Source organism: Bacillus sp. BB51/4 (assembly GCF_008368845.1).
Lineage (GTDB): Bacteria > Bacillota > Bacilli > Bacillales > Bacillaceae_G > Bacillus_A > Bacillus_A wiedmannii.
The window spans coordinates 1-57671 of record NZ_QOSC01000002.1 but is presented as its reverse complement, the minus strand read 5'-3'; the positions used below and the strand labels follow the sequence as shown (position 1 = coordinate 57671).

59 protein-coding genes, 4 tRNA genes and 1 riboswitch (1 of these 64 running past the window's edge) are annotated in these 57671 nt (G+C 35.7%); of the genes, 45 read left to right on the top strand and 18 right to left on the bottom strand.

What is annotated here, in order from left to right; all coding sequences use genetic code 11:
* A protein-coding gene (locus tag DN392_RS01120; protein WP_000380246.1) for a YhgE/Pip domain-containing protein crosses the window boundary here: on the top strand, positions 1-867 show its 3' portion. 273 nt of this gene lie to the left of the window's left edge; only the last 867 of its 1140 coding nucleotides appear in the window; the start codon falls outside the window, past its left edge; it ends in the stop codon at positions 865-867.
* 42 nt (positions 868-909) lie between these two features.
* Here the strand turns inward: DN392_RS01120 and DN392_RS01115 are convergent, their stop codons facing one another.
* From DN392_RS01115 to modA, 7 genes are all read right to left on the bottom strand, one after another.
* Positions 910-2550: a peptide ABC transporter substrate-binding protein gene (locus DN392_RS01115; protein ID WP_064056418.1), complete on the bottom strand. Its 1641-nt coding sequence runs from the start codon at positions 2548-2550 to the stop codon at positions 910-912.
* A 387-nt stretch (positions 2551-2937) separates the two neighbouring features.
* Entirely contained in the window at positions 2938-4578 is a 1641-nt protein-coding gene (locus DN392_RS01110) for a peptide ABC transporter substrate-binding protein (protein WP_061672400.1), read from the bottom strand.
* 132 nt (positions 4579-4710) lie between these two features.
* Positions 4711-4815: riboswitch (SAM riboswitch) on the bottom strand.
* Between the two features lie 152 nt (positions 4816-4967).
* On the bottom strand, positions 4968-5801 hold the full coding sequence (locus DN392_RS01105; RefSeq protein ID WP_061672399.1) for an aldo/keto reductase: 834 nt from the start codon (positions 5799-5801) through the stop codon (positions 4968-4970).
* A gap of 1 nt (position 5802) precedes the next feature.
* A complete protein-coding gene (gene proC / locus DN392_RS01100) occupies positions 5803-6606 on the bottom strand; it encodes a pyrroline-5-carboxylate reductase (RefSeq protein WP_061672398.1) in 804 nt (267 codons plus the stop codon).
* Positions 6607-6818: 212 nt separating this feature from the next.
* Complete coding sequence (locus tag DN392_RS01095; protein WP_000353546.1) at positions 6819-7670, bottom strand: GRP family sugar transporter; 852 nt, start codon at positions 7668-7670, stop codon at positions 6819-6821.
* A gap of 300 nt (positions 7671-7970) precedes the next feature.
* A complete protein-coding gene (gene modB, locus DN392_RS01090) occupies positions 7971-8645 on the bottom strand; it encodes a molybdate ABC transporter permease subunit (RefSeq protein ID WP_064056420.1) in 675 nt (224 codons plus the stop codon).
* Positions 8646-8650: 5 nt separating this feature from the next.
* Positions 8651-9457 (bottom strand): molybdate ABC transporter substrate-binding protein, encoded by an 807-nt coding sequence (modA, locus tag DN392_RS01085; protein ID WP_048567282.1) that lies wholly within the window; start codon positions 9455-9457, stop codon positions 8651-8653.
* A 143-nt stretch (positions 9458-9600) separates the two neighbouring features.
* Here modA and DN392_RS01080 point away from each other — a divergent pair, with 143 nt between their 5' ends.
* A complete protein-coding gene (locus DN392_RS01080) occupies positions 9601-10548 on the top strand; it encodes a helix-turn-helix transcriptional regulator (RefSeq protein ID WP_081257510.1) in 948 nt (315 codons plus the stop codon).
* A 66-nt stretch (positions 10549-10614) separates the two neighbouring features.
* On the opposite strand, the gene DN392_RS01075 is transcribed toward DN392_RS01080, so the two are convergent.
* Both DN392_RS01075 and DN392_RS01070 read right to left on the bottom strand, forming a co-directional pair.
* Positions 10615-10716: a DUF3948 family protein gene (locus tag DN392_RS01075; protein ID WP_001060019.1), complete on the bottom strand. Its 102-nt coding sequence runs from the start codon at positions 10714-10716 to the stop codon at positions 10615-10617.
* A 255-nt stretch (positions 10717-10971) separates the two neighbouring features.
* On the bottom strand, positions 10972-11838 hold the full coding sequence (locus DN392_RS01070) for a LysR family transcriptional regulator (protein WP_000423044.1): 867 nt from the start codon (positions 11836-11838) through the stop codon (positions 10972-10974).
* A 128-nt stretch (positions 11839-11966) separates the two neighbouring features.
* Between DN392_RS01070 and DN392_RS01065 the strand changes: the two genes are divergently transcribed.
* Positions 11967-12935, top strand: a complete 969-nt coding sequence (locus DN392_RS01065) for a DMT family transporter (RefSeq protein ID WP_001225441.1) — start codon at positions 11967-11969, stop codon at positions 12933-12935.
* A 21-nt stretch (positions 12936-12956) separates the two neighbouring features.
* Positions 12957-13097 (top strand): YrzO family protein, encoded by a 141-nt coding sequence (locus tag DN392_RS01060; protein ID WP_000230328.1) that lies wholly within the window; start codon positions 12957-12959, stop codon positions 13095-13097.
* A gap of 60 nt (positions 13098-13157) precedes the next feature.
* On the opposite strand, the gene DN392_RS01055 is transcribed toward DN392_RS01060, so the two are convergent.
* Complete coding sequence (locus DN392_RS01055) at positions 13158-13253, bottom strand: DUF3948 family protein (protein ID WP_001060007.1); 96 nt, start codon at positions 13251-13253, stop codon at positions 13158-13160.
* A gap of 336 nt (positions 13254-13589) precedes the next feature.
* Here DN392_RS01055 and DN392_RS01050 point away from each other — a divergent pair, with 336 nt between their 5' ends.
* Complete coding sequence (locus DN392_RS01050) at positions 13590-14189, top strand: lysophospholipid acyltransferase family protein (protein WP_000277787.1); 600 nt, start codon at positions 13590-13592, stop codon at positions 14187-14189.
* Between the two features lie 79 nt (positions 14190-14268).
* On the opposite strand, the gene DN392_RS01045 is transcribed toward DN392_RS01050, so the two are convergent.
* Positions 14269-14364 carry a DUF3948 family protein gene (locus tag DN392_RS01045; protein WP_001060010.1) on the bottom strand — a complete coding sequence of 32 codons (96 nt, stop codon included), beginning with the start codon at positions 14362-14364 and terminating at the stop codon, positions 14269-14271.
* 305 nt (positions 14365-14669) lie between these two features.
* Between DN392_RS01045 and DN392_RS01040 the strand changes: the two genes are divergently transcribed.
* The 6 genes from DN392_RS01040 to DN392_RS01015 all read left to right on the top strand — a co-directional run bounded on the left by DN392_RS01040 (position 14670) and on the right by DN392_RS01015 (position 20835).
* A complete protein-coding gene (locus DN392_RS01040; RefSeq protein WP_001273893.1) occupies positions 14670-15647 on the top strand; it encodes a LacI family DNA-binding transcriptional regulator in 978 nt (325 codons plus the stop codon).
* 147 nt (positions 15648-15794) lie between these two features.
* Positions 15795-16124: a PH domain-containing protein gene (locus DN392_RS01035; protein ID WP_001004223.1), complete on the top strand. Its 330-nt coding sequence runs from the start codon at positions 15795-15797 to the stop codon at positions 16122-16124.
* A 117-nt stretch (positions 16125-16241) separates the two neighbouring features.
* Positions 16242-17078 carry a YitT family protein gene (locus tag DN392_RS01030; RefSeq protein WP_000248044.1) on the top strand — a complete coding sequence of 279 codons (837 nt, stop codon included), beginning with the start codon at positions 16242-16244 and terminating at the stop codon, positions 17076-17078.
* Positions 17079-17216: 138 nt separating this feature from the next.
* Entirely contained in the window at positions 17217-17573 is a 357-nt protein-coding gene (locus tag DN392_RS01025; protein WP_000728373.1) for a YxeA family protein, read from the top strand.
* A 744-nt stretch (positions 17574-18317) separates the two neighbouring features.
* Positions 18318-19151, top strand: coding sequence for a TatD family hydrolase (locus tag DN392_RS01020; RefSeq protein WP_088091144.1), 834 nt, complete (start codon positions 18318-18320; stop codon positions 19149-19151).
* Positions 19152-19329: 178 nt separating this feature from the next.
* Positions 19330-20835 (top strand): DL-endopeptidase inhibitor IseA family protein, encoded by a 1506-nt coding sequence (locus DN392_RS01015; protein ID WP_064056426.1) that lies wholly within the window; start codon positions 19330-19332, stop codon positions 20833-20835.
* Between the two features lie 35 nt (positions 20836-20870).
* On the opposite strand, the gene DN392_RS01010 is transcribed toward DN392_RS01015, so the two are convergent.
* Entirely contained in the window at positions 20871-22520 is a 1650-nt protein-coding gene (locus DN392_RS01010) for a DUF2334 domain-containing protein (protein ID WP_064056427.1), read from the bottom strand.
* 250 nt (positions 22521-22770) lie between these two features.
* Between DN392_RS01010 and DN392_RS01005 the strand changes: the two genes are divergently transcribed.
* The gene (locus tag DN392_RS01005) at positions 22771-23304 is read left to right on the top strand and encodes a transglycosylase SLT domain-containing protein (protein WP_000713257.1); all 534 of its coding nucleotides are present in this window, start codon (positions 22771-22773) and stop codon (positions 23302-23304) included.
* Between the two features lie 11 nt (positions 23305-23315).
* Here DN392_RS01005 and DN392_RS01000 read toward each other — a convergent pair whose 3' ends face one another.
* Both DN392_RS01000 and DN392_RS00995 read right to left on the bottom strand, forming a co-directional pair.
* Positions 23316-24110: a DUF4931 domain-containing protein gene (locus DN392_RS01000; RefSeq protein ID WP_000381057.1), complete on the bottom strand. Its 795-nt coding sequence runs from the start codon at positions 24108-24110 to the stop codon at positions 23316-23318.
* 134 nt (positions 24111-24244) lie between these two features.
* A complete protein-coding gene (locus tag DN392_RS00995; RefSeq protein WP_002109112.1) occupies positions 24245-24373 on the bottom strand; it encodes a hypothetical protein in 129 nt (42 codons plus the stop codon).
* Between the two features lie 421 nt (positions 24374-24794).
* On the opposite strand from DN392_RS00995, the gene DN392_RS30215 reads away from it, so the two are divergent.
* Positions 24795-24929, top strand: coding sequence for an RAxF-45 family protein (locus tag DN392_RS30215; RefSeq protein ID WP_046956655.1), 135 nt, complete (start codon positions 24795-24797; stop codon positions 24927-24929).
* Positions 24930-25053: 124 nt separating this feature from the next.
* Positions 25054-26934 (top strand): ribosomal protection-like ABC-F family protein, encoded by a 1881-nt coding sequence (gene abc-f, locus DN392_RS00990; RefSeq protein ID WP_000150919.1) that lies wholly within the window; start codon positions 25054-25056, stop codon positions 26932-26934.
* A 244-nt stretch (positions 26935-27178) separates the two neighbouring features.
* Here the strand turns inward: abc-f and DN392_RS00985 are convergent, their stop codons facing one another.
* Complete coding sequence (locus DN392_RS00985; protein WP_000369259.1) at positions 27179-27376, bottom strand: hypothetical protein; 198 nt, start codon at positions 27374-27376, stop codon at positions 27179-27181.
* Positions 27377-27613: 237 nt separating this feature from the next.
* Here DN392_RS00985 and DN392_RS00980 point away from each other — a divergent pair, with 237 nt between their 5' ends.
* From DN392_RS00980 to DN392_RS00955, 6 genes are all read left to right on the top strand, one after another.
* Positions 27614-29314: an ABC transporter substrate-binding protein gene (locus DN392_RS00980; RefSeq protein WP_000785086.1), complete on the top strand. Its 1701-nt coding sequence runs from the start codon at positions 27614-27616 to the stop codon at positions 29312-29314.
* Between the two features lie 233 nt (positions 29315-29547).
* Positions 29548-31275, top strand: coding sequence for an ABC transporter substrate-binding protein (locus tag DN392_RS00975; RefSeq protein ID WP_000730673.1), 1728 nt, complete (start codon positions 29548-29550; stop codon positions 31273-31275).
* A 108-nt stretch (positions 31276-31383) separates the two neighbouring features.
* Complete coding sequence (locus tag DN392_RS00970) at positions 31384-32340, top strand: ABC transporter permease (RefSeq protein ID WP_000860732.1); 957 nt, start codon at positions 31384-31386, stop codon at positions 32338-32340.
* Between the two features lie 12 nt (positions 32341-32352).
* A complete protein-coding gene (gene opp4C / locus DN392_RS00965; RefSeq protein WP_000447957.1) occupies positions 32353-33276 on the top strand; it encodes an oligopeptide ABC transporter permease in 924 nt (307 codons plus the stop codon).
* Positions 33277-33286: 10 nt separating this feature from the next.
* Positions 33287-34267, top strand: a complete 981-nt coding sequence (locus tag DN392_RS00960; RefSeq protein ID WP_000030796.1) for an ABC transporter ATP-binding protein — start codon at positions 33287-33289, stop codon at positions 34265-34267.
* Complete coding sequence (locus DN392_RS00955) at positions 34264-35229, top strand: ABC transporter ATP-binding protein (protein WP_001294507.1); 966 nt, start codon at positions 34264-34266, stop codon at positions 35227-35229. The genes DN392_RS00960 and DN392_RS00955 overlap by 4 nt, the downstream gene beginning before the upstream one ends.
* 37 nt (positions 35230-35266) lie before the next feature.
* On the opposite strand, the gene DN392_RS00950 is transcribed toward DN392_RS00955, so the two are convergent.
* Positions 35267-36139, bottom strand: a complete 873-nt coding sequence (locus DN392_RS00950) for a Cof-type HAD-IIB family hydrolase (RefSeq protein ID WP_088321372.1) — start codon at positions 36137-36139, stop codon at positions 35267-35269.
* Positions 36140-36590: 451 nt separating this feature from the next.
* On the opposite strand from DN392_RS00950, the gene DN392_RS00945 reads away from it, so the two are divergent.
* The 14 genes from DN392_RS00945 (at position 36591) to uvsE (ending at position 49757) form a co-directional block, all read left to right on the top strand.
* Positions 36591-36698: a DUF3948 family protein gene (locus DN392_RS00945; RefSeq protein WP_000664237.1), complete on the top strand. Its 108-nt coding sequence runs from the start codon at positions 36591-36593 to the stop codon at positions 36696-36698.
* A 35-nt stretch (positions 36699-36733) separates the two neighbouring features.
* Positions 36734-36850: a DUF3948 family protein gene (locus DN392_RS00940; protein WP_000654250.1), complete on the top strand. Its 117-nt coding sequence runs from the start codon at positions 36734-36736 to the stop codon at positions 36848-36850.
* A 42-nt stretch (positions 36851-36892) separates the two neighbouring features.
* On the top strand, positions 36893-37000 hold the full coding sequence (locus DN392_RS00935; protein ID WP_088321371.1) for a DUF3948 family protein: 108 nt from the start codon (positions 36893-36895) through the stop codon (positions 36998-37000).
* 41 nt (positions 37001-37041) lie between these two features.
* The gene (locus DN392_RS00930) at positions 37042-37149 is read left to right on the top strand and encodes a DUF3948 family protein (protein ID WP_000664237.1); all 108 of its coding nucleotides are present in this window, start codon (positions 37042-37044) and stop codon (positions 37147-37149) included.
* Positions 37150-37191: 42 nt separating this feature from the next.
* On the top strand, positions 37192-37302 hold the full coding sequence (locus DN392_RS00925; protein WP_001083700.1) for a DUF3948 family protein: 111 nt from the start codon (positions 37192-37194) through the stop codon (positions 37300-37302).
* 310 nt (positions 37303-37612) lie between these two features.
* Positions 37613-38731 carry a 4-hydroxyphenylpyruvate dioxygenase gene (gene hppD, locus DN392_RS00920; protein WP_000810916.1) on the top strand — a complete coding sequence of 373 codons (1119 nt, stop codon included), beginning with the start codon at positions 37613-37615 and terminating at the stop codon, positions 38729-38731.
* Positions 38732-38797: 66 nt separating this feature from the next.
* Positions 38798-39754: a fumarylacetoacetate hydrolase family protein gene (locus DN392_RS00915; protein WP_048567275.1), complete on the top strand. Its 957-nt coding sequence runs from the start codon at positions 38798-38800 to the stop codon at positions 39752-39754.
* Entirely contained in the window at positions 39720-40892 is a 1173-nt protein-coding gene (locus DN392_RS00910; protein ID WP_048567274.1) for a homogentisate 1,2-dioxygenase, read from the top strand. The genes DN392_RS00915 and DN392_RS00910 overlap by 35 nt, the downstream gene beginning before the upstream one ends.
* A 230-nt stretch (positions 40893-41122) precedes the next feature.
* Positions 41123-42538, top strand: a complete 1416-nt coding sequence (locus tag DN392_RS00900) for a branched-chain amino acid transporter BcaP (RefSeq protein WP_000809356.1) — start codon at positions 41123-41125, stop codon at positions 42536-42538.
* Between the two features lie 108 nt (positions 42539-42646).
* Complete coding sequence (locus DN392_RS00895; protein ID WP_000799712.1) at positions 42647-43918, top strand: MDR family MFS transporter; 1272 nt, start codon at positions 42647-42649, stop codon at positions 43916-43918.
* Between the two features lie 369 nt (positions 43919-44287).
* Positions 44288-45373 carry a D-alanine--D-alanine ligase gene (locus DN392_RS00890; RefSeq protein WP_000161439.1) on the top strand — a complete coding sequence of 362 codons (1086 nt, stop codon included), beginning with the start codon at positions 44288-44290 and terminating at the stop codon, positions 45371-45373.
* Positions 45374-45433: 60 nt separating this feature from the next.
* The gene (gene murF, locus DN392_RS00885) at positions 45434-46810 is read left to right on the top strand and encodes a UDP-N-acetylmuramoyl-tripeptide--D-alanyl-D-alanine ligase (RefSeq protein ID WP_048567273.1); all 1377 of its coding nucleotides are present in this window, start codon (positions 45434-45436) and stop codon (positions 46808-46810) included.
* A 305-nt stretch (positions 46811-47115) separates the two neighbouring features.
* Complete coding sequence (gene cshA, locus DN392_RS00880) at positions 47116-48702, top strand: degradosome RNA helicase CshA (protein ID WP_000206596.1); 1587 nt, start codon at positions 47116-47118, stop codon at positions 48700-48702.
* 92 nt (positions 48703-48794) lie between these two features.
* Positions 48795-49757: a UV DNA damage repair endonuclease UvsE gene (uvsE, locus tag DN392_RS00875; RefSeq protein WP_000961179.1), complete on the top strand. Its 963-nt coding sequence runs from the start codon at positions 48795-48797 to the stop codon at positions 49755-49757.
* Here the strand turns inward: uvsE and DN392_RS00870 are convergent.
* The gene (locus DN392_RS00870; protein WP_000906928.1) at positions 49750-50322 is read right to left on the bottom strand and encodes a rhomboid family intramembrane serine protease; all 573 of its coding nucleotides are present in this window, start codon (positions 50320-50322) and stop codon (positions 49750-49752) included. The genes uvsE and DN392_RS00870 overlap by 8 nt on opposite strands.
* A gap of 92 nt (positions 50323-50414) precedes the next feature.
* Between DN392_RS00870 and acpS the strand changes: the two genes are divergently transcribed.
* The 6 genes from acpS to DN392_RS00840 all read left to right on the top strand — a co-directional run bounded on the left by acpS (position 50415) and on the right by DN392_RS00840 (position 56358).
* Positions 50415-50774, top strand: a complete 360-nt coding sequence (gene acpS / locus DN392_RS00865; RefSeq protein WP_048567272.1) for a holo-ACP synthase — start codon at positions 50415-50417, stop codon at positions 50772-50774.
* A gap of 156 nt (positions 50775-50930) precedes the next feature.
* A complete protein-coding gene (locus tag DN392_RS00860) occupies positions 50931-51881 on the top strand; it encodes a LolA family protein (RefSeq protein WP_002096914.1) in 951 nt (316 codons plus the stop codon).
* A gap of 118 nt (positions 51882-51999) precedes the next feature.
* Positions 52000-53169 (top strand): alanine racemase, encoded by a 1170-nt coding sequence (gene alr, locus DN392_RS00855; protein ID WP_000390587.1) that lies wholly within the window; start codon positions 52000-52002, stop codon positions 53167-53169.
* Between the two features lie 309 nt (positions 53170-53478).
* Positions 53479-53766 (top strand): antitoxin EndoAI, encoded by a 288-nt coding sequence (locus tag DN392_RS00850; RefSeq protein ID WP_000004570.1) that lies wholly within the window; start codon positions 53479-53481, stop codon positions 53764-53766.
* A 4-nt stretch (positions 53767-53770) separates the two neighbouring features.
* The gene (ndoA, locus tag DN392_RS00845; protein WP_000635963.1) at positions 53771-54121 is read left to right on the top strand and encodes a type II toxin-antitoxin system endoribonuclease NdoA; all 351 of its coding nucleotides are present in this window, start codon (positions 53771-53773) and stop codon (positions 54119-54121) included.
* A gap of 68 nt (positions 54122-54189) precedes the next feature.
* Positions 54190-56358, top strand: coding sequence for a Tex family protein (locus DN392_RS00840; RefSeq protein ID WP_000426248.1), 2169 nt, complete (start codon positions 54190-54192; stop codon positions 56356-56358).
* A gap of 58 nt (positions 56359-56416) precedes the next feature.
* Here DN392_RS00840 and cmpA read toward each other — a convergent pair whose 3' ends face one another.
* A complete protein-coding gene (gene cmpA / locus DN392_RS00835; protein ID WP_001143642.1) occupies positions 56417-56533 on the bottom strand; it encodes a cortex morphogenetic protein CmpA in 117 nt (38 codons plus the stop codon).
* 195 nt (positions 56534-56728) lie between these two features.
* Here cmpA and DN392_RS00830 point away from each other — a divergent pair, with 195 nt between their 5' ends.
* The 5 genes from DN392_RS00830 (at position 56729) to DN392_RS00810 (ending at position 57633) form a co-directional block, all read left to right on the top strand.
* Positions 56729-57187 (top strand): SprT family protein, encoded by a 459-nt coding sequence (locus tag DN392_RS00830; protein WP_000344253.1) that lies wholly within the window; start codon positions 56729-56731, stop codon positions 57185-57187.
* 114 nt (positions 57188-57301) lie between these two features.
* Positions 57302-57376 (top strand) — tRNA-Asn (locus DN392_RS00825).
* Positions 57377-57379: 3 nt separating this feature from the next.
* Positions 57380-57470: transfer RNA gene (locus DN392_RS00820), tRNA-Ser, on the top strand.
* A gap of 8 nt (positions 57471-57478) precedes the next feature.
* A tRNA-Glu gene (locus DN392_RS00815) sits at positions 57479-57553 on the top strand.
* Positions 57554-57557: 4 nt separating this feature from the next.
* Positions 57558-57633, top strand: a tRNA-Val gene (locus tag DN392_RS00810).
* The last annotated feature ends 38 nt before the right edge of the window (positions 57634-57671 follow it).

Genomic DNA, 57671 nt, shown 5'->3' with positions numbered 1-57671 from the left:
ATGATTATTGAAATTCCTGCTTCTTTTTCAAAGGATATAAATGAAACAGGAAAATCAAATTTAAACTTCCACATTAATCAAGCGAATGCCATGATGGCAAAGCAACTGATGGAAGGAGCCGCAAAACAAATTCGAGACAATGTAAATAAAGAGATAACAAGTTATAAAAAACAAGCAATTGTGGGGAAATTACAAGCTGTAGGGCCTGAGAATGTAGAAGTGATAAAAGGATTAACCGAAGATTCAATTGGTTTTACAGTCCATAGAGTAAATGATGCAAAAGGATTCTCGGCTAACATGGTACCACTAATGATGGTATTAGCTTCATTTGTAGGAGCAATGATCATGAGTATGGAACTATCAAAAGTTGCAAAGGAAGTAAAGAACGGTTGGAGTAATTTCGTATCAAGACAGGTTATTAACGGTACAGTATCAATTTTACTTGCATGCATTACGATTAGTTTGATGAAAGGATTTCAAATTGAAATACATGAAGCAGTATGGAGTATATGGATGTTTCAAGCGATAGTCTTTTTCGCCTTTCTTTCATTAACACAAATGTTCATAACTGTTTTCGGAAATGCAGGTATGATCTTTAATATAATTTCACTATCGCTCCAACTTGTAAGTTCGGGTGTAATTGTACCACATGAGATGCTTTCTAAAACATATCAAACAATCGGCGAATTATTTCCCGCAACATATGCAGCAAATGGCTATTATACAATAATATTTGGAGGGATTAGTTTAGAGAAAAATATTATTTCATTATTAGTTATTATATTAGTTACACAATTGGTAGCAGTAATTACTGTATCTATAAAAGGAATAGTAAAGAGAAGAAGCTATGTAGTTAAAGAAGTATAAAATAAAAAAGGTATCCTGCGATTGGATACCTTTTTTATTTTATTATTTTGTAACTTCTGTCCACTTGTAGTTAAATTCACCACCGAAGTCAGTTGTTACAAGCCCTTTAATAAATCCGCGTTGTAGGTAAGAACGACCTTGTTGGTATAAAGGAGCGACAGCGCCGTCTTGTAGCAGGATTTTTTCAGCTTGCTTCATTGCTTCAAAGCGAGCCTTTTCATCGCCAGCTAAATCTGTTTTCACTTTATGAATGAGCGCATCGTACTCTTTGTTAGAGTATTTATCGAAGTTATAAGCACTATTTGTTGTAAATAAATCTAAGAATGTAATTGGGTCAGCGAAGTCAGGGCCCCAGCCATCAATACCGATTTCATAGTCACCACTTAATAATAGTTTTAGCTGTTGTTTACGTGGTTGTGGTTTTAACGTCACTGTTAATCCATCTAGGTTCTTTTCTAGTTCACCTTTTAAATATTCACCAGTCTTTTTAGCTAAAGCATTATCACTTGTTAATAGTTCGATTGTTACTTTGTCAGTACCAAGTTCTTGTTTCGCTTTTTTCCAGTTTTCTTTTGCTATTTTCACATCATCTTTGACTAGGTTTCCATTTTCTTTACGGAAGTCAGTGCCTTCTGGGCTTCTCGTGAATTTCGCAGGAACTATTCCTTCAGCTGGGACAGCACCGTTATTTAAAATTGTTTCTACGTATGCTTTTTTATTCATTGCTCCGTTAATAGCAAGGCGTGCATGTTGATTTTTTAATGTTTCATTTTTTTGATTGAGTCGTAAAAATTGAATGCCAACTTCAGCGCGGTCTTTGAAGTTTGGATCGCTCTTATATTTATCAACAAACTCCGCAGTTAAAGCAACGCGATCAATTTGTCCTGAATCGTATAAGTTAACTTCTGTAGATTTATCTTTAACGACATTGAAGTTGATTTCTTCTAATTTTACAGTTTTAGCATCCCAATAGTTAGGGTTCTTCTTCAATTGGAAGCTTTGCTCGTGTTTCCAGTTATCTAATATGAAAGCACCGTTGTAAATTAAATGATTTGTTTCTAAACCATAGTTATTGCCCTGAGATTTTAAGTAATCTTCATTAATTGGTAAGAATGTTGAGAATGTCGTTAAGCTTAAGAAGTAGGGAACAGGACGGTCTAGTTGTACTTCTAACGTTTTATCATCAAGAGCTTTGACACCTAGTTGATCAATTGGCAATTGTTTCTGGCTTATTTGTTTCGCATTCTGTATATCGAAGAATAAGAATGCATATTCAGCTGCTGTATCAGGATTTACGGCACGTTGCCAAGCGAAGACAAAGTCCTTTGCTGTAACTGGAGTACCGTTTGACCATTTTGAATCACGCAGGTGGAATGTATATTTTGTTTTATCGGGACTAAGGTCAACCGACTCAGCAACACCAGGAATTGGTTTGTTATCTTCTCCCATTGCATATAAACCTTCAAAAACATTGCGCATTACGCTCATGGATTCCCCATCCGTTGCTTTTGCAACATCCATTGTTGGAATTTCTGAAGCGAATGATAAGTTAATTGCCTGTTTATCAGGTGCTTTATCATTTGCTTTCGCTCCGCTTGTATGATCTTTATTTCCCCCACAAGCAGTTAGTAATAGACTTGCCCCTAAAACAGATGCAACAACAGGTACAACTTTTTTCTTCATTGTTCGTTCCTCCCTAAATGTGTGGTTCGTAACGTCGTAATGTCCACGTTTTGAAGTGTAGCTATAGAAGAAGAGAAAACCTATTACAGATATGTGTATGTAGGTAATCAGGTGTTCTATATGTATATACATGTTGAACTATAATCTATCGTTATATGTTTCAACGTAGTAGACGCTATATTTTGATGGTGAAATATTTCGTTTCTTTGATTATTTAGAATATTAACACTGGAAAGAACTATATGTCAATAATAAAAATTGGAGTATTATTTTTTAAAAATAATATATTGAAAAAGCGGATTTTCTCCTAATGAGAAATCCGCTTTTGATACATTTTTCCAATAAAACAATTGGTATGGGTAGAAAAACTTCAATTCAGGTTGCCTTTTATTTTTCAATTTGTGCCCATTTGAAGTTTAATTGACCTGCAAAGTCTACTTGCACAATTCCTTTCACGTAAGAACGCTCTAAATAAGATTCGCCTTTTTGGTAAAGAGGAGCGATAACAGAGTCTTTAAATAATATTTTCTCGGATGCTAGTAATGCTTCCCAGCGAGCTTTTTCATCACCAGCTAAAGTTGTTTTTACTTGTGCTATTGTTTCATCAAACTCCTTATTAGAGTAATGATCTAAGTTGTAAGGGTTATTCGTTGTAAATAGCTCAAGGAATGTAATTGGATCCGCAAAGTCAGGGCTCCAGCCGTCAATTCCAATTTCGTAGTCACCTTTTAATAAAAGTGAAACTTGTTGTTTACGTGGTTGCGGCTTTATATTTACTGTTAAGCCATCTAAATTCTTTTCTAGTTGTCCTTTTAAGAATTCACCAGTTTTCTTTTCAAGGTCACCATCACTTGTTAATAGTTCTAACGTTATTTTTTCAGACCCAAGTTCTTGTTTTGCCTTTTTCCATAATTCTTGAGCAGATTTTGTATTAACCTTTGTTAAATCGCCGTTTGCAGCACGGAAATCTGTTCCGTCAGGTCCTTTTGCAAAGTTTTTCGGCACGAGACTAGAGGTTGGTGTAGAGCCGTCATTTAATAACGTATTTACAAAGGATTTTCGATCAATTGTTTGATCGATTGCTTGGCGTGCAGAAACGTTTTGAAGTATTTTGTTTTGTTGATTCATACGTAGAAACTGTACCCCTACGTTTGGCCGTTCTTTAAAGTTAGCATCCTTTTTATATTTATCAACGAAGTCAGATGTTAGTTTGATACGATCTAATTGTTTTGACTCGAATAAATTTACTTCTGTAGATTTTTCTTTTACGACGTTAAAATTGATTTCTTCCAGTTTGACAGTACCTTTATCCCAATAGGTAGGGTTTTTCTTAAATTTAAAGCTTTGCTCGTGCTTCCAATCGCTTAGTGTAAAAGCTCCGTTGTACAAGATTGTATTGTCTTCTAAAGCGTATTTATCACCTTGTGCTTTAAAGAATTCCTCGTTAATTGGTAGAAATGTTGGGAACGCTGTTAAGCTAATAAAGTACGGAACAGGACGTTCTAATTCTACCTCAAACGTATGGTCATCAATTGCTTTTACACCAAGTTGATCGGCTGGAAGTTCTTTGTTGTTAATTTTTGTTGCATTTTTAATATCAAAGAATAGAAATGCATATTCAGAGGCTGTTGCTGGATCAACAGCTCTTTGCCAAGCGAAGACAAAGTCTTTCGCTGTAACAGGAGTGCCGTTTGACCATTTTGAATCTCGTAAATGGAATGTGTATTTCGTCTTATCGCCACTTACTTCATGAGATTTTGCAACACCAGGGACAGGTTTGTTACCTTCACCAAGATTATACAAACCCTCAAATACGTTTCTCATTACTTGACCAGAATCAGTATCTGTAGCACGAGCTGTATCCATTGTTCGTATTTCAGTAGGTGAAGATAAGTTTAAAACCTGTTTACTAGGCGCCTCGTCTTTTGCATTTGCTCCGCTTGCTTCGTTTTTATAACTACCGCAACCAGTTAATAAAATACTTACTCCTACAACTGATGCAATACCGGGTACAAACTTCTTTTTCATTTGATTTTCCTCCTAAATAATTAAGTTTGGATGATGATGAGGGAAATGAAAAACAAAAAATCCCTCTTTTCGTATTGAGAAAGAGGGATTTTTACGTACAAGTTATGCACCCGTATATAAACGAAGTCCCTCATTCTATCTTTCAAGCATAAAGCTTGCAGGAAGTGGCACAGTATTCAAAATGAACCTGCTGCCGAGGTTTCAAAGGGCCAGTCCCTCCACCTCTCTTGATACAATGAGTAAACGAATAAACTTTATTAATTTTTGTGTTTCTTTGATAATTCAAAATCTTACACCTTGGATAATGAAGTGTCAACCAAATGAATATAGTTTAAATTTTCAGTTTTCTTAAATGAAAAAAACCACTGCATATGGCAGTGGTTTTTCTATTAGAAGTTAAAGTTATCTGGATCTGGACCGACGCGACGGTCTTCATTTAGAGCTTGAATTGCTTTCATGTCATCAGCGCTTAATTCAAAATCAAATATATTTGCATTTTCAATAATGCGATGTTCTTTAATAGATTTAGGGATGGTTACAACTTCGTTTTGTAGATCCCAGCGTAAAATAATTTGTGCAGTTGATTTATTATATTTTGTTGCAATGTCTTGTAATGTTGGGTTCTCTAGCAGTTGGCCTTGCATTAATGGTGACCAAGCTTCAAGTTGGATGTTATGTTCTTTACAGAAAGCATGCAGCTCTTCTTGTGCTAAACGTGGGTGGTATTCCACTTGGTTGACCATTGGCTTAATTTCAGCAATTTCAAATACGTCTTGTAAGTGGTGAATATGGAAATTACTCACACCGATAGCGCGAACACGGCCATCTTTATAAAGCTTTTCTAATGCTTTCCATGATTCAGTATATTTCCCTTTTACAGGCCAATGTACTAAATATAAATCTAAATATTCTAGACCTAATTTCTCTAATGTAGTTTCAAATGCTTGAAGTGTTGTTTCATACCCTTGATCGCTATTCCATACTTTTGATGTAATAAATAATTCTTCACGTGAAACACCTGATTCACGGATCGCTTGTCCAACGCCTTCTTCGTTTTGATAAATTGCTGCAGTATCAATGCTGCGGTAGCCATTTTTAATTGCTGCTTTTACAGATTCAATTACTTCTGAACCATCTTCTACTTTAAAAACACCTAAACCGAACCAAGGCATTTTTACACCGTTATGTAATGTTGTATAGTCTTTTAAACTTGTTAAATTCATATTATTTCCCCCTAGCTTTTTTGTTTGTTGCTTCTACCGCTTTTTGAATTGCCTCTGAAAAATTATATTCATATAAAGTTTTGAGACCCTCAGCTGTGGAACCACCGGGTGTTGTTACTTGTTCGCGGAGGTTAGCTGGATCTTGCGTTTGTTCAAGCATAGAAGCAGAGCCGGAAATCATTTGAATGACAAGGTGTTTTGCGGTTGCTTCATCGACTCCATAACTTTTTGTTGCTTCAATTAAGCTTTCAGCAAAGTAATAAAGGAAAGCTGGTGCACTTCCAGTAACTGCAGTAAGCTGATGAACTTCTTCTTCAGTACAAAGTTGCGAAGTACCAATGCCTCTTAAAAGGAGTTGCAAGGTTTCCTGATGTATCTCGTTTACTGATTGTCCCGTTGTATATAAGGAGATAGACTTGCCAATTTCAGCAGCTGTATTTGGCATAATCCAAGCAACAGGTGTCCCCTCGGGAAGTCTTTCTTCTAAATAAGATGGACCAATGCCAGCAGCTACCGTTACGACAAGTTGATTCGATAGTAACGGAGATAATTCTGCTAATAATTCTTCATGTGCAGAAGGCGGCATTGCTAAAACAATCGTATCAACAGATGAAACATGCTGCTTCCAATCTGTTGTAGTAGACACATTATATCGCCCTTGTAATTCCTTTAGCTTTTCTACGTTGCTTCGGTTAGAAACGATAATTTCTTCGATGTATTCTTTGCTTGTTTTAAGTAATCCGGAAAATATAGCTTCTGCCATACGACCAGCACCAATAAATAAAATTCGATGTTTAGTTAGCATATCCTTTATTCCTTTCTAGTGAAGATATGTTATAAAAAACGATACCATCTTTAAGAGAATTTTGTAAAAAGAAAAGACTTATTGTGAAAAGGATGGAAATGGAGGGAGGAGGGTTAATATAAATAAGGTTATAAAAATTATTATACTTAAAAAATAGTTGTAATAAAAAATCCCTGAAGCATAACTGCTTCAGGGATTAATAGATTATAAGTTTATGCTTTTGTCATACCTAACAATACAGCACCGCCGATAATTAAAACACTACCTAGTGCAATAAAGATCAATTGACGTTTTGTTTTCTTTTCACCTAAGAAGACAATCGCACCGAATGTTGAGATAACGATTCCAGTTTGAGATAATGGGAAGCTTGTTGCTACTCCGACACGTGGTAATGAAAGAAGTAAGAATAAGTTTCCAGTTCCCCATAGTAAACCAGATAAAGCATTACGGATTGCATATTTGTTAAATGGTTTATGTTTAGATGTCAATACAACCGCACCAACAAACATACCAACTGCTTGTGGTAAAATAGCAGACCAACCATCGATATTATACCAACGAATAATAATTACATATACAAGGTAGCCGAAAGTAGAAACAATTAAAGTAAGAAGTCCTTTTTTCAATTGTCCTGGTGGCTGTGCATTTTCTTTGTCATCTAGTGATGTGAATACAACACCAACTACGATTAATAGGATTGCAATCGTTCCCAGAATAATCGTTGTTGTTGTAGTCCACTCACGGAAAGCGATAACCCCAAAGATAGAAGTTGCAACAAGTTGCATACCAGTAGAAATCGTTACAGTAGTTGAAACACCTAGTTTTTCAACTGTTTTTAATTGGTTTACTTGTCCTAATGCCCAGAATAAACCTGAAATAAAACCAACAATTAAGACTGTCATTGTTAAAGCTGGTTGAGTAAATACATACATAATTGTTGCGAAGAATAGAGCACCGATTGTCATACCTACCGTTTGGCTATATGCACCACCGCCCATTTTTACGCTTACTAATAAGATGTTTCCCCATGCAATTGCAGGAAGAAGCGCTAATAAAATGTCCATTACAAGACTCCCTTCGGTTTTCTATACCAATATAATTACATATCGTTCTAACGATCGGTAATGCCCCACTACTAGAGTAGAAGATTACCGATCGCTAAAACAGGATGAAGAATTCACGATATAAATGCGTTTTCATTTCTTCATTTTTTGAAACACCTCCATATAATAACAGGAAATTGCCTATTTTAGAAAGTGAATTCGAATAAAATGTATATTTTAATAAAAGGTAAAATTCAGTTATTTCCCGGTGGTATATTTTTATTTCCTAAGAAATAAAGAAGCAGCTTCGAAAAAGCTGCTTTAAGGGTTAGTAATTCTTTTGTTAATAAGCTGAATACATAGTAGAAATAGGAGTGACATACTAATAGTGATAACTACAAGTGTCCAGGCGAGCTGCATATTACTTGCATCAATCGCCATATAAATTGCAGTTGGGATTGTCTGTGTTTTACCAGGAATGTTCCCAGCAAACATGAGTGTAGCACCAAACTCACCGAGCGCACGAACAAAGCTCAAAATCATTCCGCTTAGTAAGGCGGGAAATGCAAGCGGAAGTGTGACGTGTAGAAAAACTTGATATTCACTGGCACCAAGGTCACGAGCACTTTCTTCAATTTGTACATTCGCAATAGAAAATCCTGTTTTTGCTGATTGGTACATGAGCGGAAATGCAACAACTGTAGAAGCGATGATTGCAGCAGTAGATGTGAACATAATGGACTGCTGAAATATTGATTCTATCCACATTCCAATGGGACTATTATTTCCAAAAATGATAATGAGAAAAAAGCCGATTACAGTTGGTGGAAGTACCATTGGTAATAAGAAAATAGTTTCTAATAGTACTTTATATCTCCATGAGGAGCGTGCTAACGCTCGTCCGATAATCGTCCCTAAAATTGTAACGATAATGGTGGCGCATGCAGCTACTCGTATAGATAGAAAGATTGGTGATAAAATAGCATCAAAGCTCATGGCAATTATGACAGGACTGTAAATCCATATTTTTTAAAGATAGATTGTGCATCTTTTGACTGCAAATACTCATAAAATGAAGTCGCCTCTTTCTTGTGCTTAGATTCTTTTATAACACCTAAAGGATAGTGAATTGGCTCATGAGAAGTAGCTGCTGCTGTCTCACCAATCTTTACTTTGTTTGAAATAAGAGCATCTGTTTTGTATACAATACCAGCATCGACATTACCTGTTTCTACATATGTTAACACTTGGCGAACATCTTTTGTAAATACGATTTTATTTTGAATGTCATTCCATAGATTTTCATGCGTGAGAGAAGCCTTTGCGTATTTTCCCGCAGGTACTGATTCAGGTGTACCAAGCGCGATTTTCTTAATTTTTTCATCTTTTAAATCTTGAATTTTCGTAAGAGAACTATCTTTTGGGACAACTAGAACGAGTTCATTTCCAAGAAGATTTTTCCCTTCTTTTTCATTAATGAATCCTTTTTTTACAAGAGTTTGGAATTTATCTTCGGCTGCTGAGAAGAATAAATCAGCAGGCGCGCCTTGTTCAATTTGTTGTTGAAGTGCACCAGAAGCACCGAAGTTAAAAGAAAGTTTAATATTAGGTTCTTTTTCTTTATATTGTGTTTCAATCTCTTTTAGTGCATCTTGTAAGCTTGCAGCTGCTGATATAGTGAGTTCAACTGTTTTTCCTTCTTTAGCAGTTGATTTCTCTTTCTTATCTCCGTTTGTACATGCAACGCTAAATATAAGAAGAAAAGAAAGTATAAGCGCCCCGATGGATCGTAATGTAAACTTGTTCATAAAAAAATCCCCTTTCGTTTTGACATATTCAATTATAACTAATTATAACTAGATATAACTAGATATAACTAGTTATAATTGAATATAATTTGAACGATATAGTTGTTTTTTAATATAGGAGAAATATTCTTTTCTTTGTTACAATGAAGGAAGAAAGTGAGGAATCGTCTATGGATCATCATTCCTACACAACGGAAGAAGTAGCGAAGCGATTAAAGGTATCAAAATTAACTGTATACGATCTAATTAAAAAAGGAGAACTTCCTTCTTATAGAATTGGTAGACAGATGCGCATTGATGCAACAGATTTAGAACAATATATAAAGCAAATGAAAACAGGGAAAATACAAGGTACTCCTGTAAAGAGCGAAGATAGTAGGGGCTTGGATACATGTATTATTAGCGGACAAGAACTAACGTTAGATATGTTGGCAAAACGTATAGAAAATCGCCTGCCAAGTTCAAACATATTAAGGGCATATCAAGGTAGTTTAACGAGTTTAGTAAAAATGTATCAAGGAGAAGGAAATATCGTTAGCTTGCATTTGTTTGATGGAGAAACAGGTACATATAATGTTCCGTATGTAAAACGTATTTTAGTGGGACAACCATGTACAATGATTAATTTATTAGCAAGAAACGTTGGGTTTTATGTGCAAAAGGGAAATCCGAAAAATATAAAAACATGGGCTGATTTATCTCAATCATCTATACGATTTGTAAATCGAGAAAAAGGTTCTGGCATTAGGGTGTTAGTGGATGAACAATTGCGCATTCAAAAATTAAATAAAGAGCGTATTAGTGGATATGAATGGGAAGAGTCGAATCATCTTGGTGTTGCCACGCAAGTCGCAAATGGAAAAGCTGACGTAGGAGTAGGTTCAGAAAAGTTTTCACAGATTGTAAATGTAGACTTTATTCCAATCATGAAGGAACAGTATGATTTAGTGATTTTGAAGAATAAAGAAAATGAAGAGCTGATTGATGTCGTGAAAGATATTTTGCAATCAGAAGAATTTCATAATGAATTAAAAGCGATTGGCGGATACGATATGACGAAAACAGGTCAAATTATATATGAAACAAACTAAAAAGCTGCTTGTCTATAAGACAAGCAGCTTTTTCTATATTATAAAGGGGTTTGGGGAAACAAAGTATTAAATAAGACTTTGAGCAAGTGTATAAATGAAGGCCGTAAGAAGAGTAGCTCCACTTGCAAGTCCGATAAAGTCTGATTTGTTAAATGTAATGTTGTTCATTATAATCTCTCCTTATTTATTTAATGTAGTTGCAACAGCTTTTGCATCGACAAGTGCGGATAGCACCATGCCCATTGTATTTAAAAATTTGTTTGATTTCATTTTGTTCATCATGCGTATCCGCTCCTTTTCGAATTGTTGTTGCCCTGCTTTATGTCTTAATTATAGGAAATATGATTGCCTGCAACTATCGAATTAGCTTACGGGAGACTTACATTTTTGTAAGAAAAAAAGACATTCATGTAAGAATGTCTTTTAAAGCATATTGATATGATGATGCTCTTCAATTGTTTTTAAAAAGCTACGCATTGAATTCGTCATATAACTATCTTTACGGCGTATGAAAACCGTTGAAATACTACCATATTTTTCAGGAATTGCATGACAATGTACTTTACCAGCTTTAGAAAGATGGTGGACAGCAGACTGTGGTACGAGTGTAATTCCAAGGCCGAGTGCAACACTGTTTAATATCGTTTCTAATATATTAAATTCCATAATTCTTTTTGGGAGCAAACCTTCATCTTTAAGCCATCGTTCTAGTTTGGAACGGTATCCACATCCTTGGTTAAAAACGAGTAGGGGTGTTGTTGTAAATTCTTCTATATGAAAAGCTTTATTTTGTGTTACAAGCATTAATTTTTCTGTACTAACATCGTATTGTTCAATTAGTGGGTGTTTAATAGGCCCTGATATAAAGGCACCATCTAATTGATGATCAAGTACTTCTCTAATCAATGCTTCTGTTAGACCCGCTTGTAATGATAAATCGACATTAGGATAGCGTTTATAGTAAGAAGATAAAATGGTAGGTAATGTACTTACTGTTTCGACTGTACCGATTTTTAATATGCCAGAGGGAGTTTCACTATCTAAAAATACTTGTTTTAGCTCGTCAACATCTTGCAAAATTTTATTAACATAAACGAGCATTTTTCTTCCTTCAGCTGTTAAAGTCATGCCTCGTTTATGACGATAAAAGAGTGGTGTTTTTAGTTCGTTTTCCAGTTGTTTAATACGTGCAGTTACATTTGATTGTACGTAATTTAATTCCTTTGCTGCGCCGCTTACACTACCTTTGTCGGCAACGCTTTGGAAGATTTGTAAGTCTCTTAATTCCATAGTATGATCCTCCTTGATGTTAACTATCATTATAAGTGATAGTTAACATCATTTTGAATCATTTTACGTGATATATTTTTTCTTTTACAATTCTCTTTGTGCAAATAGAAAGAAGCGGGGGAATTGTGTTGAGAAAAGGTCAAATGATAATAGGGGCTTTAGCATGTTTAATTGCAAGTATGTCATGGGGAGCAATGTTTCCGGTTGCTGATCATGCGCTAGAATACATAGATCCATTTTATTTTTCGCTTATTCGCTATGGAGCAGTGGCGATCGTACTGATTGTATTGTTGTTAATGAAAGAAGGAAAACAGGCATTTCGTTTAGAGGGAAGAGGAAAGTTACTCGTCTTTTTCGGAACGATGGCGTTTACTGTATATAATGTACTTATATTTTTAGGTCAAATGTTAATGGGAAAATCAGGTGTGATGGTAGCCTCCATTATGGAAGCACTTATGCCGATGATTTCTATTTGTATTCTATGGGGATATAAGCATGTAAAACCGAAAAAGTATATGATAACGAGCATGATTATCGCTTTTGTAGGGGCTGTATTCGTTATTACGAAAGGTGATATGAGTTTCTTTTTAACGTTGAAAGATAACATGTTTTCGCTGGCCTTTATATTTATTGGTGTGGTAGGTTGGGTTATTTATACGATGGGTGGTCAAACGTGTAGCGATTGGTCAACATTGCGTTATTCTACGTTGACGTGTGTATTCGGTACGACTGTCACAGGGATTATAACTGTAATCATTACATCGTTTGGATACGTATCGGTTCCGAGTATGGGAACGATTTCTATCGTGAAATATGATTTATTGTTTATGATGACATTACCAGGTATCGTAGCATTACTCGCTTGGAATTACGGTGTGAAAATTTTATCGTCCATTAATGGGATTTTATTTATTAATTTTGTACCAATCACGACTTTAGTTATTATGATGATGCAAGGATATCGAATAACAATGTTTGATATTATAGGGACTTTATTTGTTATTGCAGCACTTATTCGCAATAACGTTTGTCAGAGAAAAGAAGAAAATATAAACAAGCGAAGTTTACAAGAAGAGCAATTACGTCAAGCTGTTTAATAGGCAATTGGAGGATTTCACATGGTAGAAAGTTTATTGTTTTTCTTCGCCGTCGGAGTTGCTTGTGAGCTTGCAGCAATTAACCGAAATGGTCGTAAAAAGATAAAACAACAAGCTGAGCTGATACAGCTTTTAAAAGAATTGAAAGAAAGAAAAATGTAAAAAGACGACCGGGCATAGACGGTCGTCTTTTTCTATATAAAGGGGAAAGGGGACACAAAGTTATACAAGCGTAGCAGCGTAAATAAAAGCAGTAAGAAGAAGAGAGCCACTAGCTAATCCTAAAAAATCTAATTTGTTAAAAGTGATGTTATTCATGATGCATTCTCCTTACTTGTTTAATGTAGAAGCAACAGATTTTGCATCGATTAGAGCGGAAAATACCATGCCCACTGTATCTAAAAAATTGTTTGATTTCATTTTGTTCATCATATGAATCCGCTCCTTTTCGAATAGTTGTTGTTTCTTTCTGACTTAATTGTATGAAATATTTGGGGAAGTAACTATCGAATTAGCTTACAAGAAAATTACACTTTTGTAAGAATTGAAATGTAACAATTAATACTTAAAATTATTACCAACTCCTAAAACTTAGTGTTATAATCGTTATAAGAAAATGATTATAATTCGGATATTCAGAAAGGAACGAAACAAATGTATAAACCAATTACATTTTTGTTGAAATATATATTTAAAACAGCTGGGAAAGTAGAGGTGCAAGGGAGAGAAAAGTTACCAGAAGGCGGCCCGTATGTTGTTGCGTGTACACATACAAGTTTTATGGATGTATTAATGTTAGCTACAGGGATGTACCCGACCCAAATTCATTACATGGCCAAAAAAGAATTATTTGAAGGGAAATTCAAAAACTGGTTCTTTAAAAATGTGAATGCATTCCCTGTAGATCGTGCGAATCCAGGACCGAGTACACTCAAAATCCCGTCACGCCTATTAAAAGAAGGGAAAGTAGTAGGGATTTTTCCGAGTGGGACACGATCAACAGAAGATGTTTCATTAAAAGCTGGTGCTGTTACGATTGCGCTACGTTCTAATGTCCCGTTAGTACCGGCAGCTTATGTTGGTCCATCGAGTGTGAAAGAATTAATAAAAGGGAAAAAGGCGCAATTGATTTTTGGAGATCCAATTCAAATTGATGCGGAAGAACAAATAGATCGAAAAACAGCTATGAAAATGATGACAGATCAATTAAATGAGAAGTTTGATGAGCTAAAGGAAACTTTGCAATCAAATTGAAAATAAGAAAAGACGACCGGGCATAGACGGTCGTCTTTTCTATTACTATTTATAATAAAGGGGAAAGGGGACACGAAATTTATACAAGCGTAGCGGCGTAAATAAAAGCAGTAAGAAGAACTGATCCGCTAGCTAGTCCTAAAAAATCTAATTTGTTAAAAGTGATATTGTTCATAATGAATTCTCCTTACTTGTTTAATGTAGAAGCAACAGCTTTAGCATCGATTAGAGCAGAAAATACCATGCCCATTGTATTTAAAAAATTGTTTGATTTCACTTTGTTCATCATATGAATCCGCTCCTTTTCGAATAGTTGTTGCTCTGTTTCTGACTTAATTGTATGAAATATTGCAGGGAGTCACTATCGAATTAGCTTACAGGAAAATTACACTTTTGTAAGAAAAACGAATGAAGATGTAATGATGAGAAGATTTGACATATGTTCATGGGATTCATTAAGTTAAAAGTAGAGGTGAGTGTATGGCTAATATTAAAGATATTGCAAAGATGGCGGGAGTTTCAGTTACGACTGTTTCGAGAGTATTGAATGATCATCCGTATGTAAGTGAAGAAAAAAGGAAAGCGGTTATAGAGATAGTGGAGAAGTTGAATTACTCACAAAACGCAAATGCTGTTCATTTATCAAAAGGGAAAACGAATATTGTTGGTGTGATTTTACCGTATATTAATCATCCATGCTTTGATGCGATGGTAGGCGGGATGATGGAGGTGGCGTTAGCTCATAATTACAGAGTGCTACTTTGCCAAACGAATTATAATAAAAAAGAAGAAATGAAAAGTTTACATATGTTAAAAACAAAACAATTGGATGGTCTTATTATTTGTTCTCGTGCAAATGATTGGGAAACGATAGAGCCGTATGCTTCCTATGGGGCAATTGTTGCTTGTGAAGATAATGATATTTCGAATATCTCAAGTGTATATACGAATCATTCGGCCGCTTTTCAATTAGGAATGGATTATTTGATTGAGAAAAGTTATAAAAAAATTGGTTATTGCACGGGAAGGAAATTAGGGCCGAGTAGTCAAAAGCGTTTTGATGTTTATAAACAGCAATTGCAATCTATAGATGAAGAAGTGAATGAAGAATGGATTTTCACAGAATGTTTTACTTTAGAAGATGGTGTGAGAGTGGCTCATAAATTAAAGGGGATGCAGCATCTTCCTGAAGCATTAATAGTAGCCGGAGATGAAGTTGCGATTGGGGTGATGACAGAAGCTGAAAAATTAGGCATTCAAGTTCCTAAGGATTTAGCGATTATTGGCTTTGATAATCAACCTATTTCGCAAGTGTTACAACTTACAACCATTGATCAAAATTTAAAGGAAATAGGTAAAAAGTCCTTTGAAATGTTTTACAGGCAAATACGTGATGAAAGTTCTAAACAAGAAAAGGTGGAAATTCCATACGAACTTGTGGAACGCTCTACTGTTTAGTTTTAATCCGTTATGTGTAAATTGCATAACGGATTATTTTTTTGAAATATCTTTGACAGGAAACGCGTTTCATACTTTATAAAGGAGTTAAACCGGTCTGTAATAATCCATGGATTCTTTTCAAGAATAGTATTTGGAGGGATATGCATGAATGAACTTTTATTGAGTGTGAAAAAGCATATAAAGGATGATGAAAAGATTTTGGATTTTGTCGTAGGGATATTTGAGAAGGATGATTTTACGCTATCGTATCAACATGGGATTTTTGCTGCTACTACTAGACGTCTCCTCTTTTATGGGAAATTTCCATACTATCCTGCAACATTTAAAGATTATTCATATTTGCATATAGATAGCATAGATTTTCGTCCGCATTTCGAATGTACTTGTAATCATGAAACCATTCGAGCTAAGTATATTCAGAAGGGGAATGTGGAGCGATTTGTCCGTACAGTTAGAGCGAATATGAATAATTAATCACCCCTTTGTTTAAACATAATATCCCGATCTTTAAGAGTAAAAATGCGCAATAAAAACAACTTCTAAACCTCTAGGAGATAGTGATACAATGTCAAATGGGGGGAGGTATGAACTATGGTTAATCAACGTATAAAGGAAATAACACTAATTACAATTGGTTCATTATTATTCGCAATTGGTATTAATTACTTTGCAATTCCAAACCGTTTATCAGAGGGTGGAATTATTGGTTTAACGGTTGTTACGTACTATTTATTTGATTGGTCGCCGGGGATTGTAAACTTTGCTATAAATGCAATTTTACTAGCTATTGGTTATAAATTTTTTGATAAGAAAACGATGGTTTATACAATTTTAGGGATTGTAGAAACATCCTTGTTTTTATATGTTACGGAACATATTGAGTATCATGTAAATAGTGATACGTTATTAGCGGCTTTATTCGCTGGCTTATTTGTCGGTGTCGGATTAGGCTGTATGTTCAAAGCTGGAGGTACATCAGGAGGATCGGCAATTTTAGCTCGGTTAGCCAATCAATATTTAGGGTGGAGCGTTGGTAAAGGCGTACTTATTATTGATATTGTGGTAATTGCTGGTTCTGTATTTATAATAGGGCAAGAAAAAGCAATGTACACACTTGTTGCAGTATTCATCGGAGCAAAAGTGATTGATTTCATTGTAGAAGGAATGGATACAAAAACAGCTGTTACAATCATTTCAAATCAACCGGATTTAATCCGTGAAACTATTACGAAAAACATGACACGCGGTGTCACTGTATTAGAAGGACGCGGCGGATATACTGGTAAAAATAAAGAAGTGTTATATGTTGTTATAAATAAACAAGAGCTTGTTAAGTTAAAGCAGGTTATTAGTCGAGTAGATGAAGATGCTTTCGTTGTTATTCATGATGTACGTGATGTACTTGGCGGTGGCTTTAAAGCGAGCTAAAAGGTGAACGAGTAAATTCGTTCACCTTTTTTAATTCTTACAAAAATGTAAGTGTAATGTAATGAGATTCAATAGTAGATTTTATTCCTTCTTTTTAAAATGGATGTATATATATCCTGCAGAGGAGGAAGATTGATTATGAAGAAAAAAATGATCGCTACTATAATAGCGATGATAGTGATAGTAGTAATGTTACTGCCTACGAAACTTGGACCAGTTATCGATAAATATAATCCACTTTATAAGACGAAAGAATACTATACGGTCGTGAATACAATTGGTCAGCATATTGGTGATGAGTGGTATGAATATGAATTTATTGCATTTGACGAACGTGGAAGAGAACAAAAAATAAAGAAGACTGTTAAGCATATGTTAAAGAGAGATGAAGCGTTAAAGGTGTATGCAAAAGGACGCTACGGAGAGGCGATTGAAGAAATTGAAGCTGTAAATATTCCTATTAATGCGAAGAGTAAACTTTTAACGATGAGATAGCGGATTATACCCCCACCTATTTTTTGTCGAAAATAAAAATACTAGGTAGGGGTATTTTGGGGTTCATGAAAGAGCCTTAGTCCATATGGACTAAGGCTCTTTTTGTTATATAAAGGGGAAGGGGGTACATTGTAGTAGCATGAGTGAAAGGTATAAGAAGAGTAGCTACTAGCAATGTAATTTGGTTATGTGAGTGTTCTTCTTATTTGGCTTGCTTTCTAACTTTATTGTACGAGATGTAGGTAAGAGAAACTATCGAATTACATTACACATAGCTTACAAACATGTAAGTCTTCTGTAATGTAATTCGATGGTTAAAAGATAGTGAATTTCATATAGTGTAATTAGAAAGTCTCACTGTATTACTTTCTGTTTGTAATATTAATGAAGAATGAAAAACCAACTACTTTTTAATAGCCCTCATCTTTATTTGGATGAGGCTCTTTTTATAAACCTTACAACATTGTAAGGTTTACGTAAGTTAATTCGATAGTAAATTTGTCATATTTTTTGCATAATAGATACAAATAGATAAAATAATTAGGGATATAGTAAGAAGGGAGAAAACTGGGATGCGTAAAGAAGAAGTAGTGAAGTTTCCAATTAAAGATTTCTGTAGCTACTTTACTGTTGCCGTAGTATGTATTGGATTATTTGATATCATAACAAACTTAATTGTTAAATAACATAGATGATAAAACAAGAAGGGAGATCCTTTCTTGTTTTTTTTATGGGGGAATAAAGATGAAATGGATTGATAGTCATATACATGTTGACCAATATAAGGATGAAGAAAAAAGTAGATTACTTAAAGATGTGGAACATAGTAAAGAGATACAGGGACTTATCGCGGTATCTATGAATTATCAATCATGTAAAGAAACTTTATCTTTAGCAAAGCGATATCCTTTTGTACATCCAGCAATAGGTTTTCATCCGGAGCAACTGATTCATAAAGAAGAATGTGAGCAAATTTATAAATTAATTGAAGAGCATGTAGAAGACATAGTTGCGATTGGTGAAGTAGGCTTGCCATATTATTTAAGAAAAGAAGATGAGCACATTGCTATCAATTCATATATATCAGTGTTACAACGATTTGTTGAACTAGCTAGTAAATATGATTTACCCATTATATTGCATGCAGTGTATGAAGATGCTGATATTGTATGTGATTTACTGGAGAAATATAAAGTTTCACGTGCACACTTTCATTGGTTTAAAGGAAGTGAAACAACAATGAAACGGATGATGAGGAACGGTTATTATATTTCTATTACGCCAGATGTTTTACATAAGGAGAAAATTAGAAAAATTGTTTCGTATTATCCACTTGAATATATGATGGTAGAAACAGATGGACCGTGGGAATTTCACGAGGATGTTATGACGCATCCGAGAATGATTCGAGAGGTATTAAAGGAAATTAGTGTTATAAAAAACGTATCTGTTGATAAGGTTGCGAAAACGATATATGAAAATACGATTCAATTTTACCCCGCATTAAGGGGCAGTAAGACTCCCACCTCAAAATTCGACGAATGCGGAGGAGTTAGGTGGGAAATCAACCGCCCGTAAAAACCCGATTGGTTTAACTAATAATCAGTGGGGGATGGACAAAACCCCCACTGATTAAAGTTTCACTTTATTTGAAAGGATAGGAGCGTTACTCTTGTCCTTTTTATTATGGATATTTTTTCTAATATTTTCTATAATTTATGATGTGCTTAATTTGATGAAGGAAGTAGGGAAGAAAATGGGGAGAGCGTATAAAAAAATAGCTATTACAATGATGGTCGGTGCACTTTCACTTGTAGCGTTTGGGTGTGAGGCAGAAAAAAAGGTTATAAATCCAAACACAACACAGGAAAAGAAGGAAGAACAAATTGATCCAGTAGTTGAAAAACAGATGAAAGAAAATGAGAAAAATGGGAATACGGTTGGAAACAGTTCTAATAAAGGGAAGATGGTAGAGAGTAATGGATGGGTTTACTATGCGGTAAATAGTGATAAAAATACAGGAGGCATTTATCGTACGAAAGATCAATTTCAAACAGCAGAGCCTGTAATAAAAGGCGTAAATGCTTCTTACATAAATATAAAAGATAAATCTTTATATTTTATTCATACGGATAAAGATAAGAATGCAGGATTATCTTCTTTAATGAAGTATGATATATCTAGCAAAAAGCTAGACACGTTAAAAGATGATACAAATTATGTTTATATAAAAGACCAAACTTTATTTTATCCGAAAAAATATTCTGAGCATGGTGGCTTTGATATTGTAGGGATTGTAAAAATGGATTTGAAAACGGGACAGGAAGAAGAAGCGGCATTTAAAAACTCTGGTTGGTCTCGAACGATAGACGATAGTATTCTACATTGGAATAAAAATCGTGGAACGCAAGTGACAAACGATAATAAAACTTGGTCAAAAGAAAATTATGCAACAATATCTAGTGCTACGTATAATAATGAAAAATTATATGCTGTTGTCGACTTCTCGTTACCTTTTGAAACAAATGAAGCTGAGCATGGCATATATGAAATAGACATTCAACAAAATAATGAAAAGCTATTGGTAAAGGATGCTTTGCAGATGAATGTGAAAGGGGATACTTTTTATTATTTAAAAAAGGACGGAGTATATAAGAAGAAAATGAATAGTGGAAATGAAAAAGTGATTTATAATAAAGCGGTTGAACCAATGAAATCCTATTTATATTTTGTAGCAGGAGATATGTATCTCTATACGGATAACGGGACTATTTTGAATCTAGATACAAAGAAATCAAATGAAGCACAAGATAAGAAGTTAGCAGATGACGGTATGTTACAGAAAGTATGGAATGCACAGAAGGAACTTACTAATATTCAAATGGCTGCACTAACAGGAAACCCAAAACGAGTAGGGGATTTTTCGTACGGGGAATTAGTGAATCCTATTTATAATACGAGGGATACTTTAGAGACTACGCTATCTACGTACTTCTCAAAATCATTTATAGCAGAGTATATGAAGAGTAAGTATATTAAAGAGTTAAATGGAAAAATGCACTATGCTATTGGAGATCCAGGGTCAAAAGCAGCGACTAAATTCACGAAAATTATTTCTGCCGATTTGAAGGATGGGAAAATAAAAGCGCAGGTAGAAACGTATAATGACTATGATAATGTAACGGAAAAAGTAGAAGTTGAATTTGTTTATGAAAATAATCAATGGGTTATTAATAACATGCCACGTTTTGGTTTAAGTTAAAAAAACCACCAAGCATTCTGCTTGGTGGTTTTGTATTATGACTCTAATTTTTTCGCGCGTCTTAATAGAAAAAGAAAGACAATGACGAAGAAACCAAGTATAAGGAAGAACCCATATTGTTTTATATAATCCATTACGTCATCTGCGCTTGTTGGTTTTTCAACGTGAATGCCATCTTTGTTAGTCGTAATATGAATATCTTTCATTTTCACTTCATTTGTTTCTTTTTGTAAATCAATCCATTCTATATTTGGAATACTTTCTAGATCCTTTAATACTTCTTTTAATGGTTTCACACCTAAGTAAGGATGATAGAATGCACCAATAACTCCATCGGATAATTTAGCAACAGATACAGCACGTTCTTTCATCTTTGCAATAGCATGTGGCTTATCTTCTTCAATAAAGCCAACTGTTTCAGGCATTAATTTCATCCCGTGTAAAAATGATGGGGTACTTGTATAAAATGGTGAGTGCATGGATTTCCAAGTTGTATCACTTAACTGTAGTTGTCCTACATAAGTTGAAAAGTACCTTGATAATATTTCATATCCTTTTTGAGACATCGTGTAATGAGGTGCTTCAAATGCGACAGGATATAGTTTGGCATCTACAAGTTCTTGAATACCTTTTTCAATATGATCAGTCGTATACTTTTCTTCAAACTCTTCCCCTTTTTTTACATATGCATTATATGCTTCGACATTAGGGAAGTCATCTTTTGTTTTTGGTTTTTCATGCTTCGGTTGACGAATTGGTTGATCTGTTTTTACGTCCCAAAATTCAAAACCTTCCCCAGTTTCACTATCATAAAATTGATGCGTATAACCATGCATAATAATTGCTGCACCATCATCTTGCATAGAGCGTAAAAGATCGACTAGTTCGGGTTTATCTTTTAAATGCAGTGTTTTACCTGTCTCGGGATCTGTATATACAGGAATAACAGTGATCATGTAAGGAATCTTTTTCTCTTTTAGTAATTCAGCAATTTCTTTTAATTGATTTATATCTGCGGCCGGATGAACGTCCTCAAGACGCAAATAAGCCTCTACTTTATTTGTCGTTGGCTTTTGTCCAAAGTAAGAAAATAACATTTCACCGACGTAATGAGACATCCAGTCAAAGAGGTGTGGCGTTGCCACGTAATAAGATGTTTCATGCTGAACGATTAGTGGGTTCTTGTTATTTGAACTTACAGCGTTAGCAAGAATAGTTCCGTTTGTATCAAAAGATTGAATCAATCGTTCCTCTTCTAAAGTGTTTTTTAGCTTATGGCTTGGATATTCGATTTTATTAACTCGTATATCACTATCCTTTAGAGTAATGAAAGAAAAGCGATTAGATAATTGTTCAACATTTTGTCCTAGAACTAATACTGGGCCTGAGAAATTTTCTATCAGTTGTTTTGCTTCAGCAGGAAACTCTTCCTTTTGTTCACCGATATAGACAATATGTGTATAAGAAGATGAATTAGTAATTTCATTAGCTTGTTTTAAACTTTTCGTAGTTATATCGTTTGTAAAATGGCCTAATTGAATATTAAGGATTTGAATATTATTTGTAATTTTATCGTCTTTTGTACTATATAAAACAAGTACTTTTGGTTTTGGTGACGTTTGTGCAGAGGTGTGGATAGGGATAAGTAGTAAAATGCTGAACAAGAGTATTATGCACTTTTTCATTTGGTCTGCTCCTATTCTATATGTAGAGTTCAATTTACAATTATATACAAGAAATAAGTTATAGTCTATGAAAGTTACATTTTTGCACATATTTACCAGCTGTTTTTTCACAAAATCGGTCTAAAGCATGATGATAATATGTATAGTTATTTGCTATGATAAAAGGGTAAGAGAATGATAGAATGTTGGTAATTGTAAAGGGAAGAAGGCTGAAAGGGGACAAATTTCAGCGGAGAAAGAGGTAGAGGTAGTGAAGAAATTCTTTGTAGGATTTTTAGTTGTTCTTGGGGTGTACTTATATTTCCAAGGAAAGTCTGAAGGAATGGGCAAGTTAATGAATGAGACAAGCTATGTTGACTCAGAAGAAGCAAAACAGATGAAACAAATTATTATAGAGGAAGCAAAGAAAGTCAATCTTCCAGAATGGATACCTCTTACAATTGCCGAACATGAAAGCCGGTTAAATCCAAGAAGTGTTGGAGATAATGGAACTTCATTCGGATTGTTTCAATTGCATCGCGGTGGCGGACTTGCACCAGAGCATTTAACTGATGAAGAGTTGAAAGATCCACGTACAAATGCGCAAATTGCAATGCCGCATTTAATGAAAGGATATAAGCGCGGGGTGCAAAAAGGTTTGACTGATTTTGCATTACTAAAATATATAGCAAATACATCTGGATGGCCGGGAAATTTAGGGCCAGAGTGGACGGATAATAACATGAAGTATAACGTCGGGTTAGAGGACGTGTACTATCGAAATAAAGGTGTAATCAAAGAGTAGGTTTTCTATACCTACTCTGTTTTTTTGTGAATAATTGTATCTTTTTCGCTCGTGAAGTACTGCGCGAGTTGTATTTTCACGTCTTCTAGCTTTGTAGAAACTTGTGGTATTTTATATCCTACATATAAGGGTGAAACGACAAACCTAGGAACAACTTTACAAATGATTTTTCCATTTAAGTGATAGAAAAATAAGTTATAACTACTACATCCTTTATGGAAATCTGTCAGTATGTAACGTACAGTTTGTTGAATATAATTTGCTAGTTCATCTATGCATTCAACATCTTCAATGATGATATTAAATTCAGTAAAACCGATAATAGGACGATCTGAAATATTGAGTTCAATGTGTTCGTTTTTTTGCACAATTACTCCTTGGAAGTTTTCCTGTTCTACGTTATCGAGGTAGTCTACATATTTCATTCCAATAATCTGCATGTGTGCATGATGCAAACTTCCGCCTGAGAATGGACCATGGTTTTTGTATAAAATCACAGATGTGAATTCTTCATTCTTCTGTAAGTCTAACCAATGTTGAATGGAGAAACGGATTAGCGATCTCATATGTTCTTCTGTATATGTCGCAATATGGTCTTCACAATTATCTGTTTCGATTAGCACCGTTTGAAATGTATCTTTTAATGTAGGAAATTTGTTTTTTAGCCAAATAATTGAGTCCTCAGTTGCTAAAATATCCGTTAAATTTTCTCTGTCACAAAAAGGACATGTGGCGCTTCTATTCCGAATGCTTTCTGGTTTTTGTTTGCCAATATCGTTTAAAAAGTATAGTTGTTGTGTATCCATTTGTATGTATGCCCCTTTAAAATGTGTGTAAAAATCCCGCTTAATACATTCGGGAAAGGGAGAAGGAAATCCTTTAAAGGGGATAGGAAAAATAAAAGACAAGATATCCTCATTAAGATAGGGTACCTTGTCTTTTATTTTTTCTTTAATAATGTGTATGGATAATATAGATTGTTTTTATTGTGCTTCTTTTTTCTATTTTTTATTGTGTATAAGGCAATTGCTGTACTTGCGATTACAATAATGGCTTTCTTCATATTCATTTACCCCTTTTTTATTGTTCGTTTAATTCTTGGCTAACTGCTTTTGCATCAACTAGAGCGTGTAAAATCATTTTTACCATGTTTATCATATTCCTTCACTCCTTTTTATAGTTCGTTTAGTTCTTTTACAACTGCTTGTCCGTTCACTAATACCTCAAAGATTGCTTTTACGATTTCTTTCATCATGATTGTTTACCTCCTTTTGTTGTCTCTCTTGTTTACATCTTTATTGTATAGGGAGGCGCTTTTTCGTACTATCGCTTTCCATTACGTGAACATAACAGTGTTGTAAGATTTGATGTCACTTATTGAAATGTTTAGTCTATCTTCATTATTTTCAGAAAAATGACTATTCAAACATGAAATGGGGAAGTATAATAAAGAAGTAAGTATTAAATTCCGTACGAAAGAGGTGAATGAGATGAAACGTTCTTTAGCTGCACGTGCCAAATTTTTAGATTATATCTATTTTTGTCGTGCGATTTTTCATGATGTAGTTGTTAACGGGATACGTCTGTCCTTTTTTAACAATTGCATAGTAGCTATTGAACGATAGAAATCTCTTCACCCATTTTTAATAAACGTGTGAAAAGGGAGCTATTTGGCTTCCTTTTTCTATGCCGAAAACCATGGGGAATGTTTCTTTCCCATGGTTTTTTATATTGAAAGGAGTACGGAAAATGACAATTTGTAGTGTAAATAATGTAACGAAATCTTTTGGTGGAAACATCATATTTGAAAATATATCGCTTGAAATAAAGAATGGTGAACGTGTTGGATTAGTTGGTCGTAACGGTAGTGGGAAGACAACAATCTTTCAGCTTCTAACTGGAATGGAAAGTTTGGATGCAGGGGACATTCATATGAAGAAAGGTACATGTATTGGTCATGTGGCACAAATTCCGAAATTTGATGAGGGTATGAATATATATGATGTATTGAGTTCCGCCTTTAAAACAGAAAAGGAATTAGAAAGAGAAATGCGTGCTTTAGAAAAACATATGGCAGAAGAACGGGAACCGTCTGCTTTACAAAGATTAATGGAGAGATACGGAGTAATCCAAGAAAAGTTTGCGTTTCTTGGTGGTTATGAAATAGAAGCGAATATGATGAAGGTAGCAAACGGTCTACAGGTGACAGAACTATTTCTCCGATCATTTTCCGAGTTAAGTGGTGGGGAACAAACAAAAGTAAGCCTTGCATACATGTTGTTGCAGAAACCAGATTTACTTCTATTAGATGAACCAACCAATCATTTAGATTTATTCGCCGTAGAATGGCTAGAGCAATTTTTAAAAGAATACAATGGAACGGTTATGGTCATTTCACATGATCGCTATTTCCTTGATGAAGTTGTAACGAAGATTTTTGATTTAGAAGATGGAGAGATTCACGTGTATCATACGAACTATTCTCAGTTTGTTGAGGAAAAGGAAGAACGGTTACTTCAGGAGTTTCAGGCTTATCAAGAACAGCAAAAGAAAATAAAGAAAATGAAAGAAGCAATTAAACGACTACGTGAATGGGCAAATCAGGCGAATCCTCCGAATGAAGGATTGCATAAGAGAGCGAGAAGTATGGAACGTGCACTGGAACGTATAGAGAAACTAAAGAAACCTATTTTAGAACGAAAACAAATGGGACTTCAGTTTGAAGGGAAAGAGAGAAGTGGGAAAGATGTTGTTGTAATGAAAGAAGTGAGTAAAGGATTTGCTGGCCACCCTTTATTTAACGAAGCGAATTTACATGTTCGTTTTCAAGAGCGTGCGGCGATCGTTGGTCGTAATGGTACAGGAAAGACAACGTTACTAAAGTTATTATTAGAAGAAATAGAACCAGACGTTGGAGAAATCCGTATTGGTAGTAGTGTGAAAATCGGTTATTTATCACAACATGCGTACGGAAATATGAAGAGTAATGTATTAGAGGCTTTCAGGGAATATGTAGCTGTAACAGAGGGAGAAGCGAGACATATATTAGCTAGGTTTTTATTTTATGGTCCAGCGGTGTTTAAGAAAGTAACGCAACTGAGCGGTGGAGAAAAAATGAGGTTAAGACTTGCGCAACTTATGTATCAAGATATCAATTTTTTAATTTTAGATGAGCCGACAAACCATCTCGACATTGAATCAAGGGAAGTTTTAGAGGAAGCTCTTGAGCAATATAATGGAACGATTTTAGCTGTTTCACATGATCGTTATTTTTTAAATAAGTTATTTGAAAAGACGTATTGGATTGATGAGCATAAATTATTTGAGTTTGCAGGGAACTACGCATGGGCTCGTCAAAAGTGGGAAGAAAAGCTCGAGAAACAAGTAATAAAGCAGCAACGCCGAGGAAGAAAAAATATTGAAACAGCTCCTGTAAAAAAGAAAGAAGTTAGGAATGTTGAGGGTATTGAAACGGAGTTAATGTATGTAGAAGAGGATATATATGCGCTTGAGTGTAAGATGGAACATGTAGTTGATGTTGAAATGCTTGAACAATTGTATGAAGAAAAAACGAAGAAAGAGTTGTTACGAGCGGAGTTATATAATGAGTTAGAGAATATTGTGGAGTAAAAAGTAGAAAGCGAATCCCTTCAGCTTTGCTGAAGGGATTCGCTTTTTTGTACTCATATTTTACTTTAAGAGAAAAATAAAAATTGTGTTTCACGTGAAACAGTAAATTTGATACATCTTTGTTCCGTAATTTACATAGATTGTAAAACATAAATGATATTAGGGATTTTTTGGATCGGTTACTTATTTCCCGAGACATAAGTATGTGAAACGGCGGATCAGGATTGAAAATAAAAAAGCAGAGTTACAGCTTTACGCGCTGAACTCTGCTTTCTTTTTGTGTCGTATCTTCCCTTGTTGAAATGATAATGGCGATCCCGAGCATAATAAAAAAAGCTAAAAAGAGGACGAACTTTGGGAAGAATGGGAATAGTAATAGAGCCCCGACTATCATAATTGTTAATAATACGTAGTGCAGGACGTATTGGAATAGGTTGTCCATGTTTTCGCCCCCTTTTTGGTAATTGGTTATTAGTATTCTATGTTTCATACTGAACGAATAGAAGTGAATTTTTAATTTTTTAATACGAAATAAAAGAGAACGATTGACATGTTTAAAGGAAAGGAATAATCTTGAAATTAATTCATACTATTTTTATAGGAAAAATAAAGATAGTTACAGAGAGGAGGCCTATGTTCCTGCATCGATAAAAATTAGGAAGGTAAAGGTGAGAGGGCAATGAAAAATGCTTTTAAAGGAGCACTTGCTACATTTCTTAGTGTGTCAGTATTACTAGCCGGATGTGGTCAAGAGGAAGCAAGTACAAATGAAGCCGGGAACGTACTAAAAGTAAAAGATGAATTTATTAAGGCGAGCGACAAATCAAAAAGTCCTACAAAAGTAAATGAAAGAAAAGATACTTTTGTAGTTGGAATGCCGAGCCCTGGAGGGATATTCCTTCCGCACTTTATGGAGAATGGATGGGATGGTAATATAACGCAAGCTATCTTTGCGCCTCTCGTTGGACTGGATAAGGAAGGGAAACCAATTCCCATTTTGGCGAAGAAGTGGGATATTTCGGAGGATCAGCTTACATATACATTCCATTTGAAAGATAATTTGAAGTTTAGTGATGGTAAACCGTTAACTGCGGAGGATGTAGCATTTACATTAACGTTATTACATGATCCAACTTATAGTGGTGCGACTGATATAAGCCAAACAGCAATAAAAGGTGGGCAAGCATATAAAGAAGGAAAAGCGAATTCTATTGAGGGAATTCAAGTCATTGATCCGAAAACAATTAGGATTACGACTGAAAAGGTAAATGCTCAAACGCTATCATTAATCGGTGGAGAAGTTATATCTAAAGCGTATTACGGGAAAGAGTATAAACAAGGACACTTGGAGTATTTAAAAGAGTTGTATGGGAAGCCGGTGGGAGCAGGAGCTTATAAGTTAGATCAATATATTCCTAGTCAAGAGGTTCGATTTGTAGCAAATGAAAATTATTTTGAAGGAAAACCGAAGATTGAGCACTTTATTTATAAAATTACAAAGGGTGATACGAAGTTACAACAATTTCAAGCAGGAGAAGTAGATTATGATGGTTTTACGACAAACGTGGAGACCATTGAGCAATTAAAAGATTTAGGTTTTGCTAATATTAATGTGTATACAGGAAGCTCTTATGGCTACATTAAAATGAATTATAAGAAGCCATACTTTAAAGATAAACGTGTCCGCCAAGCATTTATTTACGGATTAGAGCGTCAAAAGGTTATTGATACGTATTTCCAAGGATATGCGTCACTCGTTAATGTACCGATTACGCCAGTTTCATGGGCGTATACAGAAGAGGGCATTAATAAATATGAGTATAACTTAGAGAAGGCGAAGAAATTACTGGATGAGGCTGGATGGAAAGCGGGTTCGGATGGAATTCGTGAAAAAGATGGACAAAAATTGAAAGTAAGTTATTTTGCCTCATCAGCAAGTAAAATAAATGATGTAATGATTCCTGTGATGAAAGAAGATTATAAAAAGTTGGGTATAGAGTTTAACCCAGAATATATGGACTTTAATACGATGATTTCAAAAGTGATAAAAGGTGATTATGATTTAGCGATGGTATCTACGCCAATGATTGATGATCCGAGCGGAACGATTGAAGAGTTTGTTTCAACAAGTAAACGAAATTATGATGGATATTATAATCCGAAAGTAGATGAATTAGCTAAGCAAGCATTAGAAACGTTGGATATTGAAAAGCGAAAAGAAATTTATAAAAAGTTATATCAAGAATTAAGCGAAGACCCGCCTGTAATCTTCTTGAATAATAGCAAAGTGGTGTCTGCACATAATGCACGAATTCAAGGATTACAAGAAGATAACTATAACGGTATTTTATTAAGTTTACCTAAATTAAAGATAGAATAGAAATTTTCGAAATATTTATTTAGAAAGAATTGACAAAATATAACTGACGATATAAGCTAATAACCATAAAGTCTACCGGAAAGGTCGGAATAGGATTGTTACCCCTCAAAAACATCTATTTTTTACGATTAAAACCGACTTTTCCGATTGACTATAAAATGTTGCTGTGGGAGGCATACATAAGGCAAGCAGTTCATAAGGTTTAATTATTAAAAAAAGTTAGGGTGGGGACAATGAAGAAAAAGACAAAAAAATGGGCTGGTGTATTTTCAGTATTACTGAGTAGTTCGCTTGTGTTATCTGCTTGTGGGGGACAGGAAGATACGGCTTCTACAGAACCAGTAAAAAAGCAGGATTTAAAAGACTCTAAGATTGAATCAATTCCAGCTACAGATAAAAAGAAAAGTCCAGAGAAAGCAAATCAGCGAAAAGATACGTTTATTACAGCCATTTCTAAGCCAGGGGGAGTTTTCCTTCCATATTTCCAAGATAATGGTTGGGATGGAAATGTAACGTCTGTTATTTTTGCGTCACTAGTAACAACAGACAAACAAAGTAAACCTATTCCGGACCTTGCAGAAAAATGGGATATTTCTGCTGACCAGTTAACATATACATTCCATTTACGTAAAAATTTAAAATTTAGTGATGGGTCGCCTTTAACAGCGGATGACGTAGCATTTACATTAACACTACTTCATGATAAAGCGTATGAAGGTGGATTGGATATTGCTCAGTATGCTGTTAAAGGCGGGAAGGAATATAAAGAAGGAAAAGCAACTTCTATTGAAGGAATTCAAGTTGTTGATCCACAGACAATTAAAATTACGACTGAAAAAGTTAATTCACAGGCGCTAACTAATTTAGGTGGCCCAGTACTATCAAAAGCTTATTATGGAAAAGATTATAAACAAAATACAAGTTTAGACTATTTAAAAGCATTATATGGGCAACCAATTGCAGCGGGTCCATATAAATTTGAAAAATATGTTCCAGGTCAAGAAGTACGCTTCGTTGCTAACGAAAATTATTATGCAGGTAAACCAAAAATCAAAAACTTTATTTACAAAATCACATCAGGTGATACTGGATTCCAATTATTCCAAACAGGTGAACTGGACTATAGTGGATTTAGAGCAAATCCTGAGAATATAGACCAATTAAAAGGATTAGAGTTTGCAAATATTAATCTTGAATCATCAAGTGATATTGCTTATATCTATGTAAATAATAAGAAATCGTATTTGAAGGATAAGAAGGTACGTCAAGCACTTACTTATGGATTAGACCGTAAGAAGTATGTGGATACAGCTTTACAAGGATATGGATCTGTTGCTAACGTACCAATTGCGCCAGTTTCATGGGCATATACAGAAGAAGGTATTAATAAATATCCACATGACGTAGAAAAGGCTAAAAAATTATTGGATGAGGCTGGCTGGAAAGTAGGTTCTGACGGGGTTCGTGAAAAAGATGGTCAAAAACTAAAATTAACATATTACGCATCAAATACAGGTAAGACAAATGATATCTTTATTCCAATTGCAAAAGAAAGTTACAAAGAAATCGGTGTTGAATTAAATCCAGAGTTGATGGACTTTAATACGATGCTTTCAAAAGTAGGAAAAGGTGACTACGATTTAGCGGCAGTTTCAACACCAGGAATTAGTGATCCAAGTGAAGTTGTAAGTGATTACTTATCAACTAATCCAAAAAGTGATACGGGTTATAACAACCCGAAAGTAGATGACTTGATTGTAAAAGGTATAGGGACGACAGATATTGAAAAACGTAAAGCAATTTATAAAGAACTGTATAAAGAGTTAAGTGATGATCCACCAGTTATTTTATTAAACTATCGTAAACTACTTTATGCTCATAATGCACGTATAAAAGGAATTGATCCAGAAAAGTACGATAGCATTAGTTCCAACTTACCAGTGTTATCTATTGAACAATAAGGGTTGACCTAAATAATAGAAGGCGTTTTTTCATACAGCGATGGAATAGTAGCTGTTTTGAAAAAATGTTCTTCTATTTTTAAGTAAATAGGATTGGGGAGACAAAAGGTGAAAACATATATCGTTCGTAGGTTCCTTCAAATGATCCCTACATTGTTTGGTACATCTATTATTATTTTTTTCTTATTTGCACTTTTGCCGGGGGATTATATTGATTCAAATCCAAAGTTAACACCAGAGAGAGCTCAAGAGTTAAGGGAATTGTATGGCTTAAACAAACCAATTATTGAAAGATATTTTCAATGGTTAGTGAATGCTTTGCATGGTGATTTTGGATTTTCTCTACAGTATCAAGAACCTGTAACTTCATTACTTAATAAATTTATTTGGAATACATTTATCGTTGCTGTTGCAGCTTTATTTTTCACTTGGATTATTGCTCTTATTATTGGGGTTATTTCTGCAACAAAGCAGCACTCTTGGTTTGATAGATTGGTAACAATCGGTGTCTTTGCAGCAATGTCATTTCCATCATTCTTTATCGGATTATTTTTAATTAAATTATTAGCAGTTGATTTAAAGTTATTACCTATTGGTGGCATGATTGATATTGGGAGTAACTCAACAGGAATAGCATACATATTAGAAGTATTACGTCATATGATTCTACCTGTATTTATTTTAACGCTTCTTGGTGTAGGATCATTAACACGATATTTTAGAACAAGCATGTTGGATGTTGTTAGGCAAGATTATATTCGTACTGCTCGTGCAAAAGGTTTAAAAGAAAGAACCGTTATTTATAAACATGCATTGAAAAATGCAATTTTGCCAGCAATTACATTACTTGCTTTTGAATTACCTGGTTTATTTTCAGGAGCGATTATTATTGAACAGATTTTTAATTGGCCAGGGATTGGGAGTATTCAATTAGAAGCATTAAACTTCCGTGATTATACGGTATTAATGGCCTTTACAATGTTTCTTTCTTGTTTAACAATTATGGCTAATTTCTTAGCTGATATTGTATATGCGTTTGTTGATCCAAGAATTCGATTGAAGTAAGGGGGGAAAGATATGGAGACTATTACACCAATAATAGAGAAAAAGAAAGAACGAAAAAAGAGAAATGAATCATCACCATGGCGCCAAGCGTATAAAAAAATTAAGAAAAATAAGATGGCACTGTGTGGCTTATACGTTTTAATATTTATGTTTTTATTTAGTTTTATCGGTCCAATCTTTTCGCCGTATGCTGATGGGAAAGTACAAGTAACACAAATTAATAAACCACCCAGCCTGTCACATTGGCTTGGAACAGACCAGTTGGGACGGGATATTTTAACTAGACTTATGCAAGCAGGGCGTATTTCATTAACAATTGGTTTAGCGTCGATGCTATTATCCGTTATACTAGGAGCTTTATTAGGAGCAATTGCTGGTTTTTATCGAGGGGTTGTAGATCATTTAATTATGCGTGTTGCGGATGTGTTAATGTCCATTCCGGGATTACCGCTACTTATTATAATGGGAGCAATTTTATCAGAATGGAAATTACCATCGGAATACCGTTTATATGTTGTAATGATTATTTTAAGTTTAGTAGGATGGCCAGGACTTGCCCGGCTTGTGAGAGGACAAATTTTAACATTGCGGGAGCAAGCCTTTATGCAAGCAGCAGATGTATTAGGATTAAAGGATTCTCGGAAAATTATTCATCATTTAATTCCTAACGTCTTTCCGTTGCTTATTGTTGTAGCAACTTTGGGTGTTGCAGGTTCAATTTTGAGTGAGTCCGCACTAAGTTACTTAGGTCTCGGAGTCGTCCCACCTACACCATCATGGGGGAATATGATTAGCGCAGCTAACTCGTTAATTGATTTCCAAAAGCGTCCGTGGTTATGGATTCCGCCTGGTTTTGCAATCTTTATAACAGTTGTATCCATTAATTTACTTGGTGATGCACTTCGTGATGCGTTAGATCCAAAGATGAGACGGTAGGTGAGAAGGTATGAGTAAAGCGGTAGTAGAGCTGAAAGACTTACAAACACACTTTCAGACAGAAGAAGGGACAGTAAAAGCTGTGAATCACGTTAGTTTTACAGTTCGAGAAGGTGAAACTGTTTGTGTTGTAGGTGAATCGGGTTGCGGGAAAAGTGTAACAGCTTTATCCATTATGGGACTTATTGCTGAATCAGGCAGTGTAGTAGGTGGGGATATTTTATATGAAGGAAAAAGTCTTTTAGGAATGAAAGAGAAAGAGCTTCGTAGTTTACGAGGAAATGATATTGCGATGATTTTCCAAGAGCCGATGACATCGCTAAATCCTGTCTTCACTGTAGGTGAACAAATTGTAGAGACGTTAAGAGAGCATGAATTACTTAGTAAAAATGAAGCATATAAGAAGGCAATTGAGTTAATTCGTAAAGTCGGCATAGCTCGTGCGGATGAAATCGTCCACTCTTATCCGCACGAACTGAGTGGTGGAATGTTACAACGTATTATGATTGCTGTTGCACTTAGTTGTAATCCTAAGTTATTAATTGCTGATGAACCGACAACGGCTCTTGATGTTACAATTCAAGCTCAAATATTAGATTTATTAAGACAAGTAAAAGAGGAATTTAAAACATCAATTTTATTAATTACACATGATTTAGGCGTTGTAGCTGAGATGGCTGATTACGTTGTCGTTATGTATGGTGGGAAAGTGATTGAAGAAGCACCAGTACTAGAGATATTCCAAAATCCGAAACACCCGTATACGAAGGGCTTGTTGAAATCAAAACCAGTGATGGGAAAACGAATAGATAAACTATATTCTATTCCAGGGCAAGTTCCTAATTTAGTTGGTTTGGATGAATTTTGCTACTTTAGCGGTCGTTGTGAGCATTGTATGGAAATATGTAAAGAAGAAGCGCCAAATCTGAATGTACATGATGAAAATCATAAAGTAGCTTGTTGGTTATATGAGGAGCGTGCGGAACAATGAGTGAACCATTATTAGAAGTAAAAAACTTAAAAACATATTTTCCGATTAAAGGCGGCATATTTAGTAGAACGGTTGGACATGTAAAAGCAGTTGATGGAGTAAGTTTTACTATTAATAAAGGGGAAGTGTTCGGTCTCGTTGGTGAATCAGGAAGCGGAAAAACGACGATAGGAAAAACAATTTTACGTCTCGTTCAAAAAACGGAGGGAGAAGTGAAGTTTAAAGGACACGATGTTCATTCTTTATCAAAAGAGGAATTGAGAAAACATCGTCCTAATATGCAGCTTGTGTTTCAAGATCCATTTAGCTCATTAAATCCGAGAATGAGAATTGGAGAAGCACTTGGCGAGCCGATGTTGGCTCACGGACTAGCGACGAAAGAAAATGTTCGTGAAAAAGTGACAGAAGTATTAGAGTTATGTGGTTTAGCCCCATATCATATTGACCGGTACCCTCATGAGTTTTCTGGTGGACAACGTCAGCGTATCGTTATCGCAAGAGCAATGGTATTAAATCCAGAATTTATTGTAGCTGACGAACCTGTGGCAGCACTAGATGTATCTATTCAAGCACAGATCATTAATTTATTTAGTGAGTTACAGGAGAAAAAGGGACTATCTTATTTGTTCATTTCACATGATTTAAGCGTAGTAGAGCACTTATGTACGAAAATTGGAATTATGTATTTAGGAACGATTGTGGAAACAGCGCCGCGTGATGAGTTATTTACGAACCCACTTCATCCGTATACAAAAGCATTGTTATCAGCTGTGCCAATACCAGATCCAACAGTGAAGCGAGAGCGGATTATACTAGAGGGTGATATTCCAAGTCCAGCAAATCCACCTTCGGGTTGTCGCTTTCATACACGTTGCCCGTTTGCAACAGATATTTGTAAACAAACGGTACCAGAATTCCGTAATGTTGGTGAAGAGCATTTTGTTGCTTGTCATCATGTATAAAAGAAAAGGACCCTTTCAAATTGAAAGAGTCCTTTTTTTATTTACTAGATGAAGTTTGTTTCAATACAAATTTCTCGATTGCGTGAGCAACCCCATGCTCATTATTTGTTAATGTTACGACATCACATAGTTTTTTTACATCTTCTTCAGCATTTCCCATTGCAACTGATAAGCCAGCTACTTGTAACATTGGCACATCATTAAAGTTGTCCCCGATTGCAATAGTATCTTCAATTGGTATATTGAGATAAGCAGCCATTTCTTGTAGACCGTTCCCTTTATGACCGTGCTTATCCATAATTTCTACATTAGTAGGAGCTGATGCGGTAACTGAAATATCAGTGTCTTCTTGTAACATGCTTAATAGCTGTGCACGATGCGCTGCATTAAATGTCAAAATGAAGAATTTAGATATTTCTAATTCTGGATTATTTACAACATCTTCGATTTTTTGAAAATCAGTAATTAAGTTTGATTTCTTTTGTTTTTCTGTAATTCTTTCAAGTTCTTCAAGTGTAACATCTAGTGCATGCTTGTTTTCTTCGAACGCTTGCATGACTTGATCTTGCCATGTATATGGAGAATAAACTCCTTTATTCGTATATAGCTTATAAGGAAAACCTTCAGATTCTAGTAATTTTGCAAGCTTGTATACTTTATCATTTTGTAAACAACGCGAGTTAATTACTTTTCCATCCACATAAACAATTGCCCCATTGCTCGCTCCAACTGGAAGAGATAGTTTATATTCTTCCAATAATTTCAAAGCATCCTCTTTTGCACGACCAGAACAAATCATGACTATATGACCAGCCTCTTTTGCAGTTTGGATAGCTTGTAAGTTCTCTTTGGAGATTTCAAGATTAGATGATAGTAGCGTACCATCCATATCTAATGCGATTAATTTCAAAATGACCACCTCTTTGCTTTTATTATACATAGTTATATAGAGGAAACATATAAACTTATCTTGGAAAAATCGTATTTTATCTCGCGTGAACCGTCAGTAAAAATTTGATAGGCGTCATCTTATTACTTTGAATATGCACTTTAATTTGTAACAAAAATAGAGGTAGGTATGAAGGTATTTCGTTATATGACTGTAATATTACAATAACATTACAAACTTCAACTTAGTAGAAAGTGCATTAAAATAGGGTTTTTAAGGGTGTTTATAAAAAAACGTAAAAAAAGTGTAATAAAATTTACGTAATTATATTGCAACGTAACAATAGTTATGTTACATTAATGTTACAAACGTTACGTTAATAACTTTAATGTAACGCTAACATAAAAACTATGAAATAAACATTTCTTAGAAATTACATATAGATAACTTATTAAAAAGGAGGATACATAAAATGAAAGAGCAAGTATTACAAGTAACAAAAGGTGACTTCGTAGGATCAGCAAGTGGAGCAGTAGTATTAACAGCATTAATCGTATTTCTATCAAGCGTATTAGTATAATAGAAGCTTTGTAACAAAAAACAAATGAAGGGAGAATGAAAGATATGAAAGAGCAAGTATTACAAGTAACAAAAGGTGATTTCGTAGGATCAGCAAGTGGAGCGGTAGTATTAACGGCATTAATCGTATTTCTATCAAGCGTATTAGTATAATAAAAGTTTTGTAATAAAAGAAAAAAGAGAGGAGAATGCAAAATGAAAGAGCAAGTATTACAAGCAACAAAAGGTGACTTCGTAGGATCAGCAAGTGGAGCAGTAGTATTAACGGCATTAATCGTATTTCTATCAAGCGTATTAGTATAATAAAAGTTTTGTAATAAAAGAAAAAGAGAGGAGAATGCAAAATGAAAGAGCAAGTATTACAAGTAACAAAAGGTGACTTCGTAGGATCAGCAAGTGGAGCAGTAGTATTAACGGCATTAATCGTATTTCTATCAAGTGTATTAGTATAATAGAAGTTTTAAATCTTACAAAATGAAAGGAGAATGAGGAATATGAACAGTGAACAAGTGTTACAAGTAACAAAAACAGATTTATTAGGATCATTAGGTGGAGCGGTAGTATTAACATCATTTATTTTATTCCTTGCAAATGTATTAGTATGAGATATATAAATACAATCATTCAAAAAAAATAAAGACTCTAGCATATTAGTAAGTAGTTAATATGTTGGGGTCTTTTTTGTTTTCCTCTCATATATATCTTCAAGTATTAATATTCCCTCCGTCATGTAAAGAGAAAAAAGTCGAATTTTATATGTAAGAAAAAAAGAGGAATTTGACAGAAAAGATAGAAAATTTTAAAGGTCAGAATTTGTTAGCTTGCTAACTAATTTCTATTAATTGATGTTGGAAGCGTTTTCGGTTGGTTTTAAGTATGGACCATTTAATCTATTTACAGGGGGATGAGGATTTTATGAAACAAAAATCTATGGATACGCTAGCTGCACAAATGGAGGACTTTTTTCCGGTACGTGATGTAGATCATTTGGAATTTTACGTAGGAAATGCAAAGCAATCAAGTTATTACCTTGCGAGAGCATTCGGTTTCAAAATTGTGGCTTACTCTGGATTAGAAACTGGTAACCGTGAAAAGGTATCTTATGTTCTTGTGCAAAAAAATATGCGTTTTGTTGTGTCTGGAGCTTTAAGTAGCGATAATCGTATCGCAGAATTTGTAAAGACACATGGTGATGGTGTAAAAGATGTTGCTTTACTTGTTGACGATGTTGACAAAGCATACTCGGAAGCTGTGAAACGTGGTGCCGTCGCGATTGCTCCACCTGTGGAATTAACAGACGAGAACGGTACATTGAAAAAAGCAGTTATTGGTACGTATGGTGATACAATTCACACGCTTGTAGAGCGTAAAAATTATAAAGGAACATTTATGCCAGGATTCCAACAGGTGGAGTTTAATATTCCATTTGAAGAGTCAGGTTTAATTGCTGTAGACCACGTAGTTGGTAATGTTGAGAAAATGGAAGAATGGGTTAGCTATTATGAGAATGTTATGGGCTTTAAACAAATGATTCATTTTGATGATGACGATATTAGTACAGAGTATTCAGCATTAATGTCGAAAGTTATGACAAATGGAAGTCGTATTAAGTTCCCTATTAACGAGCCAGCAGATGGAAAGAGAAAATCGCAAATTCAAGAATATCTAGAATTCTATAATGGAGCAGGTGTACAACATCTTGCTTTATTAACAAGCGATATCGTTAAAACAGTGGAAGCGCTTCGTGAAAATGGCGTGGAGTTTTTAGATACACCTGATACTTATTATGATGAGTTAAGTGCGCGAGTTGGGAAGATTGATGAAGAAATTGATAGGTTAAAAGAATTAAAGATTTTAGTAGATCGCGATGAGGAAGGATACTTACTACAAATCTTTACGAAACCAATTGTAGATCGTCCAACTTTATTTATTGAAATTATTCAACGTAAAGGTTCTCGCGGATTTGGAGAAGGGAACTTTAAAGCATTATTTGAATCAATTGAAAGAGAACAGGAACGTCGCGGAAACTTATAAGATTTGTATCCACCAGCAAAAGTCTCTTTGCTGGTGGAAATTTCATTTTTATAGGGAGGAATCATGATGAAATTTGTTACATTTCGTCTTCCTTCGAAAGAAATGCGAGCTGGATGGCTTGAAGGTGACAAAGTAATTGATATGAATCTTGCTAGCGATGGAAAATTACCTTCTTCTATGTTCGCCTTTTTAGAGAAAGCGGATGAGTATGTAGAAGTATTGCGTAATATGGAGAATCCGGAAAAGGGTATATATTCCTTAGAGGAAGTGCAATTAGCGGCGGCAATTCCTAATCCGAGTAGTATTCGGGATTTTTACGCGTTTGAACAGCATGTAAAAACGGCCCGCGGCCGGAGAGGGCTAGAGGTTGTACCTGAATGGTACGATATCCCGGTTTTTTATTTTACGAACCATCGTGCTGTAATTGGTCCAGATGATTTTGTAATTGGTCCGAAGAAATCTAAAAAGCTTGATTATGAGTTAGAGATCGCTTGCGTAATTGGGAAAGAAGGAAGAAATATTTCTCGTGAGCAAGCAGAGGAATACATTTTTGGTTATTGTATTATGAACGACTGGAGTGCAAGGGACTTACAAGCAACAGAAATGAAGGTAGGACTTGGTCCAGCAAAAGGAAAAGATTTTGCAACTTCATTAGGAGCGCACCTTGTTACGAAAGAGGAATTGGATGTTTATCGTAACGGTGACCATTATGAGTTAGAGATGACTGCTCATGTAAATGGAAAGCTATTATCAAAGGGGAACTTCCAAGATATTTACTATACATTTGCTGAAATGATTGAACGTGCTTCGGAAGACGTTACGTTATATCCAGGCGATGTGATTGGTTCTGGGACAGTAGGAACAGGTTGTGTTTTAGAACTGGGTACGGAAGAGTGGCTGCAAGATGGGGATGTTGTAGAACTTACGATTACTGGTTTAGGTACGTTACGTAATACGGTCAAAAAAGAAATGGAAGCAGGTGATGGGCATGTTTTATCGTCACATGGGGGAGCTACCTCATAAACGACATGTACAATTCCGTAAAAAAGATGGGTCGCTTTATCGCGAACAGGTAATGGGAACAAAAGGTTTTTCTGGTACGCAATCTATTTTGTACCATCATTATATGCCAACGGAAGTAGGTCATGCGGCATTATCTCATTCTTGTCAGTTGCAGTATGAAGAAGATGTAGCTCTTGCTCATCGTCATTTTCGCACGAAAGAAAATAAAAAAACTGGCGATGCAGTAAGCGGAAGGAATTTTATGCTTGGGAATGAGGATTTATTAATTGGAGTAGTGGCTCCGACAGAAAAAATGGACTATTTCTACCGTAATGGTGATGGTGATGAAATGTTATTTGTTCATTACGGAACAGGGAAAATTGAAACGATGTTTGGAACGATTCACTATCGAAAAGGTGATTATGTAACAATCCCAATTGGAACGATTTATCGTGTTATTCCAGATGAAGGAGAGACTAAGTTTCTTGTTGTAGAGGCAAATAGTCAAATCACAACGCCGCGTCGTTATCGGAATGAATATGGACAATTGTTAGAGCATAGTCCGTTTTGTGAGAGAGATATTCGTGGTCCTGAAAAATTAGAGACGTATGATCAAAAAGGTGAGTTTGTCGTAATGACAAAGTCGCGAGGCTATATGCATAAACATGTTTTAGGGCACCATCCGTTAGATGTTGTTGGTTGGGATGGCTATTTATATCCGTGGGTCTTTAATGTAGAGGACTTTGAACCAATCACAGGTCGTATTCATCAGCCACCTCCAGTACATCAAACGTTCGAAGGTCACAATTTCGTTATTTGTTCTTTCGTACCACGTTTATACGACTATCATCCAGAATCTATTCCGGCACCATATTATCATAGTAACGTGAATAGTGATGAAGTACTGTACTATGTAGAAGGAAACTTTATGAGCCGGAAAGGTGTGGAAGAAGGTTCTATTACACTTCATCCGAGCGGAATTCCTCATGGGCCGCATCCTGGGAAAACAGAGGGAAGTATAGGGAAGAAAGAAACACTTGAACTAGCTGTTATGATAGACACGTTCCGTCCGCTTCGTATTGTAAAGCAAGCACGTGAAACAGAAGATGAAAAATATATGTATAGCTGGATTGAAGAAGGTTCACATACTGTGAAATAGGTAAAAAGAGGCATGCTCAATAAGTGAGCATGCCTCTTTTGTGGAATCGACATGTATAATAATACCAAAAAAAATTACGGAAAGACATATAGAAACAACGATAAGGATATTGTATGTTCCGAAAGATTTCTACTTATTTCGACAAAAGTATTGACTGGGGAAAATGCAATGAGTAAAATAAAAAGCGAATTAAAAATTTTCAGAAAATTTAAAACTTGGAGGAGCATGCTATGAAGCAAATTTTTCAAAAGAAGCCTATTGCAAAGCTAATGCAAGAGAGTAAGCAAAAGACGTTAGCAAGAACATTGGGTGCATTGGATTTAACTATGCTTGGAATCGGGGCAATTGTTGGAACAGGTATTTTTGTTCTAACGGGCGTGGTAGCAGCAAAACATTCTGGACCAGCTATTATATTATCATTTGCGATAGCCGCGTTAGCCTGTGCCTTTGCTGCATTTTGTTATGCTGAATTCGCTTCTTCAGTTCCTGTCTCAGGCAGTGTGTATACGTACACATATGCGACGATGGGAGAGGTATTCGCATTTTTAATTGGATGGGACTTAATGCTTGAGTATTTACTCGCTACATCTGCTGTAGCAAACGGTTGGTCCGCTTATTTTCAATCTTTATTAAAGGGATTTGGGATCCATATTCCTACCATTCTCTCCTCGGCCCCTGGTACAGGAAAGGGTGGAATAATTGATTTGCCTGCGGTTCTAATTATTTTAGTAATGACAGTTCTTTTATCTAGAGGTGTTCGTGAAAGTGCACGAATAAATAACATTATGGTGTTTATTAAATTAGCGGTTGTTCTCATATTTATCTTTGCTGGTTTTAATTATGTAAAACCTGAAAATTGGACACCTTTTATGCCGTTTGGCTTAGATGGTGTAATGGCTGGAGCTGCTACAGTGTTTTTTGCATTCATAGGGTTTGATGCAGTTTCAACGGCAGCAGAAGAAGTGAAACGTCCACAACGTGATTTACCAATTGGCATTATTGCATCTTTATTAATTTGTACGGTTCTTTATATTGTTGTTTCACTTATTTTGACAGGAATTGTTCCATACGGACAGTTAAATATATCAGATCCAGTTGCTTTTGCACTTCAATTTATTGGACAAGATAGTTTAGCGGGAGTAATTTCAGTAGGAGCAATTACAGGAATCACAACAGTAATGTTAGTTATGATGTATGGGCAAGTACGTGTTTCGTATGCAATGAGTAGAGATGGATTATTGCCGAAGCGCCTTGCTAAAGTCCATCCAAAATTTAAAACACCATTTTTAAATACATGGACAACAGGAATTATTGCAGCACTTATTTCAGGATTAATAGATTTAAATGTGTTAGCGCATCTTGTAAATATGGGGACTTTATCAGCCTTTGCACTTGTAGCTGTTGCTGTTATTGTAATGAGAAGAACTCATCCGGATTTACCAAGAGCATTTAAGGCACCGCTTGTACCATTTTTACCAGCATTAACGGTGATTTTTTGTTTATATTTAATGCTTCAGTTATCCGGAACTGCTTGGATTAGTTTTGGGGTATGGATGGTTATCGGTATTGCGGTTTACTTCTTATATAGCCGAAAACATAGTGCTTTAAATAATAGTAAAGACGAAGAAGATGCAGCAAATTTATAAGTTAAAAAATCCATTCTAATTCTGTTAGGATGGATTTTTTATTCTGAAAATTTACATTTTTCTGATTGTGTATATAATATAATTGTTGGGGAACTGAGGGGGGAATGTATGAAAAATACGTGGCGTGAGTTAAGGGAGATGGACCGAAACATATGGATTCGGTTTATTGGCGAAACGTTAAATGGAATTGCAATGATGATGTTGATGCCTTTTTTTGCCCTATATTTAAAAGATAAGGTGGATTCGTTATTGGAAGTAGGGGTTATTATGGCACTTTCTCCGATTGCCGCAAGTTTCGGTTCTCTTCTTGGTGGGAGGATTGCTGATATATATGGAAGAAAGCCAATAATGATTTTTTCAATGGTGAGTAATGCTTTGTTCATGCTAGGTTTTTTATTTATAGAAGGATTTATTCCTTATGCTATTTTATCTATTTTTTTAGGGCTCAGTAATTCATTGTTCCATCCCGCTGCATCAGCAATGGTTGCGGATGTAACAGCACCTGAAAAAAGAACAGAAGCATATGGTTTATTACGAATGGGGCACAATATAGGTGCTGCAATTGGCCCGATAATGGGTGTTTCAGTAGTTATGTTGTCGAAGAACCTTGTGTTTATTATTGCCTCGTCTACGATGTTATTTTATGCATTACTTGTATTCATTCTTATTCAAGAGACAATGCCAAAGAGTGCGAATAAAGAAGAAAATAAAGAAAAGGAATCAGAGGCGGTTTGGAAAATTGTAATGAGAGATAAGGCACTAATGATTTATTTGTTAGCAGGTATCATTATTTCGATGGGATTTTCTCAAACAGAGGGCATGTTACCGCTGCACTTTGATAATGAAATGAAAGGCATTTTTGGAACTAACAATCCATATCCATATTTAATGGCTTTAAATGGACTATTAGTTGTGTTGTTCCAATTTCAAATTTCAAAATGGGCCACAGATAAACCTGTCGGAAAGACGATGTTATATGGTGCATGTTTGTTCGGAGTTGGTTTGTTCTTTATAGGATGGTTACCGAAGTGGTTTGGAGAATTTGATGCAAATGCTACGATTATTTTAATAACGTTGCTGTTCGTTTATGCTATATATACGTTAGGTGAGATGATTATGTCGCCTGTACAGATGACGTTTGTAGCGAATTTGGCCCCTGAGCACTTGAGAGGGACTTATATGGGAGCTGCCAGTTTGCAGTGGATTACAGGAGGCGCATTCGGTCCACTTCTGGGCGGTTTTTTATTGGATCGATTACTTGGCCACTTTCTATTTACAATTTTAGCTGTAGGATGTGTAGTTGCAGGTATTGTATATGTTTCTTTAGATCGTCTCGTTGAGCAAAGGCAAAAAGGCACACTGACCAAACAATCTTCTTAATGAGTAGATGACATACACAAAAAGGGGATTTCTACATATTTTAGGTACATAACTAGATTGGATTACAATTTTATCCCGCTATTTGTGGGCAGTAAGACTTCCACCTCAAAATTCGGCGGGAGATAACTGTCCGATTGGTGCGGGCTGATAATTAGTGGGGATGGCCCCTCGTTAATTAAATTTTCACTGTATTTTAGAATTTAATTTTGTATATTTATGAAGAAAGTTAAGTAGAAAAAGTATAGAAAACCAATAAGTGGTGTCATTTAATTATTTGTGGAAGTTACATTTTATTTCAAATAGGAACTACCTATTTTTATAAAAAGTGCTAAAATAGAAAAATGAAAACAATTGGTTAGGGTGATTTCAGTGACAAAAATTAAATTAGGTTTATTATATGGTGGAAAATCAGCTGAGCATCAAGTTTCGCTACAAACGGCTCTTGCTGCTATTAAAGCATTAAATCAAGATAAATTCGAGATTCATCCAATTTATATTACAGAACAAGGTCAGTGGGTGCGCGGTGAGCGTATTGAAGGTGAAGTAACAGATGTTGAAGTTCTAAAAATGAGCGGCGCAGAAAATGCGATTTCTCCGTTATCATTAAGCACAGAAATCATTCCATCTGCAGCTTCTGAGGAAAATGCTATCGACGTTATTTTCCCATTATTACATGGACCAAATGGTGAAGATGGAACGGTTCAAGGATTATTAGAATTAATGAACATTCCCTATGTAGGAAATGGTGTTCTAGCATCTGCTGCTGGTATGGATAAAGTTGTTATGAAAAACATCTTCGCAGAAGCTGGATTGAAACAAGCGAAGTATGCATCGTTTATTCGTAGTGCATGGGAAAAAGATTATGAAACAGCATATGAAAAAGTAGAAGAAGTTTTAGGATATCCTTGCTTCGTAAAACCAGCAAACCTTGGTTCAAGTGTTGGCATTAATAAGTGTAAAAATCGTGAAGAGCTTGAGAATGCATTTGAAGAGGCATTCCAATTTGACCGCAAAATTATTGTAGAAGAAAATATTGTTGGACGTGAAGTAGAAGTTGGTGTATTAGGTAATGATGAACCGAAATGTTCAGTTGTAGGTGAAATCGTACCGAAAAAGGACTTCTATGATTATAAGTCGAAATATATCGATGGCGATACAGCATTAATTATTCCGGCTGAAATGACAGAAGAAGAGTCTAATGTCATTAAGCGAGATGCAATTATTGCATTCCAATCGTTAGATAGTGCTGGCTTAACAAGAGCTGATTTCTTCTTAACGAAAGATGGAGAAGTATATATTAACGAAGTGAATACGATGCCAGGGTTTACGCCGTTTAGTATGTTCCCTCTACTATGGCAACATACTGGATTACCGTATCCGGAATTAATTGAAGAGCTAATTCGTTTAGCGATTGAGCGTCACGAAGAAAAACAAAAAATTAAATATACAATCTAACAAAAAAGGAGGAAGCACTATTCGCAGGAATAGTGCTTCCTCTATGTAAGGAGTGTTCTCATGATAAATCGAACGTTAAAACAAGTAGAACAGATGGTAAATGGTACGGGATTAGCAGAGCAATATGAGGGAATTACTATACAAGGAGTGTCTATTGATACGAGAAAAATCGAAAAAGGCAACCTATATGTTCCGATTCAAGGTGAACGTTTCGATGGACATGCTTTTGTAGATAAAGCCGTTGAAAATGGAGCTGTGGCGACATTATGGATGAAAGATGTAGCAAATCCACCTGAGAATCTTCCCGTTATTTTTGTGGAAGACACGTTATCAGCATTACAAATGTTAGCGAAAAACTATCGCAATCAATTGGATGTGAAAGTTATTGGTGTGACAGGGAGTAACGGTAAAACATCTACAAAAGATATTGTAACAAGTCTTCTTGCGACTAAATTCAAAGTTCAAAAAACAGAAGGAAACTTTAATAACCATATCGGGTTACCTCTTACTATTTTAAACTTAGAAGAAAATACAGAAGTAGCTGTATTAGAAATGGGTATGTCAAGCCGAGGGGAAATTGAATTCTTATCTAAGTTAGCTCGTCCAAATGCAGCTATCATTACGAACATTGGTGAGGCACATTTAATGGACTTAGGCTCTCGTGAGGCAATTGCTGAAGCGAAATTAGAAATTGTGACAGGATTACAAGAAGGTGGAGTGTTCGTATATAACGGAGATGAGCCATTATTAACAAATCGTGTTCCTGAAATGAATTTAATAGCTGAAAAAGTTACTTTTGGTGATGCTAGAGCAAATGATTACTATCCAACGACTGTAACATTACAGGCAACTGGGACACATTTTAAAATGAATAGAGAAGAAAATATTTCATTCTACTTACCAGTATTGGGGAAACATAATGTGTATAATACGCTTGCTTCAATGGCAATTGCAAAACATTTTGGTGTAACATGGGAAGAAATGAAACAAGGTTTAGTAACACTTCAAATGACGGGCATGCGTATGGAAATTGTAAAAACGGATAGTGGATTAACAATTATCAATGATGCTTATAATGCAAGTCCGACAGCTATGGAAGCAGCATTCCACTTAATGAACGGTTTAGATGGATTTGCTAAGAAGATCGTTGTACTCGGTGATATGTTAGAGCTTGGAAATCAAGAAGTACAGTTTCATTATGAAGTCGGTAAATTAATCGATCCAGCAAAAATTGCATATGTGTTCACATATGGTAAATTAGGGGCTCAAATTGCTGAAGGAGCGAAAATTAATTTCCCTATTGAGCGTGTAAAAGCGTATGATAATAAAGAAGAGCTAGTAAAAGAGTTACAAGCAGTAGTTGATGTGAAAGATGTTGTATTAATAAAAGCATCTCGCGGCATGAAATTGGAAGAAGTAATTACGATGTTGAAATAATTGGTGTATATAAATAGGGATGATAGATGCGAAAATAGAAGAAACTTATAATAAGCGCTTACAGTAAATATAAAAAAATAAAAGTGAAGAAAAAAACTCTGAATATGAAAATAAGGTAACAGTTGGGTTTGCTTTTTGCACATACAAAACTTATAATTGATAAAGTGTAATAACGTTTAGAAGTATTTTCGCGAAGAATATACGCCCGTTTATATACGTGAGCATTCAGGAAAAGGGCTTTTCCGCAAATTCGGAAAACGCCTTTTTTTAAATGATAAGTATAGGATAGAAAAGGAGAAGTAACATTGACAACATTTCGAGAATTAGGATTAAGTGAGTCTTTACTACAATCTGTTGAAAGTATGGGCTTTGAAGAGGCTACGCCGATTCAAGCTGAAACAATTCCACATGCATTGCAAGGTAAGGATATTATTGGGCAAGCACAAACAGGTACAGGGAAAACAGCAGCATTCGGATTACCACTATTAGATAAAGTGGATACAAATAAAGAAGCAGTTCAAGGTATTGTTATCGCGCCAACGCGTGAATTAGCAATTCAAGTTGGAGAAGAGCTGTACAAAATTGGTAAACATAAACGCGTTCGTATTTTACCAATCTATGGTGGTCAAGATATTAACCGCCAAATTCGTGCTCTAAAAAAACACCCACACATTATTGTTGGTACGCCGGGTCGTATTTTAGATCATATTAACCGTAAAACACTTCGCTTACAAAACGTAGAGACAGTTGTTCTTGACGAAGCGGATGAAATGTTAAACATGGGCTTCATTGAAGATATTGAAGCGATTTTAACAGATGTGCCAGATACACATCAAACATTATTATTCTCAGCGACAATGCCAGATCCAATCCGTCGTATTGCTGAGCGTTTCATGACTGAGCCTCAACACATTAAAGTAAAAGCAAAAGAAGTAACAATGCCAAACATTCAGCAGTTCTATTTAGAAGTGCAAGAAAAGAAAAAGTTTGACGTGTTAACACGCTTATTAGATATTCAATCTCCAGAGCTTGCAATCGTATTCGGTCGTACAAAGCGTCGTGTTGATGAATTATCAGAAGCATTAAACTTACGCGGTTATGCAGCAGAAGGTATTCACGGTGACTTAACACAAGCGAAGCGTATGTCTGTATTACGTAAATTTAAAGAAGGTGCTATTGAAGTTCTTGTTGCAACAGACGTTGCTGCACGTGGTCTTGATATTTCAGGCGTAACACATGTATATAACTTCGATATCCCACAAGATCCAGAATCATACGTTCACCGTATCGGTCGTACTGGCCGTGCAGGTAAAAAAGGTATTGCAATGTTATTTGTAACACCACGTGAATCAGGACAATTAAAAAATATCGAGCGCACTACAAAACGTAAAGTTGATCGTATGGAAGCACCGACACTTGACGAGGCATTAGAAGGTCAACAACGTTTAATCGCTGAAAAACTTCAAAGCACAATTGAAAATGATAATTTATCATACTACAAGCGTATTGCAGAAGAAATGTTAGAAGAGAATGATTCTGTAACAGTAGTAGCTGCTGCTTTAAAAATGATGACAAAAGAGCCAGATACAACTCCAATCGCTTTAACGTCAGAACCACCAGTTGTTTCAAGAGGTGGCGGTTCTAAAAAACGCGGCGGTAACGGAGGCGGATACCGTGATGGTAACCGTAATCGTAGTCGTGACGGACGCGGCGGTGGCGATGGTCGTAACCGTGATCGCAATCGTGATGGTGGTAGCCGTGGTGGCGATGGCCGTAACCGTGATCGCAATCGTGATGGTGGTAGCCGTGGTCGTAAAGGTGAAGGTCAAGGTCGCCCTGGATCTTCAAATGGACGTGGCGAAAGAAAACATCATAGCCGTCCACAAGCTTAATAAAAAAGAGAATGCCCTTTGCTGGCATTCTCTTTTTTTATTTCTGTAATTGTACATACTACATAATAACTTGTGTAGAAAAGAGGTGCTACATGCTTGTAAGACTTGGATATGTTGCGATGAGTGTACATTTAAAGAATGCATCTCCATCTCAAACGATGACATATGCGCAGTTTCAACGAATTGGTGATCGAGAGGCTGCAATTCGTAAACTCGAAAGAATTGCTAATTCGAATTTAGAAAATTGTTTACGGTTATTAAAGCATAATAAAGGGCATGATATATCTTTCTTTCGGCTTAGTTCCAAGCTTGTTCCTTTAGCGAATCATGAGGAGTTGTTAGAGTGGAACTATATTCGTCCCTTAAAAGAAAATTTAAAAGTACTAGGTGATTACGCTATTCGAATGAATATGCGTATTGATTTTCATCCAGATCATTTCGTTGTGCTGAATTCACCTGAAGAGAATATTTTTAAACAATCTGTAAAGACATTGCAGATGCATAAAAAATTATTAAAAGGTATGGGGATTGAACATAAGCAACGATGCGTATTACATGTGGGTGGAGGTTATAAAGATAAGGAACTCGCATTAGAACGCTTTATAGAAAATTGGTCAAGTGTTCCAAGAAGTATCCAAGAGATGGTCATATTAGAAAATGATGATACGACCTTTTCTTTAGAAGAAACATTGTATTTAGGTGAAAAATTAGATATTCCAGTCGTGTTTGATTTGCATCACCATATGATGAATAATGATCGAGAAGATTGGCATGAAGATTGGGCGCGTGTTGTACATACGTGGGGATCGTCTTTGTTACCAGTGAAAATGCATATTTCTAGTCCTAGAGAGGGAAAAGACCCGAGAGCGCATGCGGACTTTATTGATGTAGATACTTTTTTATCTTTTTTAAAAAAGATAAAGGGAAGTGTTTCGCAAATTGATTGTATGATTGAGGCGAAGAAGAAGGATGAGTCTTTATTTCAACTCATGAGAGATTTAAGTAAACAAACAGATGTAGAAATTGTCGATGGTGCGAGCTTTTATATTAAATAAGCTCTGCACCATCGAATTTTTTTGTTAATAAAGGAGTGCAAATACCACCAATAATCAATCCTGTTAAATGGCTTATAGGGTTAGCGGAGGGATTAAAGAAAGTGAATAGTAGTAATATACATATTATGATTGAAAAAATAGCAATGTCTCCTGGATTGGAAGAACGATATCGACTATACAATAGAAATAATTGTGCACCTAGCAATCCGAAAATACCACCAGATGCCCCGGCATGAATATATTCAAGAGGCATAATGAGATAAGAAGAAATATTTCCAAGAATTCCAGAAAGGAAAAAAATAATGATGAAAGAAAAGTGCCCTAGTTGTTTTTCAATAGAAGAGCCAAGCACAAATAAACAAATACTATTAGAAAGGAAATGTTGTAAGTCTACATGTACAAGTAAGGAAGTTATGAGACGCCACCATTCTCCTTTAGCGATATATTCATTGTAGGATGCCATGGGAAAGAGAAGAAAGTCGCCTAACATAATCGTGACTAATTGTATGAGAAGTAAAGTGATGACGATTGGTTGTAAGGAAATGCGGGCAGAAGGTATTAGCATGTTGTGAGTATCACTCCTTTTGCATCAGAAAGATTCTCTGTTATTCTTACAATATGAAAAAAGAAAGCTAAATAGAAGAAGGGGATTTTGAAATGATTGTAGGGATTGGAATCGATATTATTGAATTGAATCGAATTGAAAAAATGCTAGATGGAAAACTTAAATTTATGGAGCGTATTTTAACTGAAAGTGAACGTAATGTTGCTAAGGAGCTGAAGGGAAGTCGCCTTACAGAGTTTGTAGCTGGAAGATTTGCAGCGAAAGAGGCGTATTCAAAAGCGGTAGGAACTGGTATTGGAAAAGAAGTAAGTTTTTTAGATATTGAAGTAAGGAATGATGATAGAGGTAAGCCGGTTCTCGTTACAAGTACAGAGCATATTGTTCATTTATCAATTAGTCATAGTAAGGAATTTGCTGTTGCTCAAGTTGTTTTAGAAAGCTCGTCACGCTAGTCTGCATATTTTATATCTTTGTCTCATATATTTGATGTAGCGATAAGGAAGGTACATCTTCCATTCATTTATAGGGGCAAAGGGGCTGAAGTGATGAAAAGGCGTCTGTTTTTAGTTCTTGTCGGTTTATTAACCGTTTTTGTGTTGGCGGGTTGTATGGAAAAGAAACAAGATGATGTTGTGAGAGATTTAGAGGCGAAAGTAAAAGGGATGAAAAGTTATCAAGCTGAAGCAAAATTATCTATTAAAACAGGGAATGAGCCTCAGGAGTACAAGGTAGAAATATGGCATAAGGAACCTTCTTTTTATCGTGTGAATTTGCAGAATGCGAAAAAAGATCAAAGCCAAATTATTTTAAGAAATGAAGAAGGGGTATTTGTATTAACGCCAGCACTTAATAAGAGTTTCCGTTTCCAAAGTGATTGGCCGCAAAATAGTAGCCAGGCTTATTTATATGAATCCCTTGTGAGAGATATTTTGCAGGATAAGAAAAACCTTACTTTTGAAAAAACAGATAAGTATTATATTTTTAAAACAAAAACAAACTATCAACATCAAAACATGTTGCCGAAACAAGAGATTACATTGAAGAAAAGTGATTTAACACCAGTTTCGGTGAAGTTAATGGATAATGATCAAAATGTTCTTGTGAAAGTAGATTTCTCAAAAGTGAAATTTGATGCGAAATTTGATAAAGGTGCATTTGATACGAAACAAAATATGTCTAGAGCGCAAGTAGATGTTCAAACGACAGCGAAAGAAGACAAACCATTTGCTATTTTGTATCCGCGTGATACGCCGCAAGGTATGGTTTTGAAAGATGAAAAAGAGTTGAAGACAGACAGTGGCAAGCGTGCGATACTCACATACACTGGAAGTAAGAAATCCTTTACTTTGATACAAGAAAAGGCAAAAGTTGCAGAGGCTTCGTCAGCGATAAGTGTGAGCGGAGAATTGGTTGATCTTGGCTTTACAATTGGGGCATTGACGAAAGATTCTTTAACGTGGTCGCATAACGGAGTAGAATATATGCTCGTGTCTAAAGGTTTAGAGCCGAAGGAGCTATTAATGGTTGCTCGTTCAGTTACAGAGAAGCAAGTGAAGTAAACTTCTTAGACGTGGTGATATATGTGCACCACGTCTTTTCTTAGTTTGAAGGGTGGATTTCATAAAAGAAGCATATAAAAGAATAAGCTTCGCATATCGTGTATAAGGAAGTGTATTTATGGAAGAAGCACCATTTTACCGTGACACTTGGGTGGAAGTGGATTTAGATGCGATCTATAACAATATTACACACATTAAAGATTTCATTCCAAGTGATGTAGAGATTTTTGCTGTAGTTAAGGCGAATGCATATGGACACGATTATGTACCGGTAGCTAAAACGGCATTAGAAGCAGGGGCGACAAGGTTAGCGGTTGCCTTTTTAGATGAAGCTCTAGTGCTTCGAAGGGCTGGTATTACTGTGCCGATTCTAGTGTTAGGTCCTTCCCCGCCTCGTGATGTCAATGTAGCTGCTGAAAATGATGTAGCGTTAACTGTTTTTCAAAAAGAATGGGTGGATGAAGCGATCAAACTTTGGGATGGTTCATCTACAATGAAATACCATATTAATTTCGATAGTGGTATGGGGAGAATTGGAATACGCGAACGAAAAGAATTAAAAGGATTTTTAAAGAGTTTAGAAGGTGCGCCATTTTTAGAATTAGAAGGAGTTTATACACATTTTGCAACAGCGGATGAGGTGGAGACTTCTTACTTTGATAAGCAATATAACACATTTTTGCAGCAGTTAAGTTGGTTGAAAGAGTTCGGAGTGGATCCTAAGTTTGTCCATACAGCTAATAGTGCTGCAACGCTACGTTTTCAAGGGATTACATTTAATGCAGTACGAATTGGCATTGCGATGTATGGGTTATCCCCGTCTGTAGAAATACGCCCTTTTTTACCGTTTAAATTAGAACCAGCGCTATCACTGCATACGAAAGTTGCTCATATTAAACAGGTGATTAAAGGGGATGGGATTAGTTATAACGTCACTTACCGAACGAAAACGGAAGAATGGATTGCAACTGTTGCGATTGGATATGCAGATGGATGGCTTAGAAGATTACAAGGGTTCGAAGTGCTTATAAATGGTAAAAGGGTACCGATTGTAGGTCGAGTAACAATGGATCAATTCATGATACACCTTCCTTGTGAAGTGCCGCTTGGTACGAAAGTTACACTCATTGGAAAACAAGGTGATGAGTATATTAGTGCTACTGAGGTTGCTGAATATTCTGGGACTATTAATTATGAAATTATTGCAACGATAAGCTTCCGAGTGCCGAGAATATTCATACGGCACGGCAAGGTTGTAGAAGTAATCAATTATTTGAACAATATATAGAAGGTAGTATGGTTTGCTTCTTGTCGTTTGAGAGGACTGTTCATTGGTTAAGAATAAGCTCATTTTTGATGAGAAGCTTTTTACTTATCATTACTTTTAACATAATTTAACGTGAATTTTGCGGGGAAACTCTTTCGTTTCTTGTTTGTAATAAGATAAAAATAAAAGAATATGAATTTTTTGTTTGTGAATTGGAAAACATAAGCAAGGAATAAGGAAGTCTTTGCAACAGGCTCCATACAATGGTATTATTACAATAGGTGTCATATATATATTTGGGTGTGTAGTTGACGGTGGAGGTGTATTTTTGTGTCCGAATCAAGTGTAACTACTGAAATCGTGGTTCGGTTGCCAAAGCAAATGGTAACGGAATTGGACGGAATTGGAAAACAAGAGAATAAGAATCGCCATGAACTAATTTGCCAGGCAACACAACTGTTATTGCGTCAACATAAGACGAAGAAACGCTACCAACATGAATCAATGCGACGTGGGTACATTGAAATGGGAAAAATTAATCTTGGTATTGCATCGGAAGCTTTCTTAGCAGAGTATGAAGCAGCTCATACAGTAGAACGCTTAGTTAGCGGGGGGTAATATTTTGATTGTAAAACGCGGCGACGTGTATTTTGCAGACCTTTCCCCAGTTGTTGGTTCTGAGCAAGGAGGCGTTCGTCCGGTTCTTGTCATTCAAAATGACATCGGAAATCGTTTTAGTCCAACGGTGATTGTAGCGGCTATTACTGCACAGATTCAAAAAGCTAAATTACCCACTCATGTGGAAATTGATGCGAAAAAGTACGGTTTTGAGAGAGATTCTGTTATTTTACTTGAGCAGATTCGAACAATCGATAAGCAGCGCTTAACGGACAAAATCACTCACTTAGATGAAGTGATGATGATTCGTGTAGATGAAGCGCTACAAATTAGTTTAGGACTAATAGATTTTTAAATCGGCAGTTTAAGTTGCTCTCTTTACAGGGCAACTTTTTTTTATTATAGAGGAGGTTACGGTTGTATATGGAAATGGTAGATAATCGACAAGCGTTAATGAAAATGTTAGTGAAGGAATTAGGCTTTACCGAAAAGCAAGTTCGTCATGTTATTCAATTAACAGAAGAAGGTAACACAGTTCCATTTATTGCTCGTTACCGAAAAGAATGGACAGGTTCTTTAGATGAAGTGCAAATTCGTACAATTTTAGAGAGATGGCAATATATGATGCAGCTTGAAGATAGGAAAGAAGAGGTTCTTCGTCTTATTGATGAGAAGGGGAAACTGACAGGAGAGTTACGTCAGCAAATTGTTAAAGCTGTAAAGTTGCAAGAAGTAGAAGATTTATATCGTCCATATAAAGAGAAAAGAAGAACGAAAGCAACGATTGCAAAAGAAAAAGGACTAGAGCCGTTAGCTGAATGGTTATTGTTATATAAGAAAGAAGATCCAAATCAGAAGGCAGTGGAGTTTATTAACGCAGAGAAAGAAGTGCAATCTGCAGAAGAAGCATTACAAGGTGCCCAAGACATTATTGCAGAAATCGTTTCAGATGAAGCAGCTTATCGTAGTTGGATTCGGAATGTTACTTTTAGAAAAGGTGTTATGTCTTCGTCCGTAAAAGATGAAGAGAAAGATGAAAAGAATATATATGAAATGTATTACAGTTATGAAGAACCGTTGCAGAAAGTAGTACCGCATCGTGTATTAGCGATGAATCGCGGTGAGAAAGAAGATATATTGAGAGTTTCTGTTGTTCCACCAGTAGATGAGATAGTAACTTTCTTATATAAGAGAGTAATTCGTGATAACGATTCTAAAAGTGCACATTATGTAAAGTTAGCAATTGAGGATGGTTATAAACGATTAATTCAATCCTCCATTGAAAGAGAGATTCGAAAAGAATTAACAGAAACAGCTGAGGAACAAGCGATACATATTTTCTCTGAGAACTTACGTAATTTGTTATTACAACCTCCAATGAAAGGAAAGGTTGTGTTAGCTTTAGATCCTGCATATAGAACGGGGTGTAAATTAGCTGTTGTAGATGATACGGGGAAGGTTCTATATATTGATGTTATTTATCCGCATCCACCTGTTCGTAAATATGAAGATGCAAAAACGAAAGTTCTTTCTATTATAGATAAATATCAAGTTGAAATGATTGCGATTGGGAATGGTACAGCTTCTAGAGAATCGGAAGAATTTATAGTTGATGTATTACAAAATGTGAAACAAGAAGTCTTCTATATTATTGTGAACGAAGCTGGTGCGAGTGTGTATTCGGCCTCCGATTTAGCTCGTGAGGAATTTCCGAATTTACAGGTTGAAGAAAGAAGTGCTGTTTCTATTGGGAGACGTCTGCAAGATCCACTTGCTGAACTTGTGAAGATTGATCCTAAATCAGTTGGGGTTGGACAATACCAACATGATGTATCTCAAAAGAGGTTGAATGAATCATTAACATTTGTAGTAGAGACGGCAGTTAACCAAGTCGGTGTGAATGTAAATACAGCTTCAGTTGCGTTATTGCAATATGTTTCGGGTTTATCGAAAACTGTTGCGAAAAATATTGTGGCAAAGCGTGAAGAAGAAGGGAAATTTACAAAACGAACAGACTTAAAGAAAATACCGCGTCTAGGTGCGAAGACATATGAACAATGCATAGGTTTCTTACGTATATTAGAAGGGGCAAATCCGTTAGATCGAACGGGTATTCATCCAGAACAATATAAAAATGTTGAGTTGTTATTGAAGAGTCTAGGGTTATCAAAAGATGACGTAGGGCAATTGCAATTACAAAAGAGCTTAGAAGAAGTGGAGATTTCTAAGTTATCGCAAGAAACGGGAGTTGGGGAGCCAACATTAGTTGATATTATAGATGCGCTCATTAGTCCAGAGCGAGACATGAGGGATGAGTTGCCTAAACCGCTTCTGAAAAAAGGGATTTTGAAATTAGAAGATTTAAAACGTGGTATGGAACTGGAAGGAACGGTTCGTAACGTTGTTGATTTTGGTGCTTTTGTTGATGTAGGTGTAAAACAAGATGGTTTAGTACATATTTCTAAACTAAGCAAACAGTATGTGAAGCATCCGTTAGATATTGTATCTGTCGGACAAATCGTCAAGGTATGGGTAGATGATATTGATACGAAAAAAGGTCGCGTTGCACTATCCATGTTGCCGATTGAATAGTAAGAGAAGAGAGCAGATGAAACTGCTCTTTTTTTTATGGGATAAAACGTGTAATGGATTATGAGCTTTGATGTATTTTGCTATAATAAAACCAGCATTCATTTAGTAATTTAATTTGATACCGGTTTTTTTCAAAATATGCGCGTTGCATTTGTTTTTTTAGCCACGTAGGCATAGGAATCCCTCCTTGTTTAATCCTACTCTCAAAAATGTAAGGTACTATTGATGAGAGGTTGGTGAGTGGATTTCTATTCATGCTATATTTTTAGAAACCACGCTTCTTGAATGAGGATGGGTATATGTACTATTTAATATATGTATAAGGGAGGAGAAAAGTGTAAAAATATTTTTTAGTTTAGGAGGAATGAGAGTGGATGAGCAAGAAATACAGCGTCTGGTGGAAGAAGTATCACTACAATACTTCGGAACGCCATTTTTACATAGAGCTATGTTCAATAGTAGGTTGCGTACAACTGGTGGACGTTATCTATTGAATACACACAATATTGAACTGAATTATCGATATTACGAAATGTATGGGAAAGAAGAGTTAGTCGGAATCATTAAACATGAGCTTTGTCATTATCACTTACATATTACAGGAAGGGGCTATAAGCACCGGGATAGAGATTTTCGTGAATTGTTGAAAGAAGTTGATGCGCCACGCTTCTGTAAACGAATAATTAATGAAGAGAAGGAAAAAAAGGTTTATACGTATGAATGTATGGGCTGTTTGCTTCAATATGTAAGAAGACGTCAAATAAATACAAAAAGATATGTCTGCGGAAAGTGTAAAGGGAAACTGAACCTGATAAAGAAAACATCTTGACAGTGAAAACGCAATCCAGTATATTATAAACATGTCACGTTTGTACAAGATGTTGAGAAAAAACATCTTGACTTACGATAAGAAATTTTATAAGATACAAATTGTCTTTATTATTCCGCAGTAGCTCAGTGGTAGAGCTATCGGCTGTTAACCGATCGGTCGTAGGTTCGAGTCCTACCTGCGGAGCCATACAGAGAAGTACCCAAGTGGCTCAAGGGGCTCCCCTGCTAAGGGAGTAGATCGCTAACGCGGTGCGAGGGTTCGAATCCCTTCTTCTCTGCCATACATACTGGCCCGTTGGTCAAGTGGTTAAGACACCGCCCTTTCACGGCGGTAACACGGGTTCGAATCCCGTACGGGTCACCACTTCGGAGGATTAGCTCAGCTGGGAGAGCACCTGCCTTACAAGCAGGGGGTCGGCGGTTCGATCCCGTCATCCTCCACCATATAAATTATATAAATAGTATCATCGCGGGGTGGAGCA

What these genes read in the sequence shown, in the direction of transcription:
- DN392_RS01115 (WP_064056418.1), bottom strand. Translation starts at nt 2,550, where the DNA reads ATGAAGAAAAAAGTTGTACCTGTTGTTGCATCTGTTTTAGGGGCAAGT.
- DN392_RS01110 (WP_061672400.1), bottom strand. Translation starts at nt 4,578, where the DNA reads ATGAAAAAGAAGTTTGTACCCGGTATTGCATCAGTTGTAGGAGTAAGT.
- DN392_RS01105 (WP_061672399.1), bottom strand. Translation starts at nt 5,801, where the DNA reads ATGAATTTAACAAGTTTAAAAGACTATACAACATTACATAACGGTGTA.
- proC (WP_061672398.1), bottom strand. Translation starts at nt 6,606, where the DNA reads ATGCTAACTAAACATCGAATTTTATTTATTGGTGCTGGTCGTATGGCA.
- DN392_RS01095 (WP_000353546.1), bottom strand. Translation starts at nt 7,670, where the DNA reads ATGGACATTTTATTAGCGCTTCTTCCTGCAATTGCATGGGGAAACATC.
- modB (WP_064056420.1), bottom strand. Translation starts at nt 8,645, where the DNA reads ATGAGCTTTGATGCTATTTTATCACCAATCTTTCTATCTATACGAGTA.
- modA (WP_048567282.1), bottom strand. Translation starts at nt 9,457, where the DNA reads ATGAACAAGTTTACATTACGATCCATCGGGGCGCTTATACTTTCTTTT.
- DN392_RS01080 (WP_081257510.1), top strand. Translation starts at nt 9,601, where the DNA reads ATGAAGGAAGAAAGTGAGGAATCGTCTATGGATCATCATTCCTACACA.
- DN392_RS01075 (WP_001060019.1), bottom strand. Translation starts at nt 10,716, where the DNA reads ATGAACAACATTACATTTAACAAATCAGACTTTATCGGACTTGCAAGT.
- DN392_RS01070 (WP_000423044.1), bottom strand. Translation starts at nt 11,838, where the DNA reads ATGGAATTAAGAGACTTACAAATCTTCCAAAGCGTTGCCGACAAAGGT.
- DN392_RS01060 (WP_000230328.1), top strand. Translation starts at nt 12,957, where the DNA reads ATGGTAGAAAGTTTATTGTTTTTCTTCGCCGTCGGAGTTGCTTGTGAG.
- DN392_RS01055 (WP_001060007.1), bottom strand. Translation starts at nt 13,253, where the DNA reads ATGAATAACATCACTTTTAACAAATTAGATTTTTTAGGATTAGCTAGT.
- DN392_RS01050 (WP_000277787.1), top strand. Translation starts at nt 13,590, where the DNA reads ATGTATAAACCAATTACATTTTTGTTGAAATATATATTTAAAACAGCT.
- DN392_RS01045 (WP_001060010.1), bottom strand. Translation starts at nt 14,364, where the DNA reads ATGAACAATATCACTTTTAACAAATTAGATTTTTTAGGACTAGCTAGC.
- DN392_RS01040 (WP_001273893.1), top strand. Translation starts at nt 14,670, where the DNA reads ATGGCTAATATTAAAGATATTGCAAAGATGGCGGGAGTTTCAGTTACG.
- DN392_RS01035 (WP_001004223.1), top strand. Translation starts at nt 15,795, where the DNA reads ATGAATGAACTTTTATTGAGTGTGAAAAAGCATATAAAGGATGATGAA.
- DN392_RS01030 (WP_000248044.1), top strand. Translation starts at nt 16,242, where the DNA reads ATGGTTAATCAACGTATAAAGGAAATAACACTAATTACAATTGGTTCA.
- DN392_RS01025 (WP_000728373.1), top strand. Translation starts at nt 17,217, where the DNA reads ATGAAGAAAAAAATGATCGCTACTATAATAGCGATGATAGTGATAGTA.
- DN392_RS01020 (WP_088091144.1), top strand. Translation starts at nt 18,318, where the DNA reads ATGAAATGGATTGATAGTCATATACATGTTGACCAATATAAGGATGAA.
- DN392_RS01015 (WP_064056426.1), top strand. Translation starts at nt 19,330, where the DNA reads ATGGGGAGAGCGTATAAAAAAATAGCTATTACAATGATGGTCGGTGCA.
- DN392_RS01010 (WP_064056427.1), bottom strand. Translation starts at nt 22,520, where the DNA reads ATGAAAAAGTGCATAATACTCTTGTTCAGCATTTTACTACTTATCCCT.
- DN392_RS01000 (WP_000381057.1), bottom strand. Translation starts at nt 24,110, where the DNA reads ATGGATACACAACAACTATACTTTTTAAACGATATTGGCAAACAAAAA.
- DN392_RS00995 (WP_002109112.1), bottom strand. Translation starts at nt 24,373, where the DNA reads ATGAATATGAAGAAAGCCATTATTGTAATCGCAAGTACAGCAATTGCC.
- DN392_RS30215 (WP_046956655.1), top strand. Translation starts at nt 24,795, where the DNA reads ATGAAACGTTCTTTAGCTGCACGTGCCAAATTTTTAGATTATATCTAT.
- abc-f (WP_000150919.1), top strand. Translation starts at nt 25,054, where the DNA reads ATGACAATTTGTAGTGTAAATAATGTAACGAAATCTTTTGGTGGAAAC.
- DN392_RS00985 (WP_000369259.1), bottom strand. Translation starts at nt 27,376, where the DNA reads ATGGACAACCTATTCCAATACGTCCTGCACTACGTATTATTAACAATT.
- DN392_RS00980 (WP_000785086.1), top strand. Translation starts at nt 27,614, where the DNA reads ATGAAAAATGCTTTTAAAGGAGCACTTGCTACATTTCTTAGTGTGTCA.
- DN392_RS00975 (WP_000730673.1), top strand. Translation starts at nt 29,548, where the DNA reads ATGAAGAAAAAGACAAAAAAATGGGCTGGTGTATTTTCAGTATTACTG.
- opp4C (WP_000447957.1), top strand. Translation starts at nt 32,353, where the DNA reads ATGGAGACTATTACACCAATAATAGAGAAAAAGAAAGAACGAAAAAAG.
- DN392_RS00960 (WP_000030796.1), top strand. Translation starts at nt 33,287, where the DNA reads ATGAGTAAAGCGGTAGTAGAGCTGAAAGACTTACAAACACACTTTCAG.
- DN392_RS00955 (WP_001294507.1), top strand. Translation starts at nt 34,264, where the DNA reads ATGAGTGAACCATTATTAGAAGTAAAAAACTTAAAAACATATTTTCCG.
- DN392_RS00945 (WP_000664237.1), top strand. Translation starts at nt 36,591, where the DNA reads ATGAAAGAGCAAGTATTACAAGTAACAAAAGGTGACTTCGTAGGATCA.
- DN392_RS00940 (WP_000654250.1), top strand. Translation starts at nt 36,734, where the DNA reads ATGAAAGATATGAAAGAGCAAGTATTACAAGTAACAAAAGGTGATTTC.
- DN392_RS00935 (WP_088321371.1), top strand. Translation starts at nt 36,893, where the DNA reads ATGAAAGAGCAAGTATTACAAGCAACAAAAGGTGACTTCGTAGGATCA.
- DN392_RS00930 (WP_000664237.1), top strand. Translation starts at nt 37,042, where the DNA reads ATGAAAGAGCAAGTATTACAAGTAACAAAAGGTGACTTCGTAGGATCA.
- DN392_RS00925 (WP_001083700.1), top strand. Translation starts at nt 37,192, where the DNA reads ATGAACAGTGAACAAGTGTTACAAGTAACAAAAACAGATTTATTAGGA.
- hppD (WP_000810916.1), top strand. Translation starts at nt 37,613, where the DNA reads ATGAAACAAAAATCTATGGATACGCTAGCTGCACAAATGGAGGACTTT.
- DN392_RS00915 (WP_048567275.1), top strand. Translation starts at nt 38,798, where the DNA reads ATGAAATTTGTTACATTTCGTCTTCCTTCGAAAGAAATGCGAGCTGGA.
- DN392_RS00910 (WP_048567274.1), top strand. Translation starts at nt 39,720, where the DNA reads ATGTTTTATCGTCACATGGGGGAGCTACCTCATAAACGACATGTACAA.
- DN392_RS00900 (WP_000809356.1), top strand. Translation starts at nt 41,123, where the DNA reads ATGAAGCAAATTTTTCAAAAGAAGCCTATTGCAAAGCTAATGCAAGAG.
- DN392_RS00895 (WP_000799712.1), top strand. Translation starts at nt 42,647, where the DNA reads ATGAAAAATACGTGGCGTGAGTTAAGGGAGATGGACCGAAACATATGG.
- murF (WP_048567273.1), top strand. Translation starts at nt 45,434, where the DNA reads ATGATAAATCGAACGTTAAAACAAGTAGAACAGATGGTAAATGGTACG.
- uvsE (WP_000961179.1), top strand. Translation starts at nt 48,795, where the DNA reads ATGCTTGTAAGACTTGGATATGTTGCGATGAGTGTACATTTAAAGAAT.
- DN392_RS00870 (WP_000906928.1), bottom strand. Translation starts at nt 50,322, where the DNA reads ATGCTAATACCTTCTGCCCGCATTTCCTTACAACCAATCGTCATCACT.
- acpS (WP_048567272.1), top strand. Translation starts at nt 50,415, where the DNA reads ATGATTGTAGGGATTGGAATCGATATTATTGAATTGAATCGAATTGAA.
- DN392_RS00860 (WP_002096914.1), top strand. Translation starts at nt 50,931, where the DNA reads ATGGAAAAGAAACAAGATGATGTTGTGAGAGATTTAGAGGCGAAAGTA.
- alr (WP_000390587.1), top strand. Translation starts at nt 52,000, where the DNA reads ATGGAAGAAGCACCATTTTACCGTGACACTTGGGTGGAAGTGGATTTA.
- DN392_RS00840 (WP_000426248.1), top strand. Translation starts at nt 54,190, where the DNA reads ATGGAAATGGTAGATAATCGACAAGCGTTAATGAAAATGTTAGTGAAG.
- cmpA (WP_001143642.1), bottom strand. Translation starts at nt 56,533, where the DNA reads ATGCCTACGTGGCTAAAAAAACAAATGCAACGCGCATATTTTGAAAAA.